This is a genomic window from Streptosporangium oxazolinicum (genome assembly GCF_039537505.1).
Lineage (GTDB): Bacteria > Actinomycetota > Actinomycetes > Streptosporangiales > Streptosporangiaceae > Streptosporangium > Streptosporangium oxazolinicum.
Map to the genome: position 1 here is coordinate 1 of NZ_BAABAQ010000024.1, position 55,057 is coordinate 55,057.

The following is a 55,057-nucleotide window of genomic DNA, read 5'->3' on the forward strand; positions in this document are numbered from 1 at the left end:
GGGGTGTGCCTGGGCGCGGCGTGCGCGGTGAAGTGGTCGGGCGTCTTCTTCCTCGTCGCCTTCGCGGTGATGTCGCTGGTCTGGGACGCGGGCGCCCGCCGGGCGATCGGCCTGCGCAGGCCGTACGGCGGGGTCTTCGCCAAGGACCTGCCGAATGCCCTCTCGGCCCTCGCCCTGCTGCCCGCCGTCACCTACATCGTCTCCTGGACCGGCTGGTTCGTCTCCGAGGGCGGCTGGGGCCGCAACTGGGCGCAGGCGACCTCGCAGGGGCCCGGGTTCTTCGTCTTCGACTCGTTCCGGTCGTGGCTGAGCTACCACTTCCAGGTGCTCGGCTTCCACACCGGGCTGGCGACGCCGCACAACTACGAGTCCGACCCGTGGAGCTGGCCGCTGCTGCTGCGCCCGGTGGCGTTCTTCTACGAGAGCCCCAAGGGCGCCTGTGGCGCCGACAGCTGCTCGCAGGCCGTCCTCGGGGTCGGTACCCCGGTCATCTGGTACGGGGGTCTCATCGCCCTCATCGCCATGATCGCCTGGTACGTCGCCACCCGCGACTGGCGGGCCGGAGCCGTGCTCCTCGGCTACGCCGCCGGATGGCTCCCCTGGTTCTACTGGGCGATCGCCGACAACCGGACGATGTTCCTGTTCTACGCGATCCCCATGGTCCCCTTCATGATCCTGGCGATCGTGCTCGCGGCGGGGCTGATCCTCGGCCCGGCGAGCGCCCCGCAGGGACGCCGGATCGTCGGCGCCGCGGTCGTGGGAGCCTTCGCCCTGCTGGCGCTCGTCAACTTCTGGTGGCTCTACCCGGTGCTCACCGCCGAGATCATCCCGTACGCCGAGTGGAGTTCACGAATGCTCTTCAAGCAAGGCTGGATCTGAGCGTCCACATATGAGCCGCTTAGAAGACATTTCCTAGAGTAGGCACCGTGCAGGATCCATTACGTCACGTTCATCGTCAGAGCAGGCCCGCATACGGCAGACTTCGAAGCATGCCTGCACCGGACGTGGCCGCACTCCTGTTGGAGCTGGAGCGTTCCGAGCCCGCCTCCGCCGAACACGCCCGCAGCGCGATCGACTGGCTGACCGGCGGCGAGCCACTGGAAACGATCACCGAGCTCAACGTGTGCGAGTTCCTCTGGTACACCCTGCCCTGCAAGGTCACCGGGGACCGCCCGGCGATCGCCCGCGCGCTGGGCCGGTTGCTGCGACTGGGCGGCCTCGAACGCTACGCCGCCCTCTGTTCGTCGTCCACGACCACCCAGATCCTGCGCACCTACGCGCGCCTGGGCGAGGACGCGGGGATGGCCGCGTACCAGACCGCCCTGGACGCCACGGGCGTGCTCCCGCCCGACGTGCCCGAGCTGCGGTGGAGCTCGATCATGGGCCCCGAGGAGCTGGGCGCGCACGGCGCGTGCTCGGCCGCGCTGGAGCTGGCCATCGTCTCCGGCGAGCTCGTCCCCGGCCCCGTCGAGCGGCAGAAGCTCACCAGCCACTGGCTCACCACGGCCCGCCCCGAGCTGGGCGGCGACAACTGGCTGCACCGGGTCCAGGGCGAGCGGCTCAACCGCTGGGTCCTCGGCCGGGGCACCGCCTGGCGCGAGCTCGCCCAGCCCTTCGAGGTGCGGCTGCACGCGCCCATCCCCGCACCGGACGAGGCCCACCTGGGAGCGCTGCGCTGGCTGCTGACCGTGGGCCGCCGCCCCGGGGGCATCCCGCTGACCCAGCGGCACAACCTCGCCCGTTCCGTGCTCGCCGAGAGCACCTGGAGCCGCGCGGAGCTCGCGACCGTCCGCGAGGTGGCCCAGGACCAGATGGGCGCGCTACGCCAGACCGGCAGGCGCCTGGTGACCACCCCGGTGGGTGAGCGCCTGCTCGGCGACGCCGACCTGCTCTGGGAGACCGCGGCCGCCGCCCTGCTCGCCCCCGCGTCGGGGGAGAACGGCTTCCGCGCCTCGGCGAGGGAGGTGGCGCTGATGCTGCTCGCCGACGACGCCCCCGCCGACCGCGACCACGTCACCGCCGTGATCGACTGCACGGAGGGGCAGGCCCCGGAGGTCGACGCCTCGCTCGCCGAGCTGGGCAGGCGCCTGGACGCCTTCGGCCTGCGCGTCGACGGCCACCTCACCCCCGCCGGTCGCTCCGCCGCCCTGGCCGCGCTCCGCGGCCACGCCCTGCGTCCCCGTCAGTACGTCAACATGGCCTGACGGCACTCCCGGGGGCGTCCCCGTGCCCCGTCCCGCTCGGAACCGTGCGGCGACCAGGGAAAATATGGTGGGCGGAAGCCGACTAACTCTCCGTGGAAAGGGCAGGGGCCGCTGGTGCCCGACCCCATCTCCGCTGACCGCGCCACAGCGGCGGCGACATCCCCGCCCGCCCCTCGCGTTCCGTCGACGGAGGCGGGCACCCCGGCGGGACCGGCTTCACCGGCCGGAGCCACCGAACCCGCCGGAACCACCGAAGCCACCGCGTCGCCCGGCTCGACCGGATCCCCTCGGTCGGCCGCGTCGGCCGCGTCAGCCGCGTCAGCCGGATCGGCTTCACCCGCCGGAGCCGTCGCACCGGGCGCACCGGCCGGACCGGCCGCCGTTCCTGTGGACTCCGCCGTTCCCGTGGATCCCGCCGAGCCCGAGCCGATCCTGACCTCCGCGGGCCCGCTGATCCTGCCGGACATCCCGCCCGCGGGCGCGACGGCCGTACCCGCGAGCACGGCCACCGCCTCCTCCGGCGCGGCCACGCCTCCGGGGGTCGCGCCGGGTCTCCCGTTCGGCCGTCCCGGGCGCTCGATGAGCAACAACCCGTTCGTGTTCGGCTTCACCGCCGCCCTGGGTGTGCTCACCGCCTGGTGGCTGGTGCAGGCCGTCGCGAGCGCGAGTTCGGTGCTGATCCTCATCGTCGTCTCGCTCTTCCTGGCCATCGGCCTGAATCCGGCCGTCGAGGTCCTCCAGCGGTGGAACGTCCCGCGCGTGGGGGCCATCACCGTCGTCTTCTTAGGTGTCATCCTCGTCTTCGTCGTCTTCGGCCTGGCAGTGGTGCCTCCGCTGACCGCCCAGTCCACCCAGTTCGTCGACCAGCTTCCCCAGTACGTCCAGGAGCTGCAGAACAACCCGCTCATCCGCGACCTGGACCAGCGCTTCCAACTGCTGGAGAAGCTCCAGCAGTACGTGACGAGCGGCGACTTCGGCACCCAGATGTTCGGCGGCGTGCTCGGCATCGGGTCGGTCCTCATCGGGGCGGTCTTCAACTCGCTGACGGTGCTGGTGCTGACGCTGTACTTCCTGGGCTCGCTGAAGTCGCTCAAGAAGATGGCCTACCGCCTCGTCCCCCGGTCCCGCCGGACCCGCGCGACCCTGCTCGGTGACCAGATCATCGACAGCATCGGCGGCTACGTCGCCGGGAACCTGATCATCTCGCTCATCGCCGGTGTGACGACCTTCATCTTCCTGAGCATCATGCAGGTCCCGTACGCCCTGGCGCTCGCCCTGATCGTCGCGCTCACCGACCTCATCCCCCTGGTCGGCGCCTTCATCGGCGCGGGAGTCGCCTCCCTGGTGGGGTTCTTCGTCTCCCCGACCGTCGGCATCGTCTGCCTCGTCTTCTTCACGATCTACCAGCAGATCGAGAACTACTGGATCGCCCCGACCGTGATGAAGAGCTCGGTCGACGTACCGCCGCTCGCCACGATCGTGGGCGCGCTGCTGGGTGGCGCGCTGCTCGGCGTGGTGGGCGCGCTGCTCGGCATCCCGCTGGTCGCGGCCATCCTGCTCATCCTGCGGGAGGTGGTCCTGCCCCGGCAGGAACGCGCGTGACCATCACTCATCCGCACATAACGTCACAAAAAGATTTTTTCGCCTTTTCACCGCAAAAGCACAGAGATCACCACAACATGCGATAAAAGATCACTTGTACTTACCGCCTCCCCTTGGGGTACATGTGAAGAAGCACCTTCGACTCCTCGCGACCCAGCTGCTCGCCGCGGCCCTCGTCCTCACCGCCTTCTCCGGCCCCGCCCGCGCGGAGACCCCCGAAAGCGACCCCCAGCTCGCCGCCGAGTGGCAGACAGCGTGGGACACCTACAAGTTCTACAAGAACACGCCGCCCCTCCCCGGATCGGGACGGAGCCGGGCGAAGGACAGCATCTCCATCACGATCAACGCCCCCGTCAAGCACGTGTTCTCGGCGTACTCGAACATCAACAACCACCTCGGCATGCACTCGTTCCTGAAGCGGGTCGTCACCCACAAGGACTGGTCCCAGGCCGGCAAGCGCTACATCAACTTCACCGCGGTCGAGGAGATCCCCTACGAGGGCTCGATCGTCGTCAGCAACACGCACGCGCAGCAGCGCATCGACAAGGCCGGTCTCTACTACGAGACGGACACCTGGTCGCTGCCCAACGTCGTCACGCACCAGAAGATCGTCTTCAAGAAGCTGACCCCGGGGAAGACCCAGGTCACCGAGTACCTCACCTTCGACGCGGACGACACGCTCATCGACTTCGCCCTCGCGAACGGCGTCGCCTCCCACGAGGCGACGCAGGCGGCGCTCAAGCAGGCCATCGAGAACGGCGACCTCTGACCCACCCCCAGCCGGGACCCGCCCTCCAGGCGCGTCCCGGCCGTCTCGCGGATGTGTCCCCTCATGGCGGGGCGGCCCCATGAGAGACAAGACATTCGGCACCGAAGCCGTGAATAGCGCGATCTCCCCACCAGCCGGTCAGCGGTGAGTACGATGGCCGATCGAGTCGACGTCTGGCAGCCTGGAAAGGAATCGTCCGGAATGAAGGTTGTCCCGGTCGCGCACCGCAGTGCGGCGGAGCATGTCCGCTCCCAGCTCATCGAGCTCATCGAGTCGAGATACTTCGCGGTCAACGACAGGCTGCCCTCCGAGGCGGACCTGGCCCAGTCGTTCGGGGTCAGCAGGTCGGTGATCAGGGAGGCGCTGCACAGCCTCAACGCCCTCGGCCTGACCAAGTCGTACGCCGGCAAGGGCACGTTCGTCGCCGCCACCCAGGCGCAGTCGCAGCTGATGATCGGGCGCTACCTGCCGGCCCAGCTCAACGAGGTCCGCCGCCACCTGGAGGTGCCCGCCGCCCGGCTGGCCGCCGAACGCCGCACGCAGGAGGACATCGACAGGCTGGCCGAGCTGGTCGAGGAGTTCGACCGGGCCGACGACCCCGCCGAGCGGTTCAAGGTCGACGCTCGCTTCCACATCGGCATCGCCCAGGCGACCGGCAACCCGCTCTTCTCCCGGCTGGTGGAAGACCTGCGGGCCGTGCTCCAGGAGCAGACGCTCGCGGTGTCGGCCTCCCCCGCCCGTACGGCCCAGGCCCGCGCCGAACACCGCGCGATCTTCGAGGCCATCAGGGACGGAAACGCGGACCTGGCCGACCTCTCGATGCGCCGCCACCTCGCCGCGGTCGCCTCCGACACCGCCGCCTCCGACACGGCCGCACCGGACGCGATCGCCGCCACCCGGGGCGGCCCCGGTGGCGAGGGCTGAACCCTCGTGGTGACCGGGGTGGGCAGCGATCGCGGCTCGCCCCGATGTCAGGACCAGGCGCCGGTGGCGGCGATCCGGGTCGCGTAGGACTCGAACGTGACCGGGGGGCGGCCGAGCGCCCGCTGGACCCCGTCGACGGGCTCGGCCGTGTGACCGGCGCGGTGCAGGGCGAACAGGGCGTCCATCGCGTCGACCACGGCCTGCGGGTACCCCTCGGCGAACAGCTCGGCCCGGTAGGCCTCCGGGGTCAGCTCGACGTACTCGATGGACCGGCCCGCGGCCCGCGCGATGATCTCGACGGCCGCGCCGAAGGTCACCCCGCGCGGCCCCGACAGCTCGTACGTCAGCCCCGCGTGCCCGTCCCGCGTCAGTGCCGCCACGGCGACCGCGGCGACGTCGTCGACGTCGACGAACGGTTCGGGCACGTCGCCCACCGGCAACGCCAGCCTCCCCGCCCGCAGCGGCGCGTGCCACAGGTCCTCGTCGAAGTTCTGGTTAAAGTTGTTCGCCCGCAGGATCGTCCACTCCGCCCCCGAGTCGCGCACGGCCCGCTCCGCGACGGCCATGCCCTGCCCGAAGTCCTCGCCGACCAGGTCCAGGCCCCGCCCGGACAGCACCACGAAACGCCTGACGTCCGTGGCCGCCTCGACGAAGTCGCGGATCGGGGTGGGGTCGTCGGGCGCCACCAGGTATACCGTCTTGGCGCCTCGCAGCGCGTTCTCCCAGGTGGCGGGCTCCGACCAGTCGAAGCGCACCTCGCTGGAACGGGACGCGGGCCGTACTCGCTCTCCCTCCGCGCGTAGCCGCCGCACCACCCGGCGGCCGGTCTTGCCCGTCGCGCCCAGAATCAGGATCTCGTTCATGTCATAGAGCCAATCGCGTGGAGCGCCGGCCGCACATAGCCGGGCGTACGCCGCGCCTGTCCGATCGTCCCGTCACCACGGCACCCGGACGTACGCCGCGCCCGTCCGATCGTCTCGTCACCGTGACACCCGGGCGTACGCCGCGCCTGTCCGATCGTCCCGTTATCGTGGCGCCATGGATCCGTACGACGACCTGTTGCGGAGCGTGCGCGGCGAGGGTTCCGTCTTCGGCGCGTCGGTGCTGTCGCCACCGTGGGCGCTCAGGTTCGCCGACGGCTCCTCCCTGACGCTCGTCTCCCCCCTGCGCGGCGAGGGGTGGATCATCCGGGGGGACGACGCCCGGCGGGTGCGGCTGGGCGAGGCGGCGATCGTCCGCGGGCCGGAGCCCTTCGTGGTCGCGGACACCGACACCCCGCGCCCGGCGCGGGACGCCGACCGTGACGGCGCCGCCGCCGGGGACCTGACCGGCCAGACCATCCTGCTGGCCGGGTCGTACCGGGTCGGCGGCGAGGTCGCCCGCCGCCTGGTCCGGGTGCTGCCCCCCGTGCTCGTCGTCCCGGACGACCACGACTGCGGCAGCATGGGCGCGTACCTTGAGGCGCAGCTCCTCTCCGGCCGCCCGGGTCACCAGATCGTGCTGGACCGGCTGCTCGACTGGCTGCTGGTGTGCACGCTGCGCGACTGGTTCGACCGGCCGGAGGCGGTCAGTCCGGGCTGGTACACCGCTCTGGGCGACGACGTGGTCGGCCCGGCCCTGCGCGCCATCCACGACGCCCCGGCCAGGCCGTGGACCCTCGCCTCCCTCGCCACCGCGGCGAGCGTCTCGCGCACCACCCTGGCCAGGCGGTTCACCGAACTCGTGGGCGAGCCGCCGATGACGTACCTGACGGAGTGGCGGATGGCGCTCGCCGCCGACATGCTGGCCGAACCCTCCGCGACGGTCGCCACGGTGGCCCGCCGGGTGGGATATTCCGACGCGTTCGGCTTCAGCTCGGCGTTCAAGCGCGTCCTGGGCGTGAGCCCGAGCGCCTACCGCGACGGCGCCGTCACCACCCAGGCCCGCCTTTCCTCGCGGAACGCCTGACGGGCACGCCTCTCCAAAGAGACATCCGGCCGTATCGATCGGACGATGTAAGCCCGCCGGGCGCGCGGCGAAGATGCTCCGCATGACGAGGGAAGAACAAGCCGTCCCCGGCCCCGTGCACCGTAACGCGTGGTTTCCGGGCCGCCTGATCGGAGGGGTGGCGCTCGTCATCGGGCCGATCGTGTGGTTCGCGGGCCTGCTCCTGCGCCATCTGATCCTTCGTTCGGGGACCTTCACCTCCGAGCAGCTCGCCCGGTTCGGCGAGCAGCCGTTCGCCGCCCCCGCCCAGCTGGCAGCGTACGTGCGTGATCCGTCGCTGGTCACGGCCGGCTACGCCGTCTTCTGCGCGGGGGCCGTGCTGCTGTGTCCCGCGATCATCACGCTCGCGCGCGTCGTCGCCACCCGGTGTCCGGCGCTCGCGTCCTGGGGTGCCGGGCTCTTCGTCCTGGGTCTGTTCTCGCGGCTGTACTTCACCGGCGTCGAGCAGACCCTGTTCCAGCTGACGGAACGGCTGGGCCTCGACCAGACGACCGGGGTGGCGACGGACCTCTACGTGGACATCTCGTACGGGCCGTGGCTGGTTCCCGTCCTCTGCTCCGCCGGGGCGTACCCGGGGACGCTGCTCCTGGCCGTGGGGGCCTACCGGTCGGGAACGTTCGGGCTGGTCCGGTGCCTTCTGGTGTTCGGGTGGGGGACGCTGTGGGGAGGAGTGCTCAAGGAGAGCCTTCTCTTCGACGTCGTCGGGGCCGGTCTCGCCTGCCTCGTGCTCGTTCCCCTCGGCGTCCAGGTACTGCGCGACCGCCTTCCAGACGTCCGGACGTGGACGGAGCGGGCCGACCGCGTACCGCCGAGGCTCCTCAGCTGGTGACGGGTCGGCCTACGCTGGGCTCCGTGGTGGATACGTCGTGGGTGGGGTCGCTACGCGATCGCCTGACTCCTCGTGTGCTGCCCGCCCTCGCCCTCTGCGCCGCGTTCTTCCCCGTCGTCAGCGGGTCGCGGTCATATCTCCAGGATCTTCTGCGGTTGTCCCCGGTCCAGGAGTACGCGCAGGCCACGGTGGTCGGGCTGCTGGCCGCGTCCGGGGCCGTGGTGGCGGCGAGGCGGATGTGGCCGCTGCTGACGGTCACGGCCGTGGACGCGGTGATGCGGTCGCCGGGCTTCCTGGTGGCGGTGACCTCCTATGCCGTGGCGACGACCTACCGGCGCCGGTCCCACCTGACGGTCTACGCGGTGTCCGCGAGTCTCCTCTTCGTGATACCGCCGCCCGGGGCGGCCCTGACCTCCTCGCTCGGCGGCGTGGCCCTGTTCGTCTGGCTCCCGATGGCCCTCGGGCTGTGGGCCACCGCGCGCGGGCAGGTGCTGGAAGGGCTGCGCGAGCGGGCCGACCGGCTGGAGCGCGAGCAGTCCGCCCGTACCGAGCGGGCCCGCGCGCAGGAGCGGGCCCGGATAGCGAGGGACATGCACGACGTGGTGGCGCACCGCGTCTCACTGATGGTGCTGCACGCGGGAGCGTTGGAGATCAACGCGGCGGAGCGGAGGACCGCGACGCAGGCGGAGCTCATCCGCACCACGGGAGTGGAGGCGCTCGCGCAGCTCAGAGCCGTCCTCGGGGTGCTGAACACGCCATCGGCCGAACACCCCCGGCCCGGCGGGGAACCTGCTGGGGAGCCTCTCGTCGAGCGGCCCGCGCTCGCCGACCTCGACCGGCTGCTCGACCGGTCGAGGTCGGCCGGCGTTCCCGTCGAACGGCGGGACGAGGGCACGGCACGCGCGCTTCCCGCGATGGTGGAGCACGCCGCCTACCGGGTCGTGCAGGAGGCGCTCACCAACGTCCACAAGCACGCGGGCGCGGTCGCGACCCGGGTGACGCTGCGGTTCCTCCCCTCCGCCCTGGAGGTGACGATCGGCAGCGCCCCCGGGGGCGGTGACCGCGTCCTGCCCGGTGGCGGATTCGGCCTCGCCGGCCTGAGGGAGCGTGTCGAGCTGCTGGACGGGGAGTTCACGGCCCGGCGGGACGCGGACGGGGGCTTCACGGTGCGGGCATGGCTCCCGACGTGATCCGGGTTCTCGTCGCCGACGACGAGGCCCTCGTACGAGCCGGGCTCCGCCTGATCCTGGAGGCGACCGACGACATCGACGTCGTCGCCGAGGCGGAGAACGGAAGCCAGGCGATCACCGCCGTCCTCCGGTACCGGCCCCAGGTCGTGCTCATGGACGTCCGGATGCCCGGCATGGACGGCCTGTCCGCGCTGAAGGAGATCAACCGATCGCCGGGCTCGTCGAAGGTCATCATGTTGACCACCTTCGACCTCGACGACTACGTCCACGCCGCCCTGCGACGGGGAGCAGCCGGTTTCCTGCTGAAGGACACCGCGCCCCGCGACCTGATCACCGCCGTCCGCACGGTGGCCGAGGGCAATGCCATGCTCGCCCCGACGGTCACCAGACGGCTGATCGACGCGTTCGCCGACCGGCGATCACCGGACGTCCACGCCGCCCGGGAGCGGCTGGCCGTCCTCACCGGCAAGGAGAGGCAGGTCGCCGGTGCCGTCGCCCGAGGGCTGGCCAACAACGAGATCGCCCGTGAGCTCGCCATGAGCGAGACCACGGTCAAAGCCCATGTCAGCCGCTCACTCGCCAAGCTCGGCCTGGCCAACCGCGTCCAGATCGCCCTCCTCGTCCGGGACTCCGGCCCTTACTGAACGCGAACCCTCGATGAACGCGCCCGCGGGGTTTCTGTCGGTGCGCGGCGCTAGGTTCCCGAGTCATGATCGACCGTTCAGCGGCCGGCAGGGCCGCATGGGAGCAGTGCAGCAGGGTGCGGGTGGTGCCACCCGTCCAGCCCCGCAAGCTGGCGAAGGTCCCCTTCGTCGAGCTGGCGGACGGACGGCTGCAGGGCGTCGTGTCGAGCGGCTCGGACATCAGCCGCGTCTACGTCTCCTCCATCGTCGCCGGCACCCACGCCTACAGCTGCAGTACCAACAACAACCGCCCGTGCGGCGGCCTGTACGGCTCGCCGTGCAAGCACCTTCGGGCCCTCGCCGCCGAGGCCGTCCTGCAGTACGGCGCCGACCGGGTGGCCCGCTACCTGCGGGCGGAGGTCTCCCCGGGGACCGAGCTGATCGACTGCCTGCGGGGCGGCCACGAGCCCGCCCCCGCGGCCATGGTGTTCAGCCGCTTCCTGCGCCATCTGGCCTACCTGGAGCTGCCCGACACCACCGCGCCGATCCCCGAACTCCACTGGTTCCCGGCCACCGGGGTGGTGCGCTGATGCTCCCCGTGCAGCTGACCCGGCTGCTCGACGGCGACCCGGCGGGCCTCGGGGAGGCGCTGGACCTGGTGACCGGTCTCGACGAGGCCCTGGTGCACGGGCTGGGCCGGCTCGCCGAGGAGCGCGCCGCGGCGCTGACCGCCCTCGCCGACGCCTTCGCGCTCACCCCGCTGGGCGAGGGTCTGGCGGAGGCCACGGCCAAGATCATCACTGGCTCGGTCACCGAGGAGTCGCTGACGACGCTGGCCGGTGGCCGGGCCGCGCTGCTCGGCGCCGTGCACGACGCCCTGCTCGCCGACCTGGACGCGGCGCTGGGGCGCGAACGCGACCCGTGGCAGGCCGCACCGGTTCCCGGGACGGACTCCGGCAACCTGCTCGGCGCCGCCCGGTCCTGGCTGTGCGAACTGGCCATCACCGGCTGGCGCGGCGTCGACCACGGTCTCGTCTCCACCGCGGACCAGGTCATCGAGGCGCTGCTCGCCGTACCCGGCCACCGCAGGCCGGCGGTGCTGCTCGACGGCCTCGCGGCCGAGCTGCGCGCCTCCTGCCCGGTCGGCACGATGGAGCGGCTGCCGGTACGCCGCTGGGCCGACTTGTGGACCCGGGCCCTCCTGCTGGCCGGGGAGGGCGACCGGACCGGCGAGTCCGCCCCGCCCGGCCATCAGCCGGGCCTGTCGGGACGACTGCTCATCCTCGGCGTGGACGTGCACGAGCACTCCACCGCCGTCCAGGCGCAGGTGCACGGGGTGCTGGAGCCCTCCGGCGGCGGCCAGGCCCGGCTGGTGCGCGCCACCGTCGCCGCCACCAAGGTGGACACCATCGTCGGCCCCGCCGTGTGGCGGCTGCTACACCGCCACCCCCTGCTGCTGGGCGCGCTGGCCGGACGACACAGCCTGGACATCACCGACATGCCGGTGCTGGCGGGCGGCGACCTGGTGTGGGACGACAGCCGGGCGCGCGCCGGAGAGCCTGCCGCCCCCTTCGCCGTGGCCAGGCTCCGGCTCGCCGGCGCGCTCGCGTCCGCCGTACCGCCCCTCGACCGCCATCCGGTACGCGTCTCCGAGCCCGTGCTGGTGGAGGACTACAAGGTCACCGCGGACGGCTCCTTCGACCTGGGCACCGCCGTGCTCACCGTCGACACCGACCTGCTGCCCGCCTGCGGGCCGCTCACCCCGAAGCTGGTGGCGGGCTCCTCGGCGTGCATCGGGCTGGTCCGCTGGGACGACGGCCGCTGGCTGCTGCAGCCGCTCGCCGTCCAGACCAGGGGCAGGCGCGAGACGCTCGACGCGCACACCGGCGACTGGGCGCTGGGGCCCACCGACCCCAAGGTGGTGAAGGCCGAGGCCAGGACCGGGGACGCGGTCGCCATACTGCGCGAGCGGGCCGGACGGTTGCTGCGACGATGAGCGAGAACATCCGAAACGGCCAGAGCAGCCAGGAAAGTCGGAACGGTCAGGACAGCCAGGACACTGCGACGAGTGCCGAACGGAACCGGCGCCAGGTGCTTTACTGGCGGCTGCTCGCCCGCCTCTTCGGCGACGACGAGCAGCCCGCGCTGGAGACCGCGAGCGCGGCCGTCCTCGACGACCTCGGCCTGCCCTCGGCGCTGCTCGACCCCTCGGTGTCGGTCGACACCGTGGTGCAGCGCTTCCCCGAGCTGGCCGCCGAGTTCCGGACCCTGACGACACCTGCGGAGCGCGCGGCCGGTCAGGCCGACGAGCCCGGTGAGCCCGGTGAGGAGGTGCGCCGGGCGGCCCTGGTGTCGAAACTGCTGCTCAACGTCTTCGCCACCGGGACGGGAGAGGTCACCGCCACCCGGCTTGCGGCCTGGCAGCAGGACGCGGGCTGGTTCAAGCAAGCCCTGAGCGGTACGCGCGGCCCCGGGACCGGCTCCGAGACCGGCTCCGGGGACGGCTCCGGCGCTGACGGCTCCGAGGCAGGCGGCGAGAGCGGGTCCGGGGGCGGCCAGGCGGCGGGCGGTAAGAGCGGTGGCGGCGGCCTTGAGGGGGGCGGCGAGGGTGACCGCGAGCTGGCCGGGGTGCTGGCCGGTCTGGAGGCCGACCTGGTCAGCCGCATGCGGTTGCGTGAGGTGCTGGCCGACCCGGCGCTGGCCAGGCGGCTCACGCCGAGCATGTCGCTCGTCGAGCAGTTGCTGCGTGACAAGTCCAACCTCTCGGGGGTGGCGCTGGCCAACGCCAAGGCGCTGATCCGCAGGTTCGTCGACGAGGTCGCCGAGGTGCTCCGCACGCAGGTCGAGAAGGCCGACGCGGGTGTCATCGACCGGTCGGTGCCGCCCAAGCGGGTCTTCCGCAACCTCGATGTCGAGCGCACGATCTGGAAGAACCTTGTCAACTGGAACCCCGAGGACCAGCGACTCTACGTCGACCGGCTGTATTACCGGCGCACCGCCAGACGCACCACACCGGCCCGGATGATCGTGGTCGTCGACCAGTCGGGGTCGATGGTCGACTCGATGGTCAATTGCACCATCCTGGCGTCGATCTTCGCCGGGCTGCCCAAGGTGGACGTGCACCTGATCGCCTACGACACCCGTGCGATCGACCTCACCCCGTGGGTGCACGACCCGTTCGAGGTGCTGCTGCGGACGAAGCTCGGCGGCGGCAACGACGGTCCCGTCGCGATGGCCATGGCCCAGCCGAAGATCACCGATCCGCGCAACACCGTGATGGTGTGGATCTCCGACTTCTACGAGTTCGACCGGTCCCAGCCGTTGTTCGACGGCATCCAGGCGGTGCACCGTTCGGGCGTGCGGTTCATCCCCGTGGGCTCGGTGAACAGCGGCGGCCAGCAGAGCGTCGACCCGTGGTTCCGGCGGAAACTCAAGGACCTGGGCACTCCGGTGATCTCCGGCCACATCCACAAGCTCGTCCAAGAACTGAAGAACTTCCTCGCTTAGGAGACCCCCGATGACCAACGAGATGTTGCGCGCCCCCGCCGAGGTGAAGTACGCCGAGGAGCTCGACTGGCTGGAGTCGGTCGACGACGGCCCCAAGCCGTTCTCCTGGCGGCTCAGCCCCCGGATGGTCCGGCTGTTCGTGCTCGGCTCCGAGCGCTCCGACGGGCTGGAGCGGGAGATCCCGCAGAAGTGGTTCGGTGACCGGAGCTTCGTCGAGCGCAGCATCGTGACGCTCGCCTCCGACCGCGGCCTGCTCCTGATCGGCGACCCGGGGACCGGCAAGAGCTGGCTGGCCGAGCTGCTGTCGGCGGCCATCTGCCGCAACTCGACCCTGGGCGTCCAGGGCACGGCGGGCACGACCGAGGACCACATCAAGTACTCGTGGAACGTCTCCATGGTGATCGCCAAGGGCCAGTCCCGTGAGTCGATGATCCCCTCGCCGATCATGACGGCGATGGAGCAGGGCGTGATCGGGCGCTTCGAGGAGCTGACCCGCTCGACCAGCGACGTGCAGGACGCCCTGATCTCGATCCTGTCGGAGAAGTACGTGTCCATCCCGGAGCTCGACACCGACAACATCGTGTTCGCCCGGCCCGGGTTCTCCGTCATCGCCACGGCCAACAGCCGCGACCGGGGCGTGAACGACCTGTCCTCGGCGCTGAAGCGCCGGTTCAACTTCGTCAGGATCCCGGTCGTGACGAGCAAGGCCAGCGAGGCGGAGATCGTCCGTTTCCGTACCGAGGAGCTGCTGCGCCGCCACCGGATCGAGCTGGAGCTGCCGCCCACGCTGCTGGACATCCTGCTGCGGAGCTTCGCCGACCTGCGCGCCGCGGCGGCCTCGGCCGGCAGCGAGGACGAGAAGCTGGAGTCGGCCTTGTCCACCGCCGAGCAGATCGGCGTGCTGGAGGACGCCATCCTGCACAGCAACTTCTTCGGCGATCGCGTTCTGCGCGCCCAGACGCTGGCCGGTGCCCTGGTGGGTTCGCTGGCCAGGCGCGCCCCCGAGGACCTGGCCATCCTGAACAAGTACTGGCACGGGGTCGTCGAGCCGCGCAGCCAGCGGGAGGGCGGGGAGTGGACCGGCTTCCTCGAAGGCGGCCGCCAGGCCATCTCCACCCTGTCATGAGCACTGCCGTGAACACTGTCATGAGCACCGGCACGAGCACCGCTATGAGCACTGGCATGAGCACCGCTATGAGCACTGGCATGAGCACTTTCACCGCCCTGCGCGAGCAGCTCCTCGCCGCCGCCGCCGCGTTCGCCGACGGCCCGGACACACTGCCCGAGATCCTGACGGGCCTGGTCGACGACGTGGACCGGGCACTGAGCGAGGAGCTTGAGATCTTCCCGGTGTGCCACCACTCACCGGCCTCCGCGCTGGCCATGACGCGGCGGCTGCGCGAGAAGCGGCCTAAGGTGATCTACCTGGAGCTGTGCGAGGATCTGCGTCCGCTGCTGGAGGAGCTGCGCAACTGCCGGTTGCCGGTGGCGCTGCAGGCGTTCGCCACCGAGCTGGAGGGTTTCCCTCCCGACGTCGGCCCGCTCAGCGTCGTGGCGCCGATCACCGAGGCGTCGGCGGAGTACCAGGCCATCGCCTACGCCCTGGAGACCCCGGACGTCGAGCTGGTGCTGGTCGACCACTCCTCGGACCACGTCTTCCAGTGGCTGCCCCGGAAACCGGCCGAGCCGGTCGCCCCTGCCCGTACCGGCGAGGACGACGGCGACGGCGGCCTGCACGGCGACGCCGTGGGCATCGAGGTGGGCGACCTGCGTCCGCGCTTCGCCGAGCTGGAGGAGCACCTGCTGCGCCACGGCAAGGTCCGGCACTGGTCGGAGTGGTGGGACCAGTACGTCGAGCAGCCGCTGACCGGCGCGGACCACGACACCTACCGGCAGGCCATGACACTGGTCGGCAGCCTGTTCCGGCGGCTGAGCCCCGGGGGCGACCGGCTCGCCCGTGACGAGGACCGCGAGCGCCACATGTGGACCCGGATCCACGAGCACCTCGCCTCCTCCGGCACCGACCCCGCGCACTGCCTGTACGTGTGCGGCGCCTTCCACGCGGTCAGCACGGTGCCCGAGTTCGGGCTCGCGTCCACCGCGCGGGACTACACCGTCACCCCCCGTACCGCCACCCGCTGGCTGTACGGGCTCATCCCCTCCAGCCACTCGGCCATCGAGACCCAGTTCGGCCTGGCCCAGGGGTCGGTGTCGATCGCCGCGGCCACCTGGGCCAAGGCCGCGACGCGCGGCGGCGTCACCCCGTACCGGCTGGGCGGGCAGCGGGGCACCCGCTCACGGGCCGCGCGGGCCGCCGACCCGGCCCCTCCGGAGCCGGTGACCGACCGGCTGTCGGGTTTCCTGGCCACCCCGCCCGCGCTGGACGGCCTGGACGAGGCCGAGCTGCGCGGATGGTGCGTCGACATCGTGCGGCTGGCCCGCCGCAACGGATACGCGGCCAGTACGGCCGACGCCATCGCCGTGTTCGAGACCTCGATCCTGCTCGCGGGGTTGCGCGACCGGGCCAGGCCGACGCCGTACGACTTCCAGGACGCCGCCGTCACGTGCATCGAGAAGGACGCGGTGCCGGGCCGCCGCGACATCCGCCGCCTGTGCGAGATCCTGCTGGGTGGCGACCGGATCGGCCAGGTCGGCTACCACTCGCTCCCGCCGCTGGCGCGTGACGTGTACGACCGGCTGGAGCCGCTCGGGCTGGACCTGACCAAGCGCACCCAGCAGCGGGCGCTGCTCGACCTCACCGTCGATCCCGAGCTGGTGCCGTGCTCGGATCTGCTGTGGAAACTGCGCTACCTGCTGCCCGAGGGCGCGGTCCGGCCCATCATGGGGACGCGCCGCCTGGGCGAGCGACCGATCCAGGAGAGCTGGGACATCGCGATCGGCCGCCACCAGCGGTCGATCATCGAGCTGGGCTACGAGGGCGTCACCGTCGAGCAGGTGCTGGAACAGCGGCTACGCCGCAGGGTGCGGGAGCCTCGGGCCACCGCGGGGGACGCCCTCGCGGCCGTGGAGGACGCCATCCTCTACCTGGACGGCCGGCGCCTCGCCGACGAGCTGGGCAACCGGGCGGTGGAGCTGCTGGCCGCCGAACGCACCGTGGACGACGCCCCCGAGGTGCTGCGGCGGATCCGCCGGCTGCTCGCCCACTACCGGGCCACCCAGCCGAGCCTTCCGGCCTGGTGCGAGGCGTTCGTCACGGCCGGGTACGCGCACTACTGCACGCTGCTGCCGACCGCCTTCGTGGACGACGACACCGGGGTACGCCAGGTCGGCGCCACGCTCGGCTTCCTGTTCGGCATGGAGAGCCTCGCGCTGTCGCTGGGCTGCGACCGGGCCCAGCTGGAGCTGGCGGTGCGCCAGTCCCACCCGGAGGCTCCCGCCAAGGTGGCGCTGCTGTGGGCGGCGAAAACCCAGCTGGGCCTGCTCCCTCGGGCCGAGTTGCGCGCCCGGTGTGACGAGCTGCTGGCCAACCCGCTCGTCATCCCGTCCTTCCCGCTCTATCTGAGCGGGTTCGTCCAGGCCCTGGAGCCGATTCCGGCTCTCGCGCCGTTCGTGGTCGAGGTGCTGTCCAAGGCGTTCGCCCGGCTGCCCGACCCGGTCCTGCTGCCGTGGCTGCCGACGCTGATCACGACGCTGCGGCGGCACGCGCTGGAGCTGGTGCCCGTACTCGTCCGCGAGGCGGGCCGGACCTTCCCCGCGGGGCTGGCCGAACTCGACGCGTGGGTTCCGCCGTGGGCGGGACCGGCGTCCGTGCCCGCGCCCACGAAGGCGGTCCGGCGCGCGCCGGGCGGGCCGGTGGCCGATCTGCTGGCCGGGCACCCGCAGGCGTGCGACGCCGTGGCCGCGCTGCTCGGCCACCCGGCGGTGTGGCCGACGCCCGCCGGTGGCACGGCGGTGGGCGAGCTGCTCGCCCGGCATCCGGCGACGACCGGCGCGGTCGCGGCACTGCTCACCGGCTGAGGGGGCCCGGTAACCGGCGAGCATGGACGAGCACGGTCCCCGCCGGGGTACCGCCGGCCCGGTCGGCGGTACCCCGGGGGAGGCCGGTGCGAGAGGGTTACCTGATCGGGGCTCCGGTGTCGTGCCAGACGTTGCTCGCCGCCCAGGTGACCCCGGAGTGGAGGTTGCCGGCCGGGCCGTAGCGGAAGTCGCGCTGGAACCTGTTGTTGCTGAACGCGCACTGGGCGCCGGTCGTGCCGCCGCCGCCGCCGTTGACGGTGTAGTTGCCGCCGTTCATCAGGTTGCCGTCGACCACGCAGTTACGGACGGGAGAGTTCTCCTCGCCGAACTGGAAGGCCGCGTTCATCGGGTCCTTCAGCGTGGGGTTGTACGCCTGGATGTTGTTGCCCCTGATGGTGATGTCGGTGCCGCCGGTGCTCTGGATGGCGTCGATGTGGCACCCCGGGCAGCGCAGCAGGTGGTGCAGGTAGGACTGCTCGATCGTCGTGTCGTCGCCGACGCGCGGGCCCTCGAACACGTCGTGGATGTCGACCCGGCGGAGCGTGTAGTGGCCGCAGCAGACCGCCGCGCTCTTGCCGCCGCTGATCTCGGTGTCCTCGACGAGGACGTTGCCGCTGGTGACCCGGATCGGGTAGAGCGCGGTGGCGGCGGCGGAGACGCGGGACCGCTTGATCGTCACATTGGCGGCCTTGACGGTGACCGTGCCGGTGATGTCCATGGCGTCGATGACCGTACCTGCCCTGGTGACGGTGAGGCTCCCCGAGGGGGTGAGCGTGACCCCGTCGGGCACGCCGGTGGTCCTCTCGTCCGGGAACCCGGTGGCGGAGGGCGGCGAGGTGGTGGGGGCCGTGGTGAGAGCCACGGCGGTGGAGCTCTGGGAGGCGAGGGTGAGGCCCAGGAACAGCAGGCCGGTCAGGCCGGTGACGAGGAACCGGCGAGCCCGGGACGACGCCCTTGTCGAATGATCCATCTGAAGTCCTCTCTGACCGGATCGCCTTCCGCCTCGGGGCGGGACGTCCGGTGCCGGATCGCCGGACACGCCGGAACCCGCCGGGTACGGCCCGCACGTCGTGGCGGGGACGCGCTCCGAGGTCGTGGCGGATTCACGGCCTGTCGCGGCAGGCGTGATCGTGTGATGCCCGCCAACGCGGCGGGTGGCTCGGGCGGGGCCGGTGGCCGCGCCGGTGATGACGCCGAGCGGGGGACGCGCCCCCGGTGTGCGTCAACCGCGAGTGATACTGCCAGTCACGAGCCGCCACTGTCATTGACCGTGAGCGCCCGATCCCTTGCCGTCCCACGCCTCACCCACGCCCCGGACCCGGCGTCACCCTTTCGCGCGGTCCCCGCCCCAGGGAGGCCGGGTCTCGGATCACTCGCTTCCCGTCCCGGATCCGACCGCGTGGAACCTCACCCTCGCACCCCCGAGAGGGCTGACCGCGTCTCGGATCACTCACTTCACGTCCCGGACCCGACCGCCTGGAACCTCACCCTCGCGTCCCCGGGGAGGCCGACCGGGCCTCGGATCACTCGCTCGGCAACGCCCACGGGTTCCCGGCGCGGAACGCGAGAGGGGTGCCCCGCGGATCGCGGGGCACCCCTGGTGGTCCGGTCAGGAAGGGTGCCGGGATGGAGGCCCGGCACCCCCGGTCACGCCTGGACGGGCGTACCGCCGTTCTCCACGATCAGCGCGTTGGCGTCGCGGATGAGCGTCGCCCTCACCGCCGCGTCGGAGACGGTCTTCGGGTCGTTGGCCGCCTCGATGAAGCGGTCGAGCTTCTTGACGATCTTCTTCTTGTCGCGCTCGCGCTCCTTGTCCTCGGAGACCATGACCTTGGAGATCTTGTCCTGGAGCTTCGCGGCGCCGGTGGGCGACAGCTGGCTGACGGCCTGGAAGCGCTCGATCAGGGCGGAGATCTCGTCGGTCGAGGTGACGGTGGTGAATTTCACCGACTGCTCGTACGTGCCGCCGGACTGGGTCGCGACGGTGACGGTGAGCGTGTGCTCGCCCAGGGCCAGCTTGTGGAGCTGCTGGACGGTCCCGGACGTGAACGGCCGGCCGTCCAGCGTGCCGGTCACGGTCTTGACGCCGGTGCCGGCGACCTCCCAGGCGATGGTCACGTCCTGGCTGTTGCCGTACTCGGTGCCGTCGGTGACCCCGGAGACGAGGATGGTGGCCCCGCTGTCCGGGAGAGCGCCGTAGACCTTCATCTCGTAGATCGAGTAGCCCCACTGGCCGGACTTCGCGGTGCCCTGCATCCGGATGTAGCGGGTGTCGGCGTTCAGGTCGATGAGGTCGGTGCCGCCGTTGCCGTTGGTCTCGGTGAACCGGTCGGTCCACGTCTCACCGTTGGGCGAGGTCTGCAGCTTGTACCCCTTGGCGTAGGAGTCCTCCCAGTCGATGGCGACCTGGTGGACGGTGTAGGTGTCACCCAGGTCCACCTGGAGCCAGTTGTCGGCCGACTCGCTCGCGCCCCAGCGGGTGGTGCCGTCACCGTCGAAGGCGGCGATCGCCGTCTGCTGGGCGTTGGACGCCGACGACGCGGTGGCCGTCTTGCCGAGGGCGATGTTCGGCGCCTCCTGGCCGTAGACCTCCATCTCGTAGAGCGAGTAACCCCACTGGCCGGACTTCTCCACGCCCTGCATCCGCACGTGGCGGCCCAGCGCGTTCACCGGGATCCTCTCGGTGCCACCGGAGGAGTTGGCCTGGGTGTGGATGTCCTTCCAGGCCTTGCCGTCGATCGACACCTGGAGCTTGTAGCGCTTGGCGTAGGAGTCCTCCCAGCGCAGGTCGACCTCGGTCAGGGCGTAGATGCCGCCCAGGTCCACCTGGAGCCAGTTGTCGGCGCTCTCACCGGCGGCCCAGCGGGAGGCCGGGTCGCCGTCGAACGCCTTCGCTGCCGACTGGTCGGCGCTGGACTGCGAGAGGGCGGTCGCGGGCTTGTTCAGGGCCAGGTTGACCCGCGAGGTGTCCTTCAGGGTGAGGTCGAGCGTGACCGTCTGGTCCTTCTTCAGGGGAAGGACACGGGCGATCTCGCCGAGCGGCGAGTTCTGGATCTGGACACCGGCGCCGGTGATCTGCTCGATGCCGGCGCGCTGGATCAGGGTGAGGTTCTGGTCGACGTCGGAGGTGAGCGTCACCTTCACCTTGTGGGTGTCCATGTCCCAGTCGAGGTCGTCGATGCTGAACCGGCTCTTGCCCAGCATGCCGGAGATGGAGCCCTTCTTCAGGCCCTTGGGCAGCGCGGGAAGCAGTTCCAGCGTGCCGGGGTCGGTCGTGGCCAGCATCTCCATCATGATCGTCGGTACGGAGTTGACGACGTCGGTGGCGAACACGCCCTTGTTGTTGTAGTGCGACGTCGACAGGCTGCTGTAGTAGTAGTCGTCCCTGGCGAACCGCATCAGCTTCGCGTTGACGGATTCGGCGTTGTTCAGGTTGGCGGCGATCAGCGCGCCGTGCAGCAGGCCGTGACCGGCGTTCTCGTAGCTGCCGCCGTCCTTCTTCTGCAGGAACACCTTGGCCGCGTCGTACTGCGCCTTGTTCTTCTCCGGCGTCACCTCGCGGTACGGCCAGACGGGCATCAGGCCGCTGGAGTGCCGGTGCTGGTAGGCGTTCTTGTCCGCCAGGTCGGGCCAGGCCCACTCGGCGAGCGCGCCGTCGTTGTTGATCAGGTACGGCGGCAGGTTGTCGAGCTTCTCCTGCCAGAGCGCGATCTTGTCCTGGTCCTTGCCGAGCGTCTTGCTCGTCTCGATCAGGGTCGAGAGCGCGAACCGGGCACCGGCGATGTCGTACACCGAGTTGACCGAGAGCGGCACGCCGCCGGCCGGCCGGTTCTCCGGCGAGATGGACCCGGCGAAGATGTACTTGCCGTTGGCGTCCTTCTCGACGAGGAAGTCCTGGTAGAAGTCACCCATGTCCCTGATCAGCGGATAGTACTGCTCCTCCAGGAACTTCCTGTCGCCGGTGATCTGGTACTGCTCCCAGAACGGGTAGAGCAGCCACGACTCGCCGCCCGTGACGTACTGGTACGGGTAGTCGAAGTTGATGTTGGAGATGAGGCCCTCGCCGTTGGGCGTGTTGCCGCCCGTCAGCATGCCCCGGGTGCCGAGCAGCTTCTGGGCGTTGGTCCGGAAGTCCTTCTGCCACGCCTTGTTGATCGACCAGTAGCCGGCCATCACCTCCGGCAGGTTGCCGATGTTGCCACCGGAGATCTGCAGGTTGAGGTTGGCGTCCAGGTGGTAGTAGCCGTCCCAGCCGACGTTGCTGTCACCGGTCCAGTTGCCGAGCAGGTCGGGCGGGGCCGTCGCGCTGCTCGAACCGATCAGGTGGTAGCGGCCGGAGTTGAACATGCGCTCGAACAGCGCCAGGTTCGGCGTGGTCGCGGTCTTCTGCTGGGCGAGCAGTTCCTCGTTGGACTTCGAGCGGTCCTCGGGGCTCGCCCCGAAGTCGACGGAGACCCGGTTGAACATCTCGCTGTGCTTGGTGACGTGGCGGTTCAGGAGCGTCGGGTAGTCGCCGGAGAGCGCCGCGAGCTTCGCCTGGAGGAGCTTCTTGTTCCAGTCCTGCTCGGCGGGCACGCCACCCTCGTAGGTGCCGTCGTAGCGCTGGGTCAGCGACAGCAGCGTCACGTAGGTCGCGCCGGTGACCTGCACGTCGGTACCGGCCATCGTCTTGACGCCGTCCGTCACGATCCGCGTGACGCCCTCGTACCCGGCGTTGTAGCTGCCGTTCGGGTACTTCACCCGCAGGTTGAGGTAGTCGACGGTGGAGGCGTTGACGGCTGTGATGCCCTTGTTGAGCAGGTTCATCCCGGGGTCGATGGACAGGCCGAGCCTGACGTCGAGCTTCTGCCCGGCCGGGGCCGGCAGGTGCTGGACGGTGACGCCGTCGGTCTGCGAGACGAAGGCGTCGCGCTTCCAGTCGCCCTTGTCGTCGGTCCAGTTCACCGAGACGACGCCCGAGGAGTAGTCGGTGGACCGGACGTAGTTGGTGACCTCGCCGGCGGCAGGCGTCTGGAGGGTCATCTTGAAGCCGGGGTGCTTGCTGCCCTCGCCGCCGCCCTGGTAGCCCTGCACGTCGGCCGCGAGCTGGTTGGCCTCCCGGTACTTGCCGGCGATCAGCAGGTCCCGGATCTTCTTGATGTTCTCCGCGCTGACGGTGTTGAACGTCCGGTGGGGACGGTTCTCCGACCGCGCCATGAAGAAGTCCCGGTCGTTGAAGACGACCGTCTCGTCACGCGGGTCGCCGAAGACGATGATGCCCTGCTTGCCGTCGCCCGCGAGCAGGCCCTCCTCCCAGTCCGCGTAGGTGCGCGGGTAGGAGGTGGACAGCGCCCTCGTCGCCGGGTTGCCGGGCGTCGTGAAGGTCTTCGTCAGGCCCTGGCTCTCGTTGCCCGCCGCGTCGAGCGCCGTCACCTTCACGCTGTAGGTCCGGCCGGCGGCCAGTCCCGTCACGGCGTAGGTGCGCGCGTCCGCCGCCAGTGTGCCCTTCAGCTGCTGGCCGAGGTAGACCTTGTAGCCGGTGACCGCCTGGTTGTCGGCCGCGGCGGGCCAGGTGACCTTCGCTCCGGTGGCCGCGATCTCGCTCACCTGGAGCTGCGCCGACGCCGGCCAGTTCGGGGCGGTGTCGGCCGGCTTCACCGCGCCGTACACCTCGAACTCCCAGAGCGACAGGCCCCACTGGGTCGCCGCCTTGGTGCCCTGCACGCGGACGTAGCGTCCCTCCGCCGCCGGGTCGAGCGCGATCTCGTCGACGTGGTCGCCGGTGGGCGCGGAGTCGTCGTGGGAGTGGGCGTCCTTCCAGGCGCTGCCGTCCTCCGACGTCTGGATCTTGTACGCCGAGGCGTAGGCGGCCTCCCACTTGAGCACGACCTTGTCGAGGACGTACGACTTGCCGAGGTCGACCTGGATCCAGTGGTTGTCGCCGCCGTTGGAGCCCCAGCGGGTGGCGGTGTTGCCGTCGAACGCGCGGAAGGCGGAGCGGTCGTTCTGCGGCTGGCTGTTGGTCTCGCCGCTGCCGTCGTTGGACTGCGACGACGCCGTGTACGCCGACGGCGCCAGGTTCAGCGCGAGGTTGACCGGGACCTCCGGCACGACGGGGGTGCCGTAGATCTCGAACTCGTACAGGGAGTATCCGTACTGCGTCTGCGGCAGGACGCCCTGCATGCGGACGTAGCGGGCCTTCTTCCTGATCTGTACGGTCTCGACGCCGCCGGCGCCGGTCGTGGTGGAGAAGGCGTCCTCCCACCGCTCGCCGTCGCCCGAGATCTGGATCTTGTACGCCTTCGCGTAGGCCGCCTCCCAGGACAGGACGGCCCTGGACACGTCGTACTCGTCGCCGAGGTCGACGTGGATCCAGGCGTTGGGGTCGTTGCTGTGGTCGCTCGACCAGCGCGAGGAGCCGTTGCCGTCGATCGCGTTCTTGGCGAGCAGGTTGGCGTCCTCGTAGGAGGCGACGGCCTTGGCGTCGGGGCCCCGCGACAGGTTGACCGGGACGTCGGTCGGCGGCGCCGGTGGCTCCGGCACGGTCTGGCCCGCCGGGGGCCACAGCGTGAAGGAGTTGGCGCCGTCCTTCGCGGCGGCGAACGGTCCGGCCATCATGTTCCCGGCGTTGACCGGCTCACCGAAGAAGTCGGTGGTCACGTCGGCGGCGATGCTCTCGTTCGCGAGCGGGATGATCCCGACCCTCGCCTTGGTGGCGGGCGTCAGGCCGCTGATGCCGGAGGCGTCGAGGTCGAAGCCGAGCTTCATCTCCCGGTTGGTCGCGGTGACCTGGACGTCGGACAGGACGCCGGTGGAGTTGCCCTCCTTGACGTGCGTCTTGCCGGTCGCGTCGTTCGGCAGCGTCGAGCCCTGGACCAGGTTGTTGTACCAGAAGAACTTCTGGACCGGGTTGGGCGCGCTCGTCTCGTTCATCGTGCCGGGCGCGAAGTAGTAGTTGTCCCGGCCGCCGCCGTCCACCGCGATGCGACCGTTGTCGATGAACATGTTGTTGGCGTACACGACGCCGGTGGCGTCCAGCATCCGGATGTCGCTGTTGCCGATGAAGACGTTGTTGTCCACGAGGATCGGGCCGTGGACGGCCTCGGCGTAGTAGCCCCACGGGCTGTTCAGCACGATGTTGCCGGTGACGCGGACGTTCTGGTTGCCCCAGTCCGTCCAGATGCCAGCGGAGTTGCCGCCCTTGGAGTTCTTGAGGTAGTTGCCCTTGATGAGCCCCTCGTTCATGTAGTGAACCTTGATCGGGGCCGTCTCCGCGCCGCTGAACTCGCCACGGTAGTTCGTGTCCTCGATGAGGTTGTACAGAAGCTCGGAGTTCCAGGAGAAGACACCGGCGATGCCGGACTGGCCGGCCTTCGCGATGTAGTTGTTGCGGACGATGTGCGAGCCGTACTTGGCGGTGTCGCGGAAGTGCGTCCGGGTCTGGCCGGGCCGGTTACCGGCCCATTCGTCACAGCCGAGGCCGATGTCGATCGCGATCGTGCGCGCGTTGACGACGGTGTTCTGCTCGATGATCCACTTCAGGCCGCCGTTGACGCTGATGGCGCCCGCCTGCCGCCGGGAGGGACTGCTCGGGAAGTCGGAGTAGGTGCCGGCCGCGTGCTTGACGGTGAAGCCGCGCACGGTGATGTAGCCCAGGCCCCACGCGTCGGGCGCGAACACCTGGCGGCGCACGTTGATCTCCGCCAGCTTGGCGTTCGGGTCGGCGCCGTCGAAGTTGGCGTAGATGATGGTGTTGCCACCGGACACCTGGGTGAACCAGGTGCCCGCCGCCGACTGCACGGCGGCCAGCGACGCCTTCTCGTAGTAGGCCTGCTCGTTCAGGTAGACGTCACCGGCGGTGTAGCCGGGGAAGAAGCCGCCCTCGCCGCCCTGCGGCTGCCCGGTGGCGTACGGGTTGTAGTCGCCGAAGAAGGTGGCCGGCAGCGTGACCTTCCAGACGTCGCCGCTGTGCTGGGCCCAGGTGTCGATCTCCTCCGAGCCCTTGACGACCACCTCGCCGTCGCCGGCGTTGGTGTAGGTGATGCGGGAGTCCTCGTCGGTGCCGCCGCGCGCGGGCTTGACCGTCTCGCGGTACAGCCCGGCGTGGACGACCACCGTGTCACCGGGCTGCGCCTCCTGCGCCGCGTGGTTGATCGTCAGGTACGGTTCGGCCGCCGTACCGGCATTCGTGTCCTTGCCGTCCTTGGCCACGTGGATCTGGCGGCCGGCCTGGGTCGTCACCTGCGCCGCCGCGATCGACGGCACCGCCGCCGCTGTGACCACGGCGGCGCTCAGTATCGCGCCGAGCGCGACTCTCAGGGTCCTTCGGAGTTTCATGAGGTTCCTTTGTTGCGAATCGACTTCCCTATGGGGCCGGTGACCTCGCCGAAGGACCGGACCGACAGATCGAACAGGGCACTGGGGAGAGCGGCGGCGCGGTCCGGGGAGATCGCGCCGCCGTCTCGACGGGTGATTCGGAATACGTGTCTCTCGCCCGGCAGGAGGGTGACGAGGGCGTCGTCCACGACGAGCGAGGGCGGCTCCAGGCCGAGCGGCTCAGCGAGCCGGTCGGCGAACACGCACACGTCGCGCAGCAGGGTCACCGCGGTGACCGCGACGTGCAGTGCGCCGTCGACGACGGTGACGTCGACGGTGTGCTCCGGTCGCGGGGCCGCCAGTTCCCGCTCCGGGCGATAGGTCCAGGTGGTCCGCACCCCGTCGGCGTCGACGACGAGCATCTCGGCCCGAGGGTCGGCGGGCAGGCAGATCGCGGGGTCGACGGCGAGCCGGACGAGGCCGCCGGCCGGGCAGACGGCCCGCGCCCGCGTTCGCGCGTGCTCGTGGCCGTCCAGCCCGACCCGTCGTACGAGGACGTCGGGGCGCCAGTCGGCGTCCGTGTCGTTCACGAGTACGAGCACGAGGCCCTCGTCGCCGGTGGGGTCGTGGGTCGGTCCGGGGCTGACCGGCTGGATCGTGGCCAGCCGGGGGGCGAACGCGTGGCGCAGGGCGTGCCAGAGGGGCTTCTCGATGCCCGCGCTGTCGACGGCCGACCAGCTGATCACCGGCCAGCAGTCGTTGAGCTGCCAGACGACGACCCCGCCGCAGCGCTCGCGCGAGCGCAGCCACTCGGCGCCGGCCGAGACGGCGCGGGCCTGGACCACCTGGGTCGCGAAGTGCCAGTCGGCGTCGTCGCGGGGGGTGGGCACGTGCGGCTGGAGGCCGCGGGTGAGCTTGTGCACCCCGTCGATCGCGCGCAGGTGGTGGCGGGTCTGCGGGGAGTCGGGTCCGGGCGTCTCGCCCACGACGACGCGTCCGAGCGTGGTCCACGCGGGGGGAGCGCACCAGCCCATCTCCGCGACGAACGCCGGGTCGTGGTAGCGGTAGTGGGCGTAGTCGCGCTCGTTCCAGGCGTCCCACAGGTGGCTCAGGCCGTGCGTGTCGGCGAGCGGATCCCGCTCGACGGTGCCCGACCAGGGCGAGTTGGGCACGTAGGGCCGTGTCGGGTCCAGGCGGGCCAGGACGCCGGGCAGCACGTCGAGGTAGTAGCGCGCTCCCCACCCGCGCACCCCGATCTGGTCGGCCCATCCCCAGTGGTGCCAGCCGAGGACCGTCTCGTTGCCGCCGCACCACAGCACCAGGCTCGGGTGGGCCGACATCCGCGCGACGGCCTGTTCCGCCTCGGCGGTCACCAGCTCGACCATCTCGTCGTCCTCGCTGTACGCGGCACACGCGAAGAGGAAATCGTGCCATACCAGGACACCGCGCTCATCACAGGCGTCAAGAAACTCTTCCGTCGCGAAGTGACCTCCGCCCCAGACGCGCAGGAGGTTCGCGTTCCCCGCGACGGCCTGGTCGATCCGGTGCGCCACCCGTTCGGGCGTGGCACGGCTGGCGAGGGTGTCGTCGGGGATCCAGTTGTAGCCGCGCACCCGCACGGTCCGGCCGTTGACGACAAGCGCCCAGCGCGTCCCGAGCGGGTCGGGGGTCTCCTCGACCGCGACGCTGCGCAGGCCCACCCGGACGGCGGTGGAGTCGAGCGTCACACCGTCGTGCTCAAGCTCCACGTGGAGGCGGTACAGCGGCTGCGCGCCGAGGCCGACCGGCCACCACAGGTCGGGGTCGTCGACGCGCAGGACGATCACCGCCTCGTCCCCGGCGACCGTACCGGCGACCGACCCGGCCCGCCGACCGGCCGGATCGGTCAGCTCGACGCGCACCTCGGAACCCTCGGGCGCGTCCACGCGCACGTGCGCCGTCACGTGGGCGACGGCGTGGCCGGGGTCGAGGTCGACGAGCGGCCGGACGTGGTCGATCCTGCCGGTGTAGGTCTCCAGCCGGATGTCACGCCAGATACCGGCGGTGACGTAGTGCGGTCCCCAGTCCCAGCCGAAGTTGGCCGCGGCCTTGCGCACGTGCGCGTAGGGCTCGTCGTACGGGCTCGGCAGGGGGCCGTGCGCGCGCTCGTGCTCGCGGGCGGCCTCCCACGCCGAGGCGAAGCGCACCTCGACGACGTTGTCGCCCGGCAGGAGGACGTCGTCCACCCGCCACCGGTACGCCAGGTGCTGGTCACGCGCGACCCCGACCCGCCGGCCGTTGACGTGGACGTCGGCGATCGTGTCGAGGCCGTCGGCCACGAGGTCGGTGCGGGCCCCGGGCGTCGGCGACCACTGGAAGCGGCGCCGGTAGACCCAGTGGGAGTGGCCGACCCACCGCTGGGCCAGCTCGCCCCACCCGACGTCGGGATCGGTGATGAGACCGGCCGCGAGGAGCGCCGTGTGCACCTCGCCGGGCACCCGCGCCGGGATGGCCGCCGTGCGGACGGCCTCCGGGACATCGCCGAGGACACCGCCGAGGGCAGTGCCGGGGACAGTGCCGGGGACGCCGTCCGGGCCCGCCGACCAGGTCAGCTCCCACTCACCACCGAGGTCGAGCCGGGTGGCGGCGGAGGTCGTTACCTGCGTGGTGATCTGCGTCATCCCTTGACTGCCCCTGCGGTGAGTGCTTCTTGCATACGACGGTTCATGATCGAATAGACGACGTACACCGGCAGGACGGTGAGTACGGTGCCGGCGGCGAGAACGCCGAGGTTGGTCGCGTCGGAGACGAGCGTCGGCAGCGCGACCTGGACCGTCCGCACGTCCGGGCCGGTGCCGGTGATGGTGAGGGAGAACAGGTACTCGTTCCAGAACGTGAGGAGCTGGAGGATCGTCACGCTGACGACGCCGGGCATCGCGATGGGCACGAAGACCTGGGTCAGCAGCCGCCAGTGCCCGGCGCCGTCGAGGGCGGCCGACTCCACCAGTGCCTGCGGCACCGTGCGCATGAACTGCGTGAGGAGGAGCACCGACAGCGGGAGCGCGCTCGCGGGCAGGAACAGCATCTGGAACTCGCGGGTGCCGTAGAGCCCCATCTCGATCGCGAGGACCACCGTGGGGATGAGCGCGGCGAACGGCGGGATGAGGAACCCGGCGGAGAACGTGCCCGTGATCACCCGGGCGAGCCGGTTGTCCGTCCGGGCCAGCGCGTACGCCGCGGGCACCGCCAGACCCAGCGTCAGCGCGACGGCCACGAGCGAGACGAGGACGGAGTTGAACAGGGCGCGCCCCAGGTCGGCGGTCTGCCAGGCGGTGCCGAAGTTCTCCCACAACCAGTTCGCCGGCAGCGAGAACGGCCGGGTGAAGATCTCGATGTTGGACTTCAGGGCGCTGACCACGAGGTAGTACAGCGGGGCCCCGAGGATCAGCGCGTACGACCAGGACAGGACGGTCGCCAGCGGGGTGCGGGTGCGGCGGCGTGGCTCGTTCATCGGGAGTCCTCCTCCGAACCGCGCAGCAACGCGCGGATGAGAAACATCCCGGCGACGCCGAGGATGAGCAGCGCGACGCCGACGACCTGGCTGTAGCCGAGGTCCCGCTGGGAGAACGCCTTGGCGTAGACCAGGTACGACAACGTGGTCGACGAGGTGCCGGGGCCGCCCTTGGTGAGCAGGAGGATGAGGGCGGCCGAGGTGAACAGCGTCCAGAGGAACTGCAACATCGCCAGCGTGCGGACGTAGTCCTTGACCATCGGGAAGGCGATCCGCCACATGATGCGCAGCCGTCCGGCGCCGTCGATCTGGGCCGCCTCGATCACCTCGGCAGGCAGGCTCGCCAGGCGGGCGGAGAACAGCACCGCGGTCCAGCCGATGCCCCGCCAGAGGTCGATCGCGATGAGGCTCGGCAGCGCGGTGCTCGGGTCGGCGAGCCAGGCGGTGGCCCAGGAGTCGAGGCCGAGGCCGCGCAGCAGGCCGTTCACCCCGCCGTTCGGGGAGAGCACCCCGTAGAAGATCATCCCGGTCATGGAGATCGAGATGAGGCCCGGCGAGAAGTAGAGCACCGACAGGATCCGGTAGCCGCGCGGCCTGGTGTTGAGGTGGTAGCCGAGCATGAAGGCGAGCGGGATCATCACCGGGATCGCGACGGCGACCTGGATCACGCTGTTGCGCACCGCGGCGTGGAACGTCGGGTCGGCGAGGACGCGTCCGATGTTCTCCAGGCCGACGTACGTGGGCTCGTACAGCAGCCCCTTCCACCGCAGCGTGGCGATGACGAACATGGCGGCGAGCGGACCGACCGAGAAGACGGCGAACCACACGAGAGACGGGGTGGTCAGCCAGAGGACCCGGGGCGACCGCGCGCGAGGGCCGGTCAATGACATCGTGCGTTTCCTTAGGGCAGGGTGGGGCCGCCCGGCACGGCGGCCCCACTCGGCGATCGGACCTCAGCCCTTGGTGGCGGTGTCGAGGCTCGCGCAGATCTCCTGCGGGGTCGCCTCGCCGTAGGCCCCGGTCAGGACCTGGGTGATCGGGTCGGACGCGGAGCCGATCCAGACGTCGGGCAGGACCGCGTAGTCGACCTCGGCGTCGAGGCCGAGCGAGGACTTCAGCAGCGGGTCGGTCGCGAACGAGGCGAAGTCGCCGGTGACCGGGGGCAGGATGCTGGCGTCCTTGACGAAGTCACCGACGATCGGCTGGTCGTAGAACTTCGTCACGAGCCGGCGGACCTTGTCGATCCTGTCGGGCTCGGCGCCCTGCTTCGTGATCATGAATCCGACGCCGGTGAAGCCCTGGTAGGCCGTGGGCTTCGGGTAGGCCGAGCCGTCCGGGACGGGGAGGCCGCCGAGGGCCGTGCGCGTCTCGATGCCGGTACCCGCGGCCTTCGACTCCGTGTACGCCCACGAGCCCGCGGACATGATCGCGGCCTTGCCGGAGTAGTAGGAGGCGTACATGTCGTCGGCGCTGAGGCCGGCGACGTTGTCGACGAACACCTTGGCGTCGCGCAGGTCGGTGAAGAGCTTGATGCCGTTCATGACCGACGGCGTCGCGCAGTAGCCGCCCTCCTTCATGACCTTCTGCATCGTCGCGGCGTCGGTGAACGACTGCGAGATCTGGTAGAAGAGCTTCTGCCCGCTCCAGTCGTTGCCGCCGACGGCGACGGGCCCGACGCCCGAGGCGCGCAGCTTCTTGGCGGCGGCGATGAGCTCCTCGGTGGTCTTCGGGACCTCCGCGACGCCGGCCTTGGTCAGCAGCTCGGTGTTGTACCAGAGCGGCCAGCTGAACCCGGAGAACGGCAGGCCCTGGATCTGGCCGCCGGCCACGCCGCCGACCCGCCACTCGTCGAGGGCCTGCGGCTTCATCTTGTCGGCGAGGCCCCAGTCCTTGACGTACTGGTCGACGGGGACCGTGACGCCCGCGTCCAGCCAGCCCACCGTCTTGTCGAACAGGTTCACGATCACCAGGTCGGGGGACTTGCCCGCCGCCACGGCGGTCTCCACCTGGTCGTCGATGGCCTCCAGGCCCTCGGTGAGGTTGATCTTGATGCCCGTCTCCGCGGTGAACGCGTCGAAGACGCGCTTCTGGGCCGCGGCGGCCGAGTTGCCCGCCGTCCAGCGGGTGACGACGTCGATGGAACCGCCGTCGTTCGCCGCGGGCGCCGAGGGTTCGTCGGAGCCGCAGGCGGCGAGGGAGAGAAGTAGGGCTCCGGCGGCGAACGCGGCCACCCCGCGTATGGCCCGAGGCGTGGTGCGGTGCATGGGGCTTCCTTTGCTCATGTTCCGGGGGGTGGTCGGGAAGCGTGTGTCCCGGGAGTTACTCATGGGTTGCGTGGAGATTGCGGAGGCTGCTCGCACCACAGCGTGCAGGACGGGAAGTCCTAAAGTCAATAAGAAAGATTAGTAATCTATTAAATGCTCGAACCGCGGACGACGAGCGTCGCCGGCGCGGCCGTGATCACACGCGGCGTCACCCCCGCCAGAACCTCGGCCACGGCGTCGCCGACCAGCTCACCGAGTGCCTGCACGTCATGGCTGACGGCGCTGAGCGGCGGCTCCGCGAGCTGGCACAGAGCCGAATCGTCCCACGCCACCAGGGACAGGTCGGAGGGGACCCCCAGGCCGAGACGGCGCGCCTCGTGCAGCGCGCCGAGCGCCATGACGTCGTTGTCGAAGACCAGCGCCGTCGGCCGGTCGTCGATCCCCGCGAGCGCGGTGACGGCACGCACCCCGGCCGCCTCGGAGTAGTCGCCGTCGAACGTCGTCGTCCGCACCCCGTGCTCCGACGCGACCGCGTGGAACGTGCGGCGGCGGATGATCGTGTGCGCCATCTCCGCCGGACCGGCGACATGGCCGAGATGCGTGTGCCCGCCCGCGACCAGCGCGGCGACGACGTCGCGCATCGCCACCTCGTCCTGCGTCCACACCGCCGGCAACCCCCCGGCGGTGACCGGGTCGCCGATGACCACGGCCGGCATGCCCAGCTCGCCGACGAGCGCGACCCGCTCGTCGCCCGGCAGCAGGTCGATCAGGATCACCCCCTGCACCTGCCCCTGGTCCGCCCACGCGCGCATCCGGTCGCTCGCCTGCTGGACGGTGGCGACCACCTGCAGCAGCACGGGCACACCCAGCGGGACGAGGACCCGCTCCATGCCCGCGATGAACTCGTGGAAGAACGGCTCGGCACCGAGCACCTCGGCGTCGCGTACGAGGGCGAGACCCACCGGCGTACCCGTCCGCGGACGTGTCTCCGTGCCCGTCGATGCCGCGACCATCGGTGCCCCTCCCTCGTGCGCTGCCTGCGTGAACTAACCTCGTGCCCTGTAACGTAGTGCTGCCGTACGTACGGCCGGGGCGAGAGGCGGTTGAGTGTGGCCCGACGAGAGTCCGCGGCCGCAGGGCCCGGGAGCCGTGCGCTCGTCGTCGACCTCATCCGGTCCTCCGGGCCGATCAGCCGGGTGGAGCTCGTCGAGGCGACCAGGCTGACCCAGCCGACGATCTCCAACATCGTCCGGCGCCTGATCGACGACGGCGTCGTGCGCGAGACCGGTGCCACGGTCGCGACCGGGGGCAAGCCACGGACCCTGCTCGTGATCAACTCCCGCTCAGCATACGGCGTCGGGATCCGCGTCGGGGCCGACACCATCACGTGCGTCGTGACGGACACGCGTGGCGGCACGATCGGGCGCGAGCTCGTCTCCGTGACCCCCGCCGAGGGGCCGGAGGACATCGTGGCCCAACTGGCCGCACTTTACAACGACGTCACGCTGGGGCTGGGCCTGGCGCCGCAGAGCGTCGCGGGGCTGGCCGTCGTCGGCCCGGGTCCGGTCGACGTGGCACGGGGCAGGTTCCTCGCGCTCCCGGGGCTGGAGCGGTGGGCCGACCTCGACCTCGGCCAGGCCCTCACCCTCAGGCTGGGCGTCCCGGTGCTCGTCGACAGCGACGCCGCCGCAGCCGCCGTCGGCGAGTTCTGGGGGCGGCAGGTCTCGCGGGAGCGGACCTTCGGATGCCTCTACATGAACTCGGGAATCGGCTCGGGGGTCGTCCTCGACGGCGCGCTCCACCGCGGCGCGAGCTCCAACGCGGGCGAGATCGGGCACGTCTCGGTGCTCCGCGACGGTGAGCGGTGCCGCTGCGGCGGCCGGGGCTGCCTCGAGCTGTACGCCGCGCCCTCCGCGCTCGTCGAGCGTGCCCGAGCCACCCCGGACCTCGCGGACCGGCTGGGGATCCGCCCCGACGACCCGGACGCGCGGGCCTTCGACCTCCTCGCCCGCGCGGCGATCTACGGCGACGGGCAGGCCCGCGCGCTCGTCGACGAGTCGGCTCTGCTCCTCGCCGACGGCGCCCTCACGCTCGCCAACCTCTGGGACCTCGACACCCTCGTGCTCGCGGGGCCGGGCTTCGCCATCGCCGGCTCGCTCTACGTCAGCGAGATCCGCCGCCGCCTCGCGGAGCGGGCCTTCTCCCGGGGGGTGCACACGGTGGAGGTCGACCTGTCGAGCAACCCCCGCGACGCCGCGGCCATCGGCGGGGCGGCCCTCGTGCTGCAGGGATCCGTCGCGCCCGGCCACGGGCCGCAGGTCGCCGCGCCACAGGCGTAGCGCGGCCGGGACCCCGTCGCGGGCCGCACACCCCGGCGGACCTGGTCCATCGGACGCCGGGCGCCACAGGTGTAACGCGGCCGGAATCCCGTCGCGGGTCCGTCCGTGACGCGGGCCACGCCGCCGCCGGTCGGTGTCACGGGACGGCGTGGCCGCGAGGGGCGTGGTGGCGCCCCGCTCAGCGCACCTTCTCGAAGAAGGCGCGCACGTCGTCGGCCAACAGGTCCGGCGCCTCCATCGAGAGGAAATGGCCGCCCCTGCCGAGCTCGGTCCAGTGCACGACGTTGTGGTCACGCTCGGCCCAGCGGCGGATGGTGACGTCATGGGCGGAGACCAGCACCCCGGTCGGCACCGTGCCGCGCCGGGCCGCCGCCCAGCCGCCCGCGCCTTCGCCCTCGTCCTCGACACCCTCGTCCACGGAGCCGGTGGTCCAGTCGGCGCCGGTCTCGCCCCAGCTCGCCGCGGAGATCTCCTCGTAGTAGATCTGCGCCGCCGGTCCTGCTGTGCCGGTCAGCCAGTACAGCGAGACGTCGGTCAGGATGCGGTCGCGGTCGACACTGTCCTCGGGCAGTCCCTCCCCGGGGTCGGTGAGCTCCTTGAACTTCTCCACGATCCAGGCGAGCTGGCCGACAGGTGAGTCGTGCAGTCCGTACGTCACCGTCTGCGGCCGCTTGGCGTTGCACTGCAGGTAGCCGTCGTTGAAACTCTGCATCGCCTGCCAGCGCCGCCGCTCGACCTCGGACAGCCCGTCCATCTCGCCCTCCTCCCCCACCGGGAAGGTGATCATCGCGTTGACATGGACGCCGACGACGTGGCCGGGGGCCTGCGTGCCCATGTGCGGGGCGACCCACGAGCCGGTGTCGTAGCCCTGCACGCCGTAGCGCTCGTACCCGAGACGGGACATCAGCCGTACGAGCACGCCGGCCATCTTCGCCGCGTTCATGCCCGGTCCGGCCAGCGGGGTGGAGAACCCGAACCCCGGCAGCGAAGGGATCACCAGGTGGAAGGCCGTGGCGGGGTCGCCGCCGTGCGCGCGGGGGTCCGACAGCGGGCCGATGACGTCGAGGAAGTCCACGACCCCGCCCGGCCAGCCGTGTAGCAGCACCAGCGGCAGGGCGTCCGGTTCGGGGGAGCGCACGTGCAGGAAGTGCACGTTCTGCCCGTCGACGGTGGTGACGTACTGCGGGTGCTCGTTGAGCGCCGCCTCGTGCGCCCGCCAGTCGTAGCGGGTGCGCCAGTACTCGGCGAGTTCCCTCAGGTAGTCCAGCGGCACCCCTCGGCTCCAGCCGACGCCCGGCAGTTCGTCCGGCCAGCGGGTGTTCGCCAGCCGGGCTCGCAGGTCGTCCAGCTCCGCCTGCGGGATGTCAATACGGAAGGGGCGAATGTCCTCGTTCGGGTTCGTCATGCCCCTGACGGTAGAGACCTCTTAGGATGGATTCGGTCCTAAGAATCCGGCAATCTTGAGAACGTGCCTCCTGAGAACGTGCCGAACGCCTCCATGCGGCTGCTGAGACTGCTGTCGCTCCTGCAGACCCGTCACGACTGGTCGGGAGCCGAGCTCGCCGACCGGCTGGGCGTCACCACGCGCACGGTCCGCAGGGACGTGGGGCGGCTGCGCGAGTTCGGCTATCCCGTGCACGCCGTCCAGGGCACCGCCGGCTACCGGCTGGGGGCCGGTGCCTCGCTACCGCCGCTGCTGCTCGACGACGACGAGGCGGTCGCCGTGGTGGTCGGGCTGCGCACGGCCGCGGGCGGCTCGGTCGCGGGCCTTGAGGAGACCTCGCTGCGGGCGCTGACGAAACTTGAGCAGGTGCTGCCGTCCCGGCTGCGCCACCGGGTCAACACCCTGCACACGGCCACCGTCCGGGTCGGCGGAACCGGCCCCACGGTGAGCCCGGACACGCTGATGGTGATCGCCGAGGCGTGCCGCCGTCACGAGCGGCTGCGCTTCGACTACACCAGCCCCCGCGGTGGCGGTACGGTCCGGACCGTCGAGCCGCACAGCCTGGTCAGCTTCGGCCGGCACTGGTATCTCGTGGCCTGGGACACCGGCCGCGACGACTGGCGCACCTTCCGGGTGGACCGGCTCACCCCCCGCGTCCCCACCGGCCCGCGCTTCGCCCCTCGGCGACCTCCCGGCGGTGACGTCGCCGCCTACCTGTCGCACCGGCTGTCGTCGCGGACCTGGCCGTGCCGGGCGACCGTCACCCTGCACGCGTCCGCCGAGGCCGTGGCCGACCGGGTCTGGCCGGGCATGGGCGTCGTCGAGGCCGTCGACGACCACAGCTGCCTGCTGCACGTCGGCGCCGAGACCCCGTCCGCCCTCGTCTGGATGATCACGTCGGTGGACGTCGGCTTCACCCTCGCCGACGGCCCGCCCGAGCTCTTCGACGCCCTGCGCCTCCAGGCCGCCCGCTGCCTGCACGCCGTACGGGCGACCTGACCGGGCGGACCGCCGTCTACCGTGACCTCACCTCGGGAGATCCCGCTCGATCGGGCGGGGCCGGGCGGAACGTGGTGCCGCCGGGCCCGGCGGGCGGTCACCGGTGGGGGTGGCCGATCGCCGGATCCACCGGCCGTGGGTCGACGTCGGGAAACGAGCCGTCGCCGAACAGGATCCGCGCCGCCAGGGCACGGCCGGCACGGCCGCGCAGCGCGGTCACCACCGCCTCTGCCGCGGCGGGGGACCGGATCCCGGCGAACGCGCGGCGCAGCAGCAGCCGACCCCGGAACCGGGCCCGCAACGCGCCCCCGTCGTACCGGCTCAACACGCGTTGGTCGCCGGTACGCAGGTACCCGGCGGTGACCGCCGCGGCCAGTTCCGACATGCGGAGGCACGGGTCCAGCCCACCGGCCGTCAGCGGCGACACCGCGCCCGCCGCGTCCCCGACGAGCAGCCCGGCGGGGCACGCCAGCCGTCGCAGCACACCGCCGACCGGGATCGGACCGCCTCGGCGCTCGACCGGCCCGGCAGGCGTCGTACCGCCGGGCGCGTCCGCGGCGAAGGCGTCCAGCAGGTGGCGGATGCCGGTGCGCGTCGCGTCCGGATATCCCGCGACGCCGACATGCGCGTTCCGGCCGTCGTCGATGACCCATCCCAGGTACCCCGGAGCGATCCGGGGGTCCAGCACGCAGTGGAACGCCGGAGTGGTCGTGCCCGACGCGACAGGGTGGACGATCTCGGCACCGACGAGGAAGCGCCGGTTGACATCAAGGCCGAGATCGCGGGCCACCCGGGAGCGGGCGCCGTCCGCGCCGACGATGAACCGGGCCGTCACCGGTTCCGCGTCCGCGAACCGCACGAGACCCATCGACGCGTCGACGTACCGTACGCCCAGGAGGACCCGCGCCCCGGCCGATTCCGCCGCGCGGCGCGCGTGCTCGTAGACGGCCGCCATGTCGGCCACGCGGTACTCGTCCCGGTCGCTGGTGAGCCGGATCGGCGCCCGCCGCGACGGCGGATACAGCAGCACATCCCGGACAGCCGGCCCGAGCAGGTGATCCGGCACGTCGAAGTCATCGAGGGTGCGGCGCACGAAGATCCCTGTCGTGCGGATGCCCGCCGACAGCGACCTGCGACGGTCGACCACCATCACGTTCAGTCCCCGCCACGCGAGCAGGCGGGCCGTATGCAGTCCGGCCAGACCCGCGCCCACGACCAGTACGTCCACTGTCTGCATACTTTGCAACGGTAGGTGCGATGCCCCATCCGTACGATGATCTGCACGCTACCTGCCGCATACCTCCACACCGCCGCCACACCGCCACGCTCGGGACCGTGGATCGCCGACATCTCACGCGGAGGGTTCGGGTCACCGTGCCGATCGTGAAGCGGGCGCCGTCCGGCCGAACAGCTCGCACGCGACAGCCGGGCGGCCCGAGGGGATCGCCCCCTCGGGCCACCCGGCCGACGGCCTCAGCCCCCGATCGCGGGGACGTCCTCGGGAGCGCTCTTCACCGCCGCCTCCGGCCTCGGAGCCGCGAGAAGCTCCGCCAGGTGGTCCGCGATCGCGGAGATGGTGGGCTGCTGCCACAGCAGGGTCGCGGGGAGACGACGGCCGAAGCGCTTCTCCAGGCGCCGCCGGACCATGACGGTCATCACCGAGTCCAGCCCCTGCTCGACGAGGGGACGCCGGGTCGCCAGGTCCTCGGGGGCCAGCCTCATCACGGTCGCGATCTCCGCGCGGATCTCGGGCAGAACACGCTCGCGCAGGTCCTCGGGCGCCAGGCCGGAGAACGACTCCGCGGGCCCCTGGAGATCCTCCTCGGCCGGGGCGGGCGCGTCGATCACCGGATAGCGGAGTCCCGTGAGGTGTCCCACCACCTGGCCGTCCACGTCGGCCAGGAGCGCCCGGACGGTGTCGTCGGCGGCCGGGTCCACGGCCGCGTCGATGATCACCGTCGAGGGTGGCGTGCCGGTCAGCACCACCTCGTCGATGTGCACGACCATGCGCAGCACCGGGTCGCCGGGGAACACGCAGGGCGCCACGGACATCGCCGCGTCCAGCGCCGGTGCCCAGTCGCCCGGTTCCTCGGTGCGGACCGTGGCCCGCAGCACGCCGTCCCCGCTCAGCAGGGTCTCGATCGTCCAGTCGAAGCCCGTCGAGGGCACGCCGACGGCGGCCAGCCGCCCGTGCACGAACCCGGGATCGATCGGGGCCAGAGCGTCGCCGTCCGGCAGCACGTCGGGTTTCACCTGGCCCGGAGCGGCCACGTTCGCGGTGACGTGCACCAGCCAGGCGGGTTCGGGCTCGTCGGGTCCGGCCGGTGTGCGGGCCGCGAGCCGTACCGCCGGAGGCTCGTGCACGACCTGGACCTGCCTGCGTTCCGCGGTCATCAGCGGATGCGTCATCTCCACGTCGGTGAGCGTGACGTCCTCGTCCTCCGCCGCGTGCAGGAACGTGTTGACCAGCACGGCGGCGGGCACGATCTCGACCCCGTTGAGGGTGTGACTGCCCGGGTATGGGCGGTTGGCGTCCTCCACGCTGGTCCGCCACACCCGGGTCCGGCTGCCCGCGAGACCGCTCCCGGCTCCGAGCAGGGTGTGGGAGTGCACGTCGTGCCCCCGGTTGTCACCCTCGGCGTACGACTCGCGCCAGTGACGGCGGTGCTGCCAGGCGTACGGCGGAAGGTCGGCCAGGCCGCCGGACGGCTGCAACCGGCTCCAGTCCACCTCGACGCCGTGGCAGTGCGCCGTGCCCAGCGCGACGAGGAAGGTGAGCGGCTCCGGCTGGTTGCGGCGCAGCGACGTGCCGACGAACACGTCCTCGAACCCGTGCTCCGAGAGCGTCTCGGTCACCGAGTGCGCGACCACGGGGTGCGGGGAGATCTCCAGGAACACCCGGTGGCCGTCCTGCGCCGCGGCCGTCGTCGCCGAGGTCAGCCGCACGGGGTCCCGGAGGTTCGCCGCCCAGTACGCGCCGTCCAGGACGGGCGTCGACCGGGGGTCGGCCAGCGCGGTCGTGTACATGGGGATGCGCGGCGCCCCGAACGAGAGGTCGGCGACGGCGGCGGCCAGTTCGACGGCGAGAGGGTCCATGTGCGGGCTGTGGAAGGCGACGTCCGACGCCACCCGCCGCACCACGATGCCCTCGACCGGCCACTCGTTCACCACCGCCTCGACCGCGGCGACGTCGCCGGACAGCACGGTGGAGCCGGGTGCCGACGAGATCGCGGCCACCAGGTCGGTACGGCCGGCCAGCCTCTCCTCCGCCTCCTCGAAGGACAGGTCGACCATCACCATGGCCCCCCTGCCCTCGGCCTGGCGCAGCAGGCGGGAGCGGCGGCAGATCAGGCGGGCGCCGTCGGCGACGCTCATCGCACCGGCCGTCACCGCCGCCGCGAGCTCGCCGACGGAGTGACCGATGACGGCCTTCGGGGTGACCCCGTACGCGTTCCAGAGCCTGGCGAGGCCCAGCTGCATCACGAAGATCATGGTTTGCACGCGGTCGATGGTGTCGAGGTCGCCGTCGGCCAGGACCTGCCGGGGAGAGAAGCCGATCTCCTCGGCGAAGATCGGCTCCACCTCGTCGACCAGGGACGCGAACTCCGGCACGGCGAGCAGCTCCCGCCCCATCCCGCGCCACTGGCAGCCCTGCCCGGAGAAGACCCAGACCGGCCCGGGGCCGGGCTCGGGCAGCACGTCACCGGTGAGGACGGCCTCGCCCGGCACGTCCTCGGCGAGCCTGCGCAGACCGGCCGCCAGCTCGCCTGAGTCCGCGCCGACCACGACGGCGCGACGGGCCAGGTGGGTGCGCCGGAGCGCCAGCGTGTGCCCCGCCGACGCCAGGTCGCCGCCCTTGCCGAGGTGGTCGGCGAGCTTGCCCGCGTACTGCCGCAGGGCCCGCTCCGACGCGGCCGACAGCGGGAACAGCCGCTCCCCCGCCGCCTCGTCCCGGGGCGTCTCCGGAACCTCCTGTGCCGGAGGAGCCTGCTCCAGCACGATGTGCGCGACCGTGCCGCCGTACCCGAAGCTGGAGACGCCCGCCCGGCGGGGGTGGTCGCGCTCCGGCCAGGCCGATCGCTCGGTCACCACGCGAAGGCCCGAGGTCTCCCACGGGATGGCCGGGTTCAGGCTGGTCAGCACGCTCGGGGGGATCTCGCCGCGGTGGAGGGCGAGCACCGCCTTGATGACGCCGGTGATACCCGCGGCGCCTTCGAGGTGACCGATGTTGGACTTGACCGAGCCGACGAGGCACGGGTCGCCGGAGGGCCGCCCCGCGCCGTACACGGCGGAGAGCGCCCCCGCCTCCAGCGGGTCGCCGAGCCGGGTCCCGGTGCCGTGCGCCTCGATGTAGTCGACGGTGGACGGCGCGACGCCCGCCTGACGGCAGGCCCGGGTCATCACGTGCTCCTGGGCCTGTCCGCACGGCGCCATGATGCCGTTGGTGTGCCCGTCCTGGTTCACGGCGCTGCCGATGACGAGCGCGAGGATCCGGTCGCCGTCGCGCTCCGCGTCCGACAGCCGCTTGAGCACGACCACGCCGCAGCCCTCGCCGCGTCCGTAGCCGTCGGCCGACGCGTCGAACGACTTGGACCGCCCGTCGGGGGCGAGGGCCCCGGCCGTGCCGAGCGTGAGGGTCTGGCCCGGGGTGACCAGCAGGTTGACGCCACCGGCGAGGGCGACGTCGTTCTCGCCGAGCCGCAGGCTCTGCGCGGCCAGGTGCAGCGCGACCAGCGACGCCGAGCAGGCGGTGTCGATCGCCATGCTGGGTCCGCGCAGGTCCAGGGAGTAGGAGATGCGGTTGGCGACGGCGCAGGTGGCGGCGCCGATCCCGGTCCACGCCTCGATCTGGGGCAGGTCCTCCAGGAGGCGGCCTCCGTAGTCGGCGGTGCAGACCCCCATGAACACCCCGGCGTCGGTGCCGGCCAGCTCGTGCGGCGGCAGACCGGCGTTCTCCAGGGCCTCCCACGCGATCTCCATCAGGATCCGCTGCTGCGGGTCCATCAGCTCGGCCTCGCGGGGCGACAGGCCGAAGAACTCCGCGTCGAAGCCCTCGATGTCGCTCAGGAAGCTGCCGTGACGTACGGCGTCGCGCAGCGCGGCGGCGTACTCGGGGCTCCGGTTCTCATACCGGCGCCAGCGTTCGGCGGGCAGCGGCCCGGTCGTGTTCCGGCCCTCGGACAGCAGGTCCCAGAACTCGTCCGGTGAGCCGGCGTCGCCGGGAAGGCGGCATCCGATCCCGACCACCGCCACTGGCTCCACCCGGCCTCCGCGCGGACTGTCGACCATCTGCGTTCGTTTCCCTTCGGTTCAGACCCATTGAGGATTGTCGATGATCTTGATCACGGCGCTGGAGACGGTCACTCCCGGTCCGGTGCCGAGCATCAGCATGTGGTCGCCGGGGCCCAGTCGCCCGGTCGTGAGCAGGTGGTCGAGGGAAAGGACCTGGTCGCCGGCCCCGCAGTGGCCGATGGTGCGGCCGTAGTCCCAGGTCGAGCGGGACATGGGCAGGTCGAGCATGGCCATGCACCGCTGTTCGACGATCTCTTCGGAGTAGTTCATGAACGCCACCCGGGTGAGATCACCGGCCTCGATCCCGCTCTCGGCCAGCGTGCGCTCGACGACCTCCATCAACGCCCGCTGGATCTTGAACAGCGCGGCGGTGGCCTCGCCCCTGGACATGACCTGCTGCCGGAACTGCTCGTTCCTGGCCGCGAAGCTCATCCGGCGCCCAACCGTGACGCCCGGGGGGAACAGGGGTTCGCTGCCCCGGTGCAGTTCCTCGGCCTCGGTCACCGTCGTCGTGCAGACCGACATCAGGCGCGCGAAGCCCGTCCCCTTGGTGAGCACGAGCGCGCCGGCGGCGTCCCCGCCGATGTAGCCGGGGCCCATCCGCCACCGGTCCATCAACGGGGTGCCGTAGTTGTCGGCGGCGACCAGCAGGGCGGCCTGCCGTCCGGGAGCGGCGTCCAGGTGGCCTGCCGCGAGTTCCAGGGCGATGAACATCCCGTTGCAGCCCTGCCGGATCTCGGTGGCCAGGACGTCCCCGCCGACGAGATGACGCTGCAGGTAGGAGTGCGGGGGCCAGCCGTCCGGTCCCTGGTGCCACGTCGAGGCGTACAGGAGAAGATCGAGGTCGCCGGGCGCCCGCCCGCTGCGCTTGAGCGCGCTGCGCGCCGCGTGCAGGGCCATCTCCGGGGCCGGTACGTCACCGGCCACCACCGCCCCGGCCAGGTTGTGCAGCTCGGCCTCCTCGGCCGGGTACCAGCCCTTGGCGACGGCCTTCTCGACGCTGACGACGGTCCGGGGGAGGAAGGTTCCCACCCCGCCGATGTACGTGTCCGTCAACCGCATGACTCTGTCCTCGCCCGGCTAGACGGATTCGAGTTCTTCGACCATCGCCACGATGGTCACGACGTCCCGGAAGTTCTCGGGGTCGAGTTTCGCGGCGGGGATCGGGACGCCGACGTCCTTGCGGAGGAAGTTCAGCAGCCGCGCCGTCCGCAGGGAGTCCAGGAGGCCCGACACCAGGAGCGGGGTGGTCTCGTCGACCTTGATGTCGTCGCCGTCCTGGACGAGGTTCTCCTGGATGAAGTCGACCAGCCTTCGGGCGAGCCCGGTCGTGTGTGTGAGCTCGGTCATGCGCGTGCCCCTTGCGTGACGGGAGAGGTGGAGAGGATCTTGAACACCGCGGCGGCGACGGACGTCCCGGAGCCGAACCCGACCATGAGCAGGTGGTCTCCGGCCACGAGCCCGCCGGTCGCGATCAGGTGCTCGAAGGCGATGAACTGGTCCACCGCGCCGCAGTGGCCCACCCGCCTCCCGTAGTCCCAGGTCGTCTGGTCCTCGTCGATGCCCAGCCAGGACATCTGCCCGTCCAGGTCCTCCCGGCGGCCGTGCGGCAACGCCACCCGCGTGATGTCGGCGAGTCCGATCCCGGCCTCGTCCAGGGTCTGTTCGACCTGCTGCATCATCGTCTTCTGGATCGTCAGGTGGATCCCGGTTCCCTGTGCTTCGAGCAGCCTCTGGCGGAATTCCTCATGCCGGTCTCCGAAACTCAGCCCCCTGCCGACGGTGGCGTCCGGGGGGAAGAGGGGGTAGGCGCCGTCGTTGACCGCGTCGGCCTCCGGGATCACCGTCGCGTTCACCGACAGGAGCTCGGCCATGCCGTACCCCTTGCCGAGGACGAGCGCGGCCGCGGCGTCGCCGATCAGCGCCCCGGGGGTCATCCGCCAGCGGTCCACCAGCGGGGTGCCGTGGTTGTCCGAGGAGACGACCATGGCCGTCTCCCGGTTCGCGTCGGCCTGCAGATAGCTCGCCGCCAGATCGAGCGAGCTGATCATCCCTACGCAGCCGCTCCGGATCTCGAACGCCGGCACGTTCCCGCCGAGGAGGTGCATCTGCAGGTAGTGCTGGGGCTGCCAGCCGTTCGGGCCCTGGTGCCAGACCGACGGGTAGAGCAGAAGGTCGAGGTCGCGCGGGGAGGACTCGCCCCAGCGGTCGTACGCGTCCAGGACCGCGAGCCGCGCCATCTCGGGCGCGGGCATGTCGCCTGCCACCGCCGCGCCGATCTGCTGGAATTTCTCGGCCTCCTCGGCGGGGTACCAGCCCTCGCGAACCGCCTGCTCGACGCTCACACTGTCAGGCACACAGACGCCGAGACTCCTGACGAACATATTGGATGTACGCACACGCTTCCTAACTCATCAACTCATCGAGGGTCCCGGACAACGGCCTTCGGGAAGCGGAAGGCGGCTTATCCGATTTATTTCGGGCGCCTTTATAGCAAACAACACCGGCCGGTCAATAAAAACGACGAAAAATAGGCCGGAGAGCCGTCGGGGCAAGACTAGGGGCGGATCATCGGATAAAGCAATATGAACGCGGACGGCTTGACCTGCGACATTCCGTGATCGAAATTCAACGGAACGTGCTGAGCTCTGGAAATGCGCCTTTCCGCTTCACGCCGCGATTTCTCCGAATGTGATGGCCCGGGATCGGGAATGACGGGAGAGATGGGAGAGACGGGAGAACGGTGCCGGGCCGTCGCCGTTCGGCTCGGGCCCGGCACGTCGTCTCAGGCGGACACTCTCGGGCAGACGATGTTGTTGAGCTTGAACTGGGCCGGAATGGCGTTCGTCCCGGTGGCGGTCGCCGCGAAGCCGAAGTTCCGGCTGGAGCCGGGGGCGATGTGGGAGTTGCTGCCGGCGTCGCGGGCGGTCACCTGGGTGCCGACCTGGGTCACCGTGGCGTTCCAGGCGGTCGTGATGTTCTGGTTGCCCGACCAGGCCCACGTCAGGGTCCAGCCGTCGATGGGGGTCGTGCCGGTGTTCCTGACGGTCACGCTGCCGTTGAAGGCGCCGTTCCAGACGCCGGTGGTGTAGACGACCTCGCAGGAGGTGCCCATCTTGAGCCCGCCGCGCAGGAAGGTCGCGAAGTTGGCCCAGGTGGGGTTCAGCGTGCCGGTGCCGACGGTCTCGGCGCAGTCGGTGGTGGTGCGGACGGTCTGCGCGCCGTAGTGGGCGGGGTCCATGATCTGGGGCATCATGTGGTCCGCGCCGGGCACCGAGACGAACGTGGCGTCACCGCACTGGGCCTTGATCCTGTTGTAGAGCAGGACGCTCTGCCCGTGCGGCACCAGGAAGTCGGCCTGGCCGTGCAGGAACATCAGCGGCGGGTCGTTGGCGTCGGCGTAGGTCATCGGATTGGCCTGGGCCACCGTGGCCGGACAGGTCTGGATCGGGCAGCCGACCAGGAGGGATTCCGGGGAGGCGGGAGAGTTGTGGTCGAGCCCGCCGGTCGGCAGGTTCTGCGCGTTCATCTGCAGGAAGTCGGTGGGGCCGTAGAAGGCGATTCCCACCTGCACGGCGCTGGAGACGCCGGTCGTGCCGACGGTGCCCTCCATCGCCGCCACGCCGCCGGACAGGGTGGCCATCTCCGTCAGCCAGCCGCCCGAGGAGTCTCCCATGATCGCGAAGCGATTGGGGTCGAGCTGGTACGTGGCGGCGTTCGCCCGCAGCCAGCGGATGGCCGCCTTGATGTCGTGCACCTGGGCGGGAAAGATCGCCTGGGCGCTGGACCGGACGCTGACGCCGGCCACGGCGAAGCCCAGCGGGTTGAAGATGCTCGCGATCGCGTCCGCGCCGGTCTTGCCGTCGTCGCTCGTCCACGCCGAGCCGGTGTGCCAGATCAGCAGCGGCCGGGGCGTGATGCCGGTGGACGGCAGGTGGAGGTCCAGCAGGTGTCCCTTGCTCCCGGCCGGCTGTGCGGGCGCGTAAGCGATATTGGTGATCACCTGCGTGGCGTGGGCCGGCGGTGCGAAGGTCGTTGAGACGCCGACGGCGGCCAGCATGGTCAGCGCCATGCCGACAATCATGGCCGTACGGGTTCGAGCTTGCATGGTGCTACTCCGGTCGGTCGGATGATCACCGCTTCCCCGGTGACCGTCCGTGTCTCCTCCTGTGCCGGGGCAGCCGCGATCAACACGCCGACCGTAGCGCCGGCGAGAACAACGTCCTGTTCGAGATGTCGCGGCTTACATCGATATGGGCGGGGCGACGATATGACACGTAAGCGATGGCGGTCAAAGGTTTCTTGATAATCGCCCCAATCGACCAGGAAAAGAGGCATAAATCGTACTTTATAGATCATGTAGTCCGAGGACAGCACAGATCATCCATGGCATGCACAGGCCGCCAGATACGCACCTGCGAGGTCCTTCAAGGCCGCCACGTCTGGAATTGGACGGCAGCCGGCACTCGCGAGAAGCGGGCGGCCCGGGAAGCGGTAACCGGCTTTACCGATGGTGAACATCCCTGAAACATTCGCGACTCGGTGACAACGCCGCCGGGAGTTTCGGCCCCCTCCTGCGACTGATTCGGACATGACAATTTTCCTGGGGCGCGGTGGGTGATAATGTCCACCGTCATGATCTCCACAGTCACAGGAGGACGAATGCGAAAGGTACGCGCTGTTCTCGTCTCGGCCGTCATGGTCCTCGGAGTGTCGCTCACACTCGGCGCCGCCCCCGCGCACGCCGAGAGACTGGCCGGCGTCTTCAAGGACCAGTCGGAGTGCGAGCGAATCGGGACCCAAGGCATCAGCCAGGGCTGGTGGAATGACTACTCATGCGAGTGGGAGGGCCGGTACCGCTACTACTTCCTCTACGCGTGACCCCGTGAAACACCCGCGCTCCCAGCTCTGAGCGGGTGTTCGAGACTGTTTCGTCAGGTGGGGATGAAATCCCCACCCGATCAGACGGGTCCGGCCGTTCCGGTGATCAGCACGAACAGCGGCAGGCCCAGGTTGTTGACGGCGTGAACGACCACCGCGGGCCAGATCGACCCGCTGCGGCGCATCACCTCGGCGGCGATGACGCCCACCACGAACGCCGTGGTCATGGCGAGGTTGATGCCGTGGAAGACGGCGAAGACCACCGAGCTGGACAGGACTCCGATGACGGGCCCGTAGCGCAGCAGGGCGTTGGTGATGACACCGCGGAAGAGGAACTCCTCGCCGATGGGGGTGAGGACGGCCAGGAAGGCGAAGGTCAGGATCAGGGGCAGCACGCCGCCGCCGGCCGCGTCGTAGTACGAGCCCTGGGGGTCGGCGTCGAACCCGATCAGGTTGATGACGACGTAGTTCACCAGGCCCTTGAGCAGGACCGCGACCACGCCCGCGGCCACGCCGATGCCCATCCAGCGCCAGGTGGTGCGACGCACGCCGAAGGCACCCCAGGAGCGGATGCGGATCAGCGCGGCCGCGGCGAAGCCGGTAAGGCCGACGATGCCCGACCAGGCGGTCAGGATCAGCCCGTACGTCACCGCGTCCAGCCCCAGCGAGCCGAGGAACGGAAGCACGGCCGTGGCGGCCACCATCGCGAGGAGGCCGACCACGATCTCGGGCCAGCCCGGACGCGCCGGAGAGGTGGTGGCGGCCTGGTCCGGCTGTCGCGGGTGGTCGGTGTGGTCAGTCGACATGATGACGAACTCCTTTTTCGTGTGGTCTTGATGGGGTCTTAACGGGGTCTCGATGGGTGTCGCCGGGTCCGGCCGGGTACCCGGCGACAGTGCCGCCGCGGCACTCGCGTGAGAGCCGTCACCGGCGCGGCTCCCAGCGGAAGATCCGGGAGGCCAGCACGAGGGAGACGACGACCCAGCCCAGGGTGGGCACCAGGAGGATCAGGGACTCCCCGACGGGAACGCCGCCGTTCCAGGCGTTGAGGACCAGTTCGGTGGCCGAGCCGCCGGGAAGCAGCCGCTTGAGCAGGGTGAGCTCCTCGGTGCCGGTGATCCCCACCCAGCTGGCCACGGCGATGGCGCCGAGGCTGACGGGCAGCGTGGTCACCTGGGCGTGTTCGGGGGAGTTCGTCACTCCCGCGGTGGCCAGTCCCAGGCCGAGCATCATGACCACCATCGAGACGACGGCCGCCGCCAGGAGGAGGACGTTGTCCGGCTCACCGGCGACCGCGGCCAGCACGGTCATGATCACGGTTACCTGGACCAGCGAGATGACGGTGACCGGAAGGAGCAGCCCCGCGAGAATGTCGGTGTCGCCCGCCGCGGTGGAGCGCAGCCGCTTGAGGAAGAGGTTCTGCCGGCGTGAGGCCAGGGTGGTGACCGCGGTGGCGTAGAGCCCGAACGCCCCGACGGTGAACATGATGATCGCCGCGATGTATCCGAGGCTGCCCAGGGCCGCGAAGCCCTCGTGCTGGTAGATGAAGACCGCGCTGACCGCGGCGGGCATGATGAGACTCGTGACCAGAACCAGCCGGTTCCGGAAGATCTGGACCAGCTCACTGAGAGCGATCGAGAGCATGACGAAGGTCCTTTCCGTGGAGGGGGGCTAGTCGCTGCCGAGGGCGCGGAAGACGTCGTCGAGGCGGGTCGGTCCGGCCTGGAGGTCCCGCAGCTCCACCGTGTGGTCCTGCGCCCAGCGGAGCAGGGTGGACAGGTCCTTCTGCAGGTCGAAGGTCTCGATGAGGAACTTCCCGTCAGCCCCGCGCGTGGCCTGCAGCGGCAGCGCCGGGACGGGCTCCGCGAGGGAGAAGCGGATCGCGGCCGGTAGCATCCGCGTCAGCTCGGAGACGGTTCCCTCCCGGTGGAAGGCGCCCCTGTGCATGAGGCCGATGCGGTCGGCGCGCTGCTGCGCCTCCTCCAGATAGTGCGTGGTGAGCACGACGGTGGAGCCGTCCTCGCGCAGCTTGTCCACGACGTCCCACAGATCGTCCCGGGACTGGATGTCCAGGCCGGTGGTGGGCTCGTCCAGGAAGATCAGTTCAGGTGTTCCGTACACGGCGGTGGCGAAGTCCAGGCGCCGTTTCTCACCGCCGGAGAGCTGGGACACCTTGGTGCCGGCCTTGCGGGTGAGATCCACGACGTCGAGCACGCGTTCGACCGTGTCCGTGCGCCGGGTGAGGCTTCCGATCAGCCGGACCGACTCCCGCACCGTCAGGTCCGGCGAGAATCCGCTCTCCTGCAACATGATGCCCATCCTGGGCCGCACGGCGCCCCGGTCGCGCGGGCTCTTCCCGAAGACCCGCACGGTGCCCGAGGTGGCGGCGCGGTGACCTTCGATGATCTCCAGGGTCGAGGTCTTGCCCGCCCCGTTCGTGCCGAGCAGCGCGTAGAGTTCCCCGCGCTCCACCTGGAAGGAGAGGTCTTTGACGGCGTGGAAGTCGCCGTAGGTGAGGTTCAGACGTTCAACGTCGATGACCGGTGTCGAAGACATGCGTCGATCTCAACAGCCGCCGCGCTCGCCGGGCAGTGCGACCACGTCATGACCTCGCCATGACATTTCTTGGGCGAACGTATGACGTGGCGTCACTGGTGTCACCATGAAACCGGGAAAACAATGGGCATACCGTGCAGTAGATTCCGGAGAGTCACCCATGGACACCAAAGCCCCGCGCGTTCCGCCGACGATCAACATGATCGTCTCCTTCGTGGTCTGCGTGGCGTTCTTCCACCACCTCGGCGTCGACCTCTCACCTGACGGCGGGGGGTCGTGGCCGGAGGACGACCGGTGACCGACGCGGGCGGCGAGCGCTCCGGCGGTCCCGCCGCTCGGCCCGGCGGCTCCGCGGCCGGGCGGGGAGCGGTGAGATCGCCCTGGGTAGGGTCACCCATGATGTCCGGGCACACCGGGACGGCACGGGGACGGCTGCGCAGTCTCAACATCGTCATGTTCCTCCCGCTGCTCGCCACCGTGGGGGCGCTGCTGGTGGCGAAGGACGCCGAGACCTGGTGGCAGGCCGTTGTCCTGGGGCTGGGCGTCGTCGCGGCCCTGGTGACCTTCGTGAAGTGGGCGGCACGCGACATCTCCCGCGTCGCGCTCCCCTGCCTGATCGTCGCCGCGGCCGTATGGGCCCTCGGAGCGCTGGTGACGGGCAACGAAACAGCGTTCTACGGCATCTTGGTCGTGGGCCCCCTCATCGTCTCCCAGCTGCCGCGCCACCGAGGTCTGGCGGCCCTGGGGGTGACCGCCTACGTCGCCGCGGTGGGCGCGGCGAGGCTGCTGGTGACCCAGGAGCATCTCTCCGGCGTGCTGATCTCGTACGTCATCGTCCCCGCGGGCGTCACCGCGGTGCTGACCGGCCTCATGTTCCCCAACCAGAGGTTCTACGGCCTCGTGGCGGAGCTGGAGGAGGCACGAGAACGCGAGGCCGAGCTGGCCGTCATCCGGGAGCGCATGCGTTTCGCCAGCGATCTGCACGACATCCAGGGCCACACGCTGCACGTGGTGAAACTGAAGATCGCACTGGCCCAGAAACTGATCCACAGCGACGCCGAACGGGCGGAGCAGGAACTACGTGAGGTGCATGCCCTGGTCAGCGACACCATCACCCAGACCAAGGAGCTCGCCTACGCGCAGCGGCGGCTCAACCTGTCCGCGGAGCTGGAGAACGCGAAGAACCTCTTCGAGGCCGCGGGCATCCTCGTACGCGTCGACCGTGAGGCCGAGGTCGACGCGCACGCGGGCGAGCTGCTCGGCCAGGTCCTGCGGGAGACGACGACCAACATCCTGCGACACGCGCAGGCCCGGCAGGTGCGCATCACCCTGTCGGAGTCGGGCATCACCATCGTCAACGACGGCGCGCAGGAGGCTCCGCTGCCCGAACTTCGGGGGCTCGCCACGCTCAGGGAACGCGTGGCGGGCAACGGAGGCGAGCTGACGGTGGAACAGAAGGACGGGCGTTTCCTGACGGCCGCGGCATTTCCGCACGGCCGTTCGGACACCGTCCTCCGAAGCGGGAAGGACGACCGATGACCACCGTGGTACTCGCCGACGACGAGGCGCTCCTGCGCAAGGCGCTGGCGGCGCTGCTCCCCCTCGAAGGCGAGATCACCGTGCTCGCCGAGGCGCAGGAGGGTGCGGCGGCCGTCCAGGCCACGCTGCGGCACCGGCCCGACGTGCTCGTCATCGACCTGGAGATGCCCGGCATGGACGGGCTCGACGCCGTCGCGGAGATCCGCCGTGCGCGGCCGGAGCAGGTGATCCTCATGCTGACCCGCCACGCCAGGCCCGGGGTGCTGCGCAAGGCGCTGAAACTCGGGGTCCAGGGCTTCGTCAGCAAGTCCGCGGAACCGGCGCACATCGTCTCGGTCATCGCGACCCTGCACGAGGGCAAACGATGGATCGACCCCGACGTCTCCGCCCTCGCCGTCGTCGACGACTGCCCCCTCACCGACCGGGAGATCGACGTGCTGCGAGCGACCCGCGAAGGGTACTCGGTCGCCGACATCGCCACCCGGCTCCACCTGGCGGAGGGCACGGTACGCAACTACCTCTCGAACGCGATGCAGAAGACCCAGACCCGGACCCGGCACGAAGCGGCGCGGTACGCGCGTGAGCACGACTGGCTGTGAGCCCCGATGGCGGGGGGCCGCCCGGTCCAGGGACGTGGCTCACGGCCGCTTGACCTCGATCGGGGTTGAGGTTGGAGACTGCTCCGCGCCGGTGTCGGACAGCCAACCACGGGAGAGCGGCTGACATGCGAGTTGTGAGGGTCACGCGTTTCGGAGGTCCCGAGGTCCTGGTCCCGGGCGAGGCGCCGGATCCGGTCGCCGGGCCGGGACAGGTGGTGGTCGAGGTGTCCGTCGCGGGCATCACGTTCGTCGAGACACAGATCCGGCGTGGCGTCGACAGGTGGCACGCCAGGCCCGAGCCGCCGTACGTGCCGGGCGGCACCGTGGCCGGCCGGGTGAGTTCGCTCGGGGCGGGCGTGGATCCGGACTGGTCCGGACGGCGCGTCATCGCCGGCACCAGGGAGGGCGGCGGCTTCGCCGAGCGCGCGGTGGCCGCCACGCAGGACCTGATCCCGGTGCCGGAGGGGCTGGGACTGACCGAGGCCGTCGCCCTGCACACCGACGGCGGCACCGCGCTGGGCCTGGTCGAGGGAGCCCGGATTCGGCCCGGGGAGTGGGTGCTGGTCGAGGCGGCGGGCGGCGGTGTCGGCAGCCTGCTGGTACAACTGGCCCAGGCGGCCGGCGCCCGGGTCGTCGGAGCCGCGCGCGGCGCACGGAAGCTGGAGCTCGCTCGCGATCTGGGCGCGGAGGCCGCGGTCGACTACTCCGATCCCGGCTGGACGGACCGGGTACGCGAGGCGACCGGCGGTTCGGGTCCCGACGTGGTGTTCGACGGGGTCGGCGGGGAGATCGGCCGGGCCGCGTTCGAGGTGACGGCGGAGGGCGGCCGGTTCTCCGTCCACGGCGCCTCCAGCGGCCAGGTCACGGCGATCGACCCCGAGCGGGCGCGACGGCGCGCGGTCGAGGTGATCGGGATCGAGCAGCTCTTCGACTTCGGACCACGGATGGGGCGATGGGCGGAGCGGGTGATGTCGGAGACGGTGGCGGGCCGGATCCGGCCGGTCATCGGGCAGACCTTCCCGCTGGAACGCGCCGCGGACGCGCACGCCGCGATCGAGTCACGCGCCGCCCTGGGGAAGACCCTGCTCCTGATCTGACGGCGCCCCACGATGTCCCCGCGTCCCCGCCGGGCAGGCCGCCCGCTCGGATCTCGGATGGGGCGATCGAACGTCGCTTCGACGGCCCGGGGCAGGTGCTCGGGATCGTTGGTCGCTCGTGAAGCGCGGAGGCCGCGGGCGTGGCGGCAGCCGTACGGCACCGGGAACGACGACGGCGCGTACGAAGATCAGCGCGGCGGGCGGCGCGTCGCCGATCGGGCCGTCGGCGGGGATCCGCGCGGCCTCGGGCTCCGCCAGGACGCCCTGCCGGATGAACGGCTCAGGCGGGTATGAGGTGGGACTCGATGTGGTCGAGCATCGCGTCCATGCCCGCCTCCAGCGCCGCTGTGTCGCGGCGGATCTGGGTGAGCAGCAGCCCGCCCTGCAACATGGTCAGCAGGGCGAGCCCCAGCCGTCGCGGGTCGGCGTCCGAGCGCAACTCGCCGCGCTCGCGCATGGCTCGCAGGCCCTCGACGACCGACCGCTCCCACAGGGCGAATCCGGCCGCGACCTCTCGGCGGGCCTCGGCATCGGACTCGGCCAGCTCACTGCCCAGCGACCCGATCGGGCAGCCCCCGGCGTAGTTCAGTGAGCGCTCCAGATTGACCGCGAAGTCCCGCCAGGCCCGCAGTGCCTCCATGCTGTCCAGACGGCTGTAGCGGGGCTCAACGGCCCCGAACGCCTGCACCACCTGTGTCGTCTGGAACGCGATGACCGCCTTGACCAGCGACTTCTTATCCTTGAAGTAGTGGTAGACCTGCGACGGGCTGACCCCCGCAGCTGCCTGCACGTCCTCGATGCTGGTGCCGGCCACGCCACGCTCGAACATCAGGGCCGCCGCGGCAGCCGCGATCCGGTCGCGCGTCGCCTGGCCCTTACGCGTCAGTCGCGGGGCGGCGGTAACGGCCTCATCAGCTTGCATGCGTCCGAGGGTAGGCGTTTTGGAGTAACCCTTACAAACTCCTGGCGGCACCTCTGCGCGCGCCGTCATAACCGTGAGCGTGGGCGCGGCCGTACGGGCCACAACCTCGATCCGGCCGCCGAGTACGGTCCACGCGGCGTCCGTGTCAGCGCCGTCAATCCCGGCCCCACCCGGACCGAGGGCACCGCCGCCATGGGCGAGCGGCTTGACCAGCTCGCCGGACTCGCCCCCGCCGGGCGGCCAGGCACGGCCGAGGAGATCGCCTCGGCGGTGGTCTATCTCGCCGGTGACGCCGCCGCGTTCATGCACGGCGCCGTCCTCGCCGTCGACGGTGGCCGCACCGCCACCTCCTGAGGCGTGACCCGGACCGCCCCCGGGACGCGGGAACACGCAACCGGATGCCCAGGACTGGAGTTGACGCTCCAGAAATGTCATGACACGATAGAGAAATGGAGTGATCACTCCATTTATGGATCTGACGCACGTTCCGCGCCCGCACTTCCCGCCGTTTCCTCTCAGAGAGGGTCCGCCTGTGACCAGCAACCAGACGATCGCCGAGCAGGTCGTGACGTTCAACGAGGGCATGGCCGCCCAGGCGCCCGCCGCGATTCTGGGCCGCTTCGCCGAGGAGCAGGCCGACCTCGACGCGGCCGGCATCCCCGCCGGCGTCACCCGGCCCGGGGCCGTCATGCCTGACGGAGACCTGCTCGACGCGTACGGCGCCGCCACCAGCCTGACCAGGGCCCGCGACGGCAAACCGGCCGTGGTGGTCTTCTACCGGGGCGCCTGGTGCCCCTACTGCAACATCGCCCTGCGCACCTACCAGCACCAGGTCGTCCCCGCCCTGGCCGGCAAGGGCGTCGAGCTGATCGCCGTCAGCCCGCAGAAGCCGGACGGGTCCCTGTCGGTGAAGGAGACCAACGAGCTGACCTTCACCGTGCTGTCCGACCCGGGCAACCAGCTCGCCACCGCCCTGGGCATCGTGACCCGCCCGACCGACGGGGCCCGCGAGTCCCAGACCGCGCTGGGGATCGACGTGGCCGGCGGCAACGGCGACGGCACCACCGACATCCCGATGCCCACCACCGTCCTGGTCGACGCCGACGGCACCATCCGCTGGATCGACGTCCACCCCAACTACACCACCCGCACCGAGCCGCAGCAGATCCTCGACGCCGTCACCTCACTGCGCGGCTGACCCGCACGCCCGCGGGGACCGGCCCCTGCCCCCTCCGGGGGGACCGGTTCTCGCCCGGCACGCGGCGGCGGCCCTGCCGCGGGGAGGCCACAGGGCCTCCTCGTGAACACCACCCACCGCCGCGTCATCGTCGTCGGAGGCGGACCCACCGGATACACCGCCGCCCTGTACGCGGCTCGCGCCGACAGGCGGCCCTCGACACCGAGCGCTACCTCAGCGCCCTCACCTGAACCGCCCACCGCCGATCGTGAGGCACATCGACGGCATGGTCACCGGGGCCCGGCGCGCCCGCCCACGCCGACGCACTGGGCCGCGAGTGGCGAACATCTCCCGCCGGTCGGCCACCGCAAGCGACGCTTTGGGAAGGGGAGGGTTACGGCGACCGCCGTACGAACCGGTCACCGCCGGGCTGTCGTCGTCAGGGTGACAGCGGTCAGCGCGGCGAGCAGGGCCCAGGCGGGCGCGAAACCGCCGGTCAGGTCCGTGAGCAGGCCGAGCACGGGTGGCGCCAGGATGACCGCCACCTGGTT

42 protein-coding genes are annotated in these 55,057 nt (G+C 70.9%); 23 read left to right on the forward strand and 19 right to left on the reverse strand.

Annotation, left to right across the window (positions count from 1 at the left end; translation table 11 throughout):
• The 5 genes from ABD817_RS38685 to ABD817_RS38705 all read left to right on the forward strand — a co-directional run.
• Positions 1–879 (forward strand): dolichyl-phosphate-mannose--protein mannosyltransferase (locus tag ABD817_RS38685; protein ID WP_425583461.1); only part of this gene is annotated, 879 nt, incomplete at its 5' end.
• Between the two features lie 110 nt (positions 880–989).
• The gene (locus ABD817_RS38690) at positions 990–2,204 is read left to right on the forward strand and encodes a hypothetical protein (RefSeq protein WP_344923439.1); all 1,215 of its coding nucleotides are present in this window, start codon (positions 990–992) and stop codon (positions 2,202–2,204) included.
• 405 nt (positions 2,205–2,609) lie between these two features.
• Positions 2,610–3,806, forward strand: coding sequence for an AI-2E family transporter (locus tag ABD817_RS38695; RefSeq protein ID WP_344923440.1), 1,197 nt, complete (start codon positions 2,610–2,612; stop codon positions 3,804–3,806).
• Between the two features lie 124 nt (positions 3,807–3,930).
• Positions 3,931–4,575: an SRPBCC family protein gene (locus ABD817_RS38700; RefSeq protein WP_344923441.1), complete on the forward strand. Its 645-nt coding sequence runs from the start codon at positions 3,931–3,933 to the stop codon at positions 4,573–4,575.
• Between the two features lie 201 nt (positions 4,576–4,776).
• A complete protein-coding gene (locus ABD817_RS38705; RefSeq protein ID WP_344923442.1) occupies positions 4,777–5,499 on the forward strand; it encodes a FadR/GntR family transcriptional regulator in 723 nt (240 codons plus the stop codon).
• Positions 5,500–5,546: 47 nt separating this feature from the next.
• Here the strand turns inward: ABD817_RS38705 and ABD817_RS38710 are convergent, their stop codons facing one another.
• Positions 5,547–6,362, reverse strand: coding sequence for an NmrA family NAD(P)-binding protein (locus ABD817_RS38710; RefSeq protein ID WP_344923443.1), 816 nt, complete (start codon positions 6,360–6,362; stop codon positions 5,547–5,549).
• A 175-nt stretch (positions 6,363–6,537) separates the two neighbouring features.
• Here ABD817_RS38710 and ABD817_RS38715 point away from each other — a divergent pair, with 175 nt between their 5' ends.
• The 9 genes from ABD817_RS38715 (at position 6,538) to ABD817_RS38755 (ending at position 17,612) form a co-directional block, all read left to right on the forward strand.
• Positions 6,538–7,446: an AraC family transcriptional regulator gene (locus tag ABD817_RS38715; protein WP_344923444.1), complete on the forward strand. Its 909-nt coding sequence runs from the start codon at positions 6,538–6,540 to the stop codon at positions 7,444–7,446.
• 82 nt (positions 7,447–7,528) lie between these two features.
• Entirely contained in the window at positions 7,529–8,314 is a 786-nt protein-coding gene (locus ABD817_RS38720) for a hypothetical protein (RefSeq protein ID WP_344923445.1), read from the forward strand.
• Positions 8,315–8,337: 23 nt separating this feature from the next.
• Positions 8,338–9,504, forward strand: a complete 1,167-nt coding sequence (locus tag ABD817_RS38725; protein ID WP_344923446.1) for a sensor histidine kinase — start codon at positions 8,338–8,340, stop codon at positions 9,502–9,504.
• Positions 9,501–10,148, forward strand: coding sequence for a response regulator (locus ABD817_RS38730; RefSeq protein WP_344923478.1), 648 nt, complete (start codon positions 9,501–9,503; stop codon positions 10,146–10,148). The genes ABD817_RS38725 and ABD817_RS38730 overlap by 4 nt, the downstream gene beginning before the upstream one ends.
• 65 nt (positions 10,149–10,213) lie before the next feature.
• A complete protein-coding gene (locus ABD817_RS38735; protein ID WP_344923447.1) occupies positions 10,214–10,717 on the forward strand; it encodes a hypothetical protein in 504 nt (167 codons plus the stop codon).
• Positions 10,717–12,123 carry a hypothetical protein gene (locus ABD817_RS38740; protein WP_344923448.1) on the forward strand — a complete coding sequence of 469 codons (1,407 nt, stop codon included), beginning with the start codon at positions 10,717–10,719 and terminating at the stop codon, positions 12,121–12,123. The genes ABD817_RS38735 and ABD817_RS38740 overlap by 1 nt, the downstream gene beginning before the upstream one ends.
• Positions 12,120–13,634, forward strand: a complete 1,515-nt coding sequence (locus ABD817_RS38745; protein ID WP_344923449.1) for a vWA domain-containing protein — start codon at positions 12,120–12,122, stop codon at positions 13,632–13,634. Before ABD817_RS38740 ends, ABD817_RS38745 begins: the two co-directional genes overlap by 4 nt.
• 10 nt (positions 13,635–13,644) lie before the next feature.
• Entirely contained in the window at positions 13,645–14,760 is a 1,116-nt protein-coding gene (locus ABD817_RS38750; protein WP_344923450.1) for an ATP-binding protein, read from the forward strand.
• 80 nt (positions 14,761–14,840) lie between these two features.
• A complete protein-coding gene (locus ABD817_RS38755; RefSeq protein ID WP_344923451.1) occupies positions 14,841–17,612 on the forward strand; it encodes a DUF5682 family protein in 2,772 nt (923 codons plus the stop codon).
• 97 nt (positions 17,613–17,709) lie between these two features.
• Here the strand turns inward: ABD817_RS38755 and ABD817_RS38760 are convergent, their stop codons facing one another.
• From ABD817_RS38760 to ABD817_RS38790, 7 genes are all read right to left on the reverse strand, one after another.
• Positions 17,710–18,582 (reverse strand): hypothetical protein, encoded by an 873-nt coding sequence (locus tag ABD817_RS38760; RefSeq protein ID WP_344923452.1) that lies wholly within the window; start codon positions 18,580–18,582, stop codon positions 17,710–17,712.
• 677 nt (positions 18,583–19,259) lie between these two features.
• Positions 19,260–25,928 (reverse strand): discoidin domain-containing protein, encoded by a 6,669-nt coding sequence (locus tag ABD817_RS38765; RefSeq protein WP_344923453.1) that lies wholly within the window; start codon positions 25,926–25,928, stop codon positions 19,260–19,262.
• Entirely contained in the window at positions 25,925–28,567 is a 2,643-nt protein-coding gene (locus ABD817_RS38770) for a glycoside hydrolase family 2 protein (RefSeq protein WP_344923454.1), read from the reverse strand. The genes ABD817_RS38765 and ABD817_RS38770 overlap by 4 nt, the downstream gene beginning before the upstream one ends.
• Positions 28,564–29,397: a carbohydrate ABC transporter permease gene (locus ABD817_RS38775; protein ID WP_344923455.1), complete on the reverse strand. Its 834-nt coding sequence runs from the start codon at positions 29,395–29,397 to the stop codon at positions 28,564–28,566. The genes ABD817_RS38770 and ABD817_RS38775 overlap by 4 nt, the downstream gene beginning before the upstream one ends.
• Positions 29,394–30,287: a carbohydrate ABC transporter permease gene (locus ABD817_RS38780; protein WP_344923456.1), complete on the reverse strand. Its 894-nt coding sequence runs from the start codon at positions 30,285–30,287 to the stop codon at positions 29,394–29,396. Before ABD817_RS38780 ends, ABD817_RS38775 begins: the two co-directional genes overlap by 4 nt.
• Before the next feature lie 63 nt (positions 30,288–30,350).
• Positions 30,351–31,661 (reverse strand): ABC transporter substrate-binding protein, encoded by a 1,311-nt coding sequence (locus ABD817_RS38785; protein WP_344923457.1) that lies wholly within the window; start codon positions 31,659–31,661, stop codon positions 30,351–30,353.
• 149 nt (positions 31,662–31,810) lie between these two features.
• Positions 31,811–32,674, reverse strand: coding sequence for a LacI family DNA-binding transcriptional regulator (locus tag ABD817_RS38790; protein ID WP_344923458.1), 864 nt, complete (start codon positions 32,672–32,674; stop codon positions 31,811–31,813).
• Positions 32,675–32,770: 96 nt separating this feature from the next.
• Between ABD817_RS38790 and ABD817_RS38795 the strand changes: the two genes are divergently transcribed.
• Positions 32,771–34,000 carry an ROK family transcriptional regulator gene (locus ABD817_RS38795; RefSeq protein WP_344923459.1) on the forward strand — a complete coding sequence of 410 codons (1,230 nt, stop codon included), beginning with the start codon at positions 32,771–32,773 and terminating at the stop codon, positions 33,998–34,000.
• 178 nt (positions 34,001–34,178) lie between these two features.
• Here the strand turns inward: ABD817_RS38795 and ABD817_RS38800 are convergent, their stop codons facing one another.
• Positions 34,179–35,405, reverse strand: coding sequence for an epoxide hydrolase family protein (locus ABD817_RS38800; RefSeq protein ID WP_344923460.1), 1,227 nt, complete (start codon positions 35,403–35,405; stop codon positions 34,179–34,181).
• A 93-nt stretch (positions 35,406–35,498) separates the two neighbouring features.
• Between ABD817_RS38800 and ABD817_RS38805 the strand changes: the two genes are divergently transcribed.
• Complete coding sequence (locus tag ABD817_RS38805; RefSeq protein ID WP_425583463.1) at positions 35,499–36,443, forward strand: helix-turn-helix transcriptional regulator; 945 nt, start codon at positions 35,499–35,501, stop codon at positions 36,441–36,443.
• A gap of 97 nt (positions 36,444–36,540) precedes the next feature.
• Here the strand turns inward: ABD817_RS38805 and ABD817_RS38810 are convergent, their stop codons facing one another.
• From ABD817_RS38810 to ABD817_RS38835, 6 genes are all read right to left on the reverse strand, one after another.
• On the reverse strand, positions 36,541–37,680 hold the full coding sequence (locus tag ABD817_RS38810; protein ID WP_344923461.1) for an NAD(P)/FAD-dependent oxidoreductase: 1,140 nt from the start codon (positions 37,678–37,680) through the stop codon (positions 36,541–36,543).
• A gap of 236 nt (positions 37,681–37,916) precedes the next feature.
• On the reverse strand, positions 37,917–41,705 hold the full coding sequence (locus ABD817_RS38815; protein WP_344923462.1) for a type I polyketide synthase: 3,789 nt from the start codon (positions 41,703–41,705) through the stop codon (positions 37,917–37,919).
• A 48-nt stretch (positions 41,706–41,753) separates the two neighbouring features.
• Positions 41,754–42,797 carry a ketoacyl-ACP synthase III family protein gene (locus ABD817_RS38820; protein ID WP_344923463.1) on the reverse strand — a complete coding sequence of 348 codons (1,044 nt, stop codon included), beginning with the start codon at positions 42,795–42,797 and terminating at the stop codon, positions 41,754–41,756.
• A gap of 18 nt (positions 42,798–42,815) precedes the next feature.
• Positions 42,816–43,085, reverse strand: coding sequence for an acyl carrier protein (locus ABD817_RS38825; protein WP_344923464.1), 270 nt, complete (start codon positions 43,083–43,085; stop codon positions 42,816–42,818).
• On the reverse strand, positions 43,082–44,092 hold the full coding sequence (locus ABD817_RS38830; protein ID WP_344923465.1) for a ketoacyl-ACP synthase III family protein: 1,011 nt from the start codon (positions 44,090–44,092) through the stop codon (positions 43,082–43,084). The genes ABD817_RS38825 and ABD817_RS38830 overlap by 4 nt, the downstream gene beginning before the upstream one ends.
• A 428-nt stretch (positions 44,093–44,520) precedes the next feature.
• Positions 44,521–45,843 carry a cellulose binding domain-containing protein gene (locus ABD817_RS38835; RefSeq protein ID WP_344923466.1) on the reverse strand — a complete coding sequence of 441 codons (1,323 nt, stop codon included), beginning with the start codon at positions 45,841–45,843 and terminating at the stop codon, positions 44,521–44,523.
• Positions 45,844–46,397: 554 nt separating this feature from the next.
• On the opposite strand from ABD817_RS38835, the gene ABD817_RS38840 reads away from it, so the two are divergent.
• Positions 46,398–46,616, forward strand: a complete 219-nt coding sequence (locus tag ABD817_RS38840; protein ID WP_344923467.1) for a hypothetical protein — start codon at positions 46,398–46,400, stop codon at positions 46,614–46,616.
• Between the two features lie 80 nt (positions 46,617–46,696).
• Here ABD817_RS38840 and ABD817_RS38845 read toward each other — a convergent pair whose 3' ends face one another.
• The 3 genes from ABD817_RS38845 to ABD817_RS38855 all read right to left on the reverse strand — a co-directional run bounded on the left by ABD817_RS38845 (position 46,697) and on the right by ABD817_RS38855 (position 49,172).
• Complete coding sequence (locus ABD817_RS38845; RefSeq protein ID WP_344923468.1) at positions 46,697–47,422, reverse strand: CPBP family intramembrane glutamic endopeptidase; 726 nt, start codon at positions 47,420–47,422, stop codon at positions 46,697–46,699.
• Positions 47,423–47,540: 118 nt separating this feature from the next.
• Complete coding sequence (locus ABD817_RS38850) at positions 47,541–48,260, reverse strand: ABC transporter permease (RefSeq protein WP_344923469.1); 720 nt, start codon at positions 48,258–48,260, stop codon at positions 47,541–47,543.
• 27 nt (positions 48,261–48,287) lie between these two features.
• On the reverse strand, positions 48,288–49,172 hold the full coding sequence (locus ABD817_RS38855; protein WP_344923470.1) for an ABC transporter ATP-binding protein: 885 nt from the start codon (positions 49,170–49,172) through the stop codon (positions 48,288–48,290).
• Between the two features lie 160 nt (positions 49,173–49,332).
• Here ABD817_RS38855 and ABD817_RS38860 point away from each other — a divergent pair, with 160 nt between their 5' ends.
• The 4 genes from ABD817_RS38860 (at position 49,333) to ABD817_RS38875 (ending at position 52,407) form a co-directional block, all read left to right on the forward strand.
• The gene (locus tag ABD817_RS38860) at positions 49,333–49,470 is read left to right on the forward strand and encodes a hypothetical protein (protein ID WP_344923471.1); all 138 of its coding nucleotides are present in this window, start codon (positions 49,333–49,335) and stop codon (positions 49,468–49,470) included.
• Positions 49,471–49,568: 98 nt separating this feature from the next.
• Positions 49,569–50,711, forward strand: a complete 1,143-nt coding sequence (locus tag ABD817_RS38865) for a sensor histidine kinase (RefSeq protein ID WP_425583462.1) — start codon at positions 49,569–49,571, stop codon at positions 50,709–50,711.
• Positions 50,708–51,310, forward strand: a complete 603-nt coding sequence (locus ABD817_RS38870; RefSeq protein WP_344923473.1) for a response regulator transcription factor — start codon at positions 50,708–50,710, stop codon at positions 51,308–51,310. The genes ABD817_RS38865 and ABD817_RS38870 overlap by 4 nt, the downstream gene beginning before the upstream one ends.
• A gap of 125 nt (positions 51,311–51,435) precedes the next feature.
• Entirely contained in the window at positions 51,436–52,407 is a 972-nt protein-coding gene (locus ABD817_RS38875; protein WP_344923474.1) for a zinc-binding dehydrogenase, read from the forward strand.
• A 280-nt stretch (positions 52,408–52,687) separates the two neighbouring features.
• Here the strand turns inward: ABD817_RS38875 and ABD817_RS38880 are convergent, their stop codons facing one another.
• Complete coding sequence (locus ABD817_RS38880; RefSeq protein WP_344923475.1) at positions 52,688–53,329, reverse strand: TetR/AcrR family transcriptional regulator; 642 nt, start codon at positions 53,327–53,329, stop codon at positions 52,688–52,690.
• On the opposite strand from ABD817_RS38880, the gene ABD817_RS38885 reads away from it, so the two are divergent.
• Complete coding sequence (locus ABD817_RS38885; RefSeq protein ID WP_344923476.1) at positions 53,324–53,683, forward strand: SDR family NAD(P)-dependent oxidoreductase; 360 nt, start codon at positions 53,324–53,326, stop codon at positions 53,681–53,683. The genes ABD817_RS38880 and ABD817_RS38885 overlap by 6 nt on opposite strands.
• 178 nt (positions 53,684–53,861) lie before the next feature.
• On the forward strand, positions 53,862–54,527 hold the full coding sequence (locus tag ABD817_RS38890; RefSeq protein WP_344923477.1) for a peroxiredoxin-like family protein: 666 nt from the start codon (positions 53,862–53,864) through the stop codon (positions 54,525–54,527).
• The last annotated feature ends 530 nt before the right edge of the window (positions 54,528–55,057 follow it).

Bases quoted from the DNA above. Each gene is read 5' to 3' on its own strand.
- ABD817_RS38715 (WP_344923444.1), top strand. From the start codon at position 6,538: ATGGATCCGTACGACGACCTGTTGCGGAGCGTGCGCGGCGAGGGTTCC.
- ABD817_RS38800 (WP_344923460.1), bottom strand. From the start codon at position 35,405: ATGACGAACCCGAACGAGGACATTCGCCCCTTCCGTATTGACATCCCG.
- ABD817_RS38805 (WP_425583463.1), top strand. From the start codon at position 35,499: ATGCGGCTGCTGAGACTGCTGTCGCTCCTGCAGACCCGTCACGACTGG.
- ABD817_RS38740 (WP_344923448.1), top strand. From the start codon at position 10,717: ATGCTCCCCGTGCAGCTGACCCGGCTGCTCGACGGCGACCCGGCGGGC.
- ABD817_RS38720 (WP_344923445.1), top strand. From the start codon at position 7,529: ATGACGAGGGAAGAACAAGCCGTCCCCGGCCCCGTGCACCGTAACGCG.
- ABD817_RS38780 (WP_344923456.1), bottom strand. From the start codon at position 30,287: ATGTCATTGACCGGCCCTCGCGCGCGGTCGCCCCGGGTCCTCTGGCTG.
- ABD817_RS38880 (WP_344923475.1), bottom strand. From the start codon at position 53,329: ATGCAAGCTGATGAGGCCGTTACCGCCGCCCCGCGACTGACGCGTAAG.
- ABD817_RS38790 (WP_344923458.1), bottom strand. From the start codon at position 32,674: ATGGTCGCGGCATCGACGGGCACGGAGACACGTCCGCGGACGGGTACG.
- ABD817_RS38745 (WP_344923449.1), top strand. From the start codon at position 12,120: ATGAGCGAGAACATCCGAAACGGCCAGAGCAGCCAGGAAAGTCGGAAC.
- ABD817_RS38835 (WP_344923466.1), bottom strand. From the start codon at position 45,843: ATGCAAGCTCGAACCCGTACGGCCATGATTGTCGGCATGGCGCTGACC.
- ABD817_RS38850 (WP_344923469.1), bottom strand. From the start codon at position 48,260: ATGCTCTCGATCGCTCTCAGTGAGCTGGTCCAGATCTTCCGGAACCGG.
- ABD817_RS38750 (WP_344923450.1), top strand. From the start codon at position 13,645: ATGACCAACGAGATGTTGCGCGCCCCCGCCGAGGTGAAGTACGCCGAG.
- ABD817_RS38690 (WP_344923439.1), top strand. From the start codon at position 990: ATGCCTGCACCGGACGTGGCCGCACTCCTGTTGGAGCTGGAGCGTTCC.
- ABD817_RS38770 (WP_344923454.1), bottom strand. From the start codon at position 28,567: ATGACGCAGATCACCACGCAGGTAACGACCTCCGCCGCCACCCGGCTC.
- ABD817_RS38870 (WP_344923473.1), top strand. From the start codon at position 50,708: ATGACCACCGTGGTACTCGCCGACGACGAGGCGCTCCTGCGCAAGGCG.
- ABD817_RS38755 (WP_344923451.1), top strand. From the start codon at position 14,841: ATGAGCACTTTCACCGCCCTGCGCGAGCAGCTCCTCGCCGCCGCCGCC.
- ABD817_RS38810 (WP_344923461.1), bottom strand. From the start codon at position 37,680: ATGCAGACAGTGGACGTACTGGTCGTGGGCGCGGGTCTGGCCGGACTG.
- ABD817_RS38845 (WP_344923468.1), bottom strand. From the start codon at position 47,422: ATGTCGACTGACCACACCGACCACCCGCGACAGCCGGACCAGGCCGCC.
- ABD817_RS38825 (WP_344923464.1), bottom strand. From the start codon at position 43,085: ATGACCGAGCTCACACACACGACCGGGCTCGCCCGAAGGCTGGTCGAC.
- ABD817_RS38875 (WP_344923474.1), top strand. From the start codon at position 51,436: ATGCGAGTTGTGAGGGTCACGCGTTTCGGAGGTCCCGAGGTCCTGGTC.
- ABD817_RS38860 (WP_344923471.1), top strand. From the start codon at position 49,333: ATGGACACCAAAGCCCCGCGCGTTCCGCCGACGATCAACATGATCGTC.
- ABD817_RS38765 (WP_344923453.1), bottom strand. From the start codon at position 25,928: ATGAAACTCCGAAGGACCCTGAGAGTCGCGCTCGGCGCGATACTGAGC.
- ABD817_RS38775 (WP_344923455.1), bottom strand. From the start codon at position 29,397: ATGAACGAGCCACGCCGCCGCACCCGCACCCCGCTGGCGACCGTCCTG.
- ABD817_RS38760 (WP_344923452.1), bottom strand. From the start codon at position 18,582: ATGGATCATTCGACAAGGGCGTCGTCCCGGGCTCGCCGGTTCCTCGTC.
- ABD817_RS38865 (WP_425583462.1), top strand. From the start codon at position 49,569: ATGATGTCCGGGCACACCGGGACGGCACGGGGACGGCTGCGCAGTCTC.
- ABD817_RS38840 (WP_344923467.1), top strand. From the start codon at position 46,398: ATGCGAAAGGTACGCGCTGTTCTCGTCTCGGCCGTCATGGTCCTCGGA.
- ABD817_RS38705 (WP_344923442.1), top strand. From the start codon at position 4,777: ATGAAGGTTGTCCCGGTCGCGCACCGCAGTGCGGCGGAGCATGTCCGC.
- ABD817_RS38735 (WP_344923447.1), top strand. From the start codon at position 10,214: ATGATCGACCGTTCAGCGGCCGGCAGGGCCGCATGGGAGCAGTGCAGC.
- ABD817_RS38855 (WP_344923470.1), bottom strand. From the start codon at position 49,172: ATGTCTTCGACACCGGTCATCGACGTTGAACGTCTGAACCTCACCTAC.
- ABD817_RS38710 (WP_344923443.1), bottom strand. From the start codon at position 6,362: ATGAACGAGATCCTGATTCTGGGCGCGACGGGCAAGACCGGCCGCCGG.
- ABD817_RS38820 (WP_344923463.1), bottom strand. From the start codon at position 42,797: ATGCGGTTGACGGACACGTACATCGGCGGGGTGGGAACCTTCCTCCCC.
- ABD817_RS38785 (WP_344923457.1), bottom strand. From the start codon at position 31,661: ATGCACCGCACCACGCCTCGGGCCATACGCGGGGTGGCCGCGTTCGCC.